The organism is Paenibacillus allorhizoplanae (genome assembly GCF_927798215.1).
Taxonomy (GTDB): Bacteria; Bacillota; Bacilli; order Paenibacillales; family NBRC-103111; genus Paenibacillus_E; species Paenibacillus_E allorhizoplanae.
Genome location: NZ_CAKMMW010000025.1, coordinates 57,672 through 115,342 on the forward strand (window position 1 = coordinate 57,672; position 57,671 = coordinate 115,342).

The window sequence follows — 57,671 nt, forward strand, 5'->3', positions numbered from 1 at the left end:
CACCTATGCGCCTATTTATCAGGGAGGGGCAGCAAGCTTCACGGACAGTGGAGTTGATCCTGCAGTACGTTATTACTATAAGGTTACATCTACCAGCGTATCTGTCGAATCGCCAATGTCAGATTCAGTCTCGATCCTTTTAGATCAAACGAAGCCAGTTACCGAATTTGCTATGGCAGGAGCGGCTAACAGGGGCTGGTACACGTCGAATGTCGTATCGTTACTTGCTGCCGATGAGTTATCTGGAGTGGCCAGAACGGAATACACACTTGGTGATTCGACGAATTGGACGGAGTATTCGGGACCGTTTACACTACCGCAGGACGGTTCTTATTCAATCCAGTACCACTCCGTGGATAAAGCAGGCAATGTGGAAGAAGTGAAACAGCAGACTGTGCATGTTGATGTAACACTGCCTAGCTATAAGTTTTTGATCAATGGCAATGAGTTAAGGGAGGGAGACTCCTTTGATGATCATCTGCCTCTAACTTTCCAAGTATCCGATAATCTATCTGGATTAGCCTCTGCACAGATCACGGTTAGCGGTTCGGTCTATGCGTTAGATCTGACACGGGGCTCAAGCGTACTTTTCGATTTAGCGGGAAAAGTTGGAAGTAATTATGTATCTATCATGCTTGAAGATGTTGCAGGGAATAAATTGCTTAAAAATGTCCAAATCCATGTGACAACCAGCATTGAAGCCATGGATCAGCTGCTTTCTCGCTATAGTACTTCTTTAAGTCAATCATTAACATCGCAGTTGAGCAACGCCCTCAAGCAGGCGCAGCATAAACTGGAGATGAATCGACCTGATCAGGCTGCTAAGCATATGGAGGACTTTGTGAAACACCTGAATAAAGCAGAAATAGGGAAAGATATGGATAACAGCGGAGTAAAATCTATCTTTCTTGCAGATGCAAATTCGTTGATTGTGAAATGGTCATCTCAGTGAAATTAGGAGTTAATCTTAGAATGAGGTCATAACACAAAATAAAGGCTGAACCCTAAAGTAGCATTCTACTTTAGGGTTCAGCCTTTTCACGTATTGTCGCGTAAGTTTGATGTGCGTGTTACCCGCAGGTACAGTTCAGAACCGGCTTCCGAGCAGCCAGCGCCTCATCCATCCGACTGACAACAGTTGTGTATGGGGCATTTTTAACCAACTCTGGATTCTCTTCTGCTTCTTTGGCAATGGCGATCATCGTATCGATAAAGCTATCTAGCGTTTGCTTGCTTTCCGTTTCCGTCGGCTCGATCATGATGCATTCTTCCACGCTGAGCGGGAAGTAGATCGTTGGCGGGTGGTAGCCGAAGTCGAGCAATCTTTTGGCGATATCGAGTGTACGTACGCCCAGCTTCTTCTGGCGATTCCCAGATAGCACGAATTCATGCTTACAGAAGCGGGGATGCGGTACGTCGAAATACGGCGTTAACCGAGCTAGCATATAGTTGGCGTTAAACACAGCGTATTCGGATACTTTGCGCAAGCCCTCGGGACCCAGCGTACGAATATACGTGTAGGCACGGACAAGGATGCCGAAGTTACCGTAGTAGCCTTTGACGCGACCGATGGACTGCGGATAGTTGTAGTCGAAATAGAAGCTGTTATCCTCGCGCTTGGCTACGAGCGGCGTCGGCAGAAAAGGAATCAGCCGCTCTTTAACGCCGACAGGGCCAGCGCCTGGGCCGCCGCCTCCGTGCGGTGTGCTCATGGTTTTATGCAGGTTGAGATGGACGACATCGAAGCCCATGTCCCCTGGTCGCGTAATGCCCATAATGGCATTCGCGTTCGCGCCATCATAGTAAAGTAGTCCGCCTGCGGCATGCACGATTTCGGCGATCTCGACGATTTGTTCTTCGAACAAACCGAGTGTGTTCGGGTTCGTGAGCATGAGCGCAGCCGTATCTGAACCGACGGCACGGCGTAATTCGTCGAGGTTCACGAGGCCGCGATCATCAGACTTGATCGTTACGGTTTGGAACCCAGCAACCGTTGCACTGGCTGGATTCGTGCCATGCGCCGAATCTGGACAAATGACCTTGGTACGATGCTCGCCGCGGCTTTCGTGATAAGCACGAATCATCATGAGCCCCGTCCATTCACCATGTGCGCCAGCCGCAGGCTGCAAGGTTACACGATCCATGCCAGTGATCGCTTCGAGATCATGCTGAAGATTGTACAAGAGCTCCATCGCACCCTGTATCGATTCTTCCGGTTGATACGGGTGAATATGGGCGAAGCCGGGGAAGCGGGCGACGTCTTCGTTGATTTTGGGATTATATTTCATCGTACACGAGCCTAGCGGATAGAAACCATTATCTACGCCAAAGTTGCGGCGAGAAAGCGCCGTGTAGTGGCGGATGACATCGACTTCATATACTTCGGGCAGGTCAGGTTCGAGCTGCCGCCGAAACTTGGCAGGAAGCAGTTCATCGATATTCACGTCGGGAACATCCGATTCAGGTAAGGAATACGCGACGCGTCCAGGATGGCTCATTTCGAAAATAAGGGCTTTTTCGTTGTTCATACGAGTTCCTCCAATGCAGCTGCGAAGGCATCGATATCTTCGCGTGTTCGTTGCTCGGTGACGGCGATTAACATATGGCCGGCTAGCTCTGGATAGTCGCGGCCGAGATCGTAGCCACCGATGAAGCCCTTGTGAAGGAGCTGACGATTCAGCTCCTCGATGTTCGTGCCGTCCGGCAGCTTAACGGCGAATTCATTGAAGTAGCTGCCTGTGAACGGCAGCTCCAGGTCTGACGCGGCAAGGCGATTCGCCGCGTAATGAGCCTTCTGGACGTTGAGTGTACCAACGTCCTGTATGCCTTGTTTGCCCATCGTGGACAAGTACACGGATGCGCAAAGCGCGAGAAGCGCCTGGTTGGAGCAGATGTTCGACGTGGCTTTCTCACGTCGTATATGCTGCTCCCGCGCTTGCAGCGTAAGCACGAAGCCGCGCTTGCCGTCGCGGTCCACGGTTTGGCCCACGATGCGCCCCGGCATGCGGCGCATCCAGCTCTCCGCGACGGCGAAGTAGCCGCAGCTCGGCCCTCCCAGCGCAGCTGGGATGCCGAGTGGCTGGCAATCGCCGACGACGATGTCAGCGCCGAGCTTGCCTGGCGCTTCGAGCAGCCCGAGCGTGAGCGGATTCGCGCTCACGACGAGCAGTGCGCCCGCGCCGTGCGCGAGCGGCTCCACAGCCGCGATATCCTCCAAGCAGCCGAAGAAATTCGGCGATTGGAGGATGACGGCGGCAGCGTCGCTCTCGAGCTTGGACGCGAGATCGTCCAGATCGGTTACACCTTCGGGTGTAACCGCGATCTCGACGACGTCCAAGTTGAGCCCGCGGGCGGACGTGCGCAAGACAGCGCGCGCCTCTGGGTGCACCGCGCGGGATACGAGCAGACGGCTGCGCTTCGTCGCGCCGCTGGCTAGCGCGCCGGCTTCGGCCAGCGCGGTTGCGCCATCGTACATCGAGGCGTTCGCAACGGCCATGCCGGTGAGCTCACAGATGTACGACTGAAATTCAAAAATCGCCTGCAATTCCCCCTGGCTAATCTCCGGTTGGTAAGGCGTGTACGCGGTATAGAACTCAGACCGCGAGATGACATGATTGATCACCACTGGCAGGTGATGATCGTAGATGCCAGCGCCGAGGAAGCTGGCGTAGCGCTGGAAATCCGCGTTGCGCCCTGCCAATTCGCGCATATATCGGAGTAATCCCTGCTCACTGAGGGCATTCCCCACTTGCAGTTCACCCTGAAATCGCACCTGCTGCGGGATATCGCTAAACATCTCTTCCATGGAGGAGATGCCGATGGTTTCCAACATTTCCTTTTGATCCTGCTCCGTAATAGGTAAATAACGATGTTTCATGTCAAAGGATGCTCCTTCCAACCCGGATTCGGGAATTATTTCTTTTTATGAAAAGGGGTAGTAACGACTGAAGCTTTCACTTGCGCGCCTCTAATCTCTACAAAGACTTCCGTACCTAGGGCGCTATACGCGGCATCAATCAGAGCTAAGCCGACATTCGTTTTGTACGTCGGAGACTGCGTACCTGTTGTTACCTCACCAATCTGTTTACCTTCGGCGTATACGGCATAATGTGGACGCGGAATGCCGCGTTCTTGCATTTCAATGCCAACAAGCTTACGGGGCACTCCGTTTGTTTTTTGCTCGAGCAGGGCATCCCGCCCTATGAAATCACCTTTATCCAGCTTGACAAAAAAGGAAAGTCCCGCCTCCAGCGGCGAAATCTCCGAGGAGAGCTCCTGCCCGTAAAGGGGGAGTCGGGCTTCGAATCGCAGCGTATCTCTAGCTCCTAAACCTGTCGGAATGAGCCCATGTTCCTCACCAGCTTCAAGCAGTGTCCGCCACAATGTGATGGCATCCTTTGGATCGACATACAGTTCAAAGCCATCTTCACCTGTGTAACCGGTGCGGGAGAGCAATGTTGTTATTCCGGCAACTTTCACATCAGAGAGGAAATGGAAGGTCTTCAATGTGTGAATCGGTGCATCGGTCAATGTAGCTAAAATGTGTAAAGCCTTCGGACCTTGCAATGCCAGCAAGGCAGTCTCATCCGAAATGTCGCTCAGCTGGACCTGACCTGTCAGGTGCTGCTGCAGCCAAGCGATATCTTTCTCAATATTGGAGGCATTGATAACGAGCATGTAATCATCGTCGCAGTACTTGTAAACGAGCAGATCATCAACCACACCGCCATTCGGGTAGCATAGGAGGCTGTACTGGCACTGGCCTTCCACCAGTTTGGACACATCATTCGTCGTAACACGTTGTAAAAATGCGAAAGCATCCGGGCCCTGAATACGTACTTCGCCCATATGCGATACATCAAAAAGCCCCGCCTGCCCCCTGACAGCATCGTGCTCCTTTTGAATGCCAGTGAACTGTACGGGCAGCTCCCAGCCGCCAAAATCAATGATTCGCGCGCCATATTCCGCGTAAATCGGGAAGAGCGGTGTTCGTTTCAGCATGCAAATAACCTCACTTTCATTCGCTTATTTACCGTTGGTTATATTTCGGAAACACAAAAAGGAGCAAAAGGTATGCAACACAAACATACCTTTTGCCCCTGTCCTTTATACCTGAGAGTTGCCTAGAACGGAAGAATCTATGCATTCCACCGTTAAGTTTCCCCTTGGGTGTCCGAATTCCCGTGTTTAACGAGTGCTCGAAGCTCTCCAGAGTCGCGTCCGATACAGGTCCTTTTGCCTGAGAGATTCACCGCTTGGGCTTACTCCTTCGGCGCCGCCATCGTGCTCGGCAGTCTCTCCCTATATCCTCATTCGCCAATATTTAATTAGCCTACTTAACTTCATTATGTGTCTAAATTGGTGTGTATTGTCAACAATAACTTTTGATCTAGAGGGTCAGGGGAGGTTCTGCATGGTCCTTTCACAGCTTCTGGGACAGCCGTCTTGACTTTGATGTTCACAGTAGATTAAGCTAAAAGCAAAATTTGTAAGTAAGTGAGGCGTGGACTGATGAGTAACGTACAAGCCAATTTGTTATACACCAAAGAGCACGAGTGGGTAGAAAAGCTATCGGATACGGTGGTTCGCATAGGGATTACCGATTTTGCACAAGATCAATTGGGAGATATTGTATTCGTAGAGCTTCCGAAAGTTGGCGCTTCTGTAACAGCGAATGAGAGCATTGGGAGTGTGGAATCGGTCAAAACGGTTTCGGATATTTTCTGCCCGGTATCAGGCAAAGTAACGGCTGTGAACAGCACATTGGAAGGCTCGCCAGAGCTAGTTAATAATGCCTCTTTCGGTGAAGGCTGGATGGTTGAGGTTGAAATCTCAGGACCGGAAGCATTGGAAGGCTTACTGAGCGCTGCGGAATACGGCTCCTATATCGGTAACGACTAAGTTATTTCGATTTCGACGCAAGTAGAATGGATGGAGGTTTTTTCCATGCAATTTGGGCAAAAGCTGCCACAGGATCCGAATGATCGTGTTCCTCCTGGGCAAACGCTGACACAAGGCTGGCCTGTGCTGCACTATGGGTCCGTGCCCTACTACAACGACATGAGCAAATGGGATTTGCGTTTGTTCGGTTTGGTGGAAGAAGAGTTCACCATTTCGTACAAGGATTTTATGGCATTTCCGCGCAAGGAATTTGCAAACGATATACATTGTGTCACGACATGGTCCAAGCTGGACAATGTATGGGAAGGCATTGCCGTCTCAGAGCTCATGAGCAAGGTGAAGTTGAAACCAGAAGCAACTCATGTGATGCTGCATGCGGAGCATGGGTGGACGACAAATCTTCCACTGGAAGATTTCCTGTTGGAGACGTCGTTCCTAGGCATCCGACATAATGGCGTGTTGCTGACACCTGAGCATGGAGCACCTGTAAGGATGGTGGTTCCGCATCTGTATTTCTGGAAAAGCGCCAAATGGCTGCGAGGCATCGAGTTCATGGCGAAGGATAAGCCAGGCTTCTGGGAGCGGAATGGCTATCATATGTATGGAGATCCCTGGAAAGAGGAGCGCTACGATTTTGATTAATTGTTCAAAAAAACGTAAGATGTAAATAATAATTAATTGCGGGTATGAATAGAGTGTGTTAGAGTAAAAATAACAAAAGAGACGGATTCCCAGTCCGTCCCCTGCACAACACTTGGATGGATACACTCCGAGTGACATACCGGAAATGAATAACCCTACCCTTGGCGCTAACCTGAGTGGGGTTATTTTCTTTTCACATAGGTTAAAAGTGCGAGAATAAACATCCCGAACAGCATTAACTCATGAAATGAAAATGACATAGGCATTACCTCCTTTCCGGAGGATGCCAACCACCCAAGTTCAGTTGTACGAGAGTTATTATATCATTTGAAGCCTATCATCGATAGGCTTATTTACATTTATAGGAATAATCAAGAAGTTTCATAGGAAGTAGTTCCACTCTCCAGTTTGGCCTTTTCCCTGTATGCTGTTGGTGAAAGACCAATGGTCCGTTTAAACATTCGCGAAAACATCAGGGGGTCTTGGTAGCCCACAGATTGGGCAATTTCGGCGATCCCGAGAAGCTGCCTGCGGAGAAGGCGGCAAGCTTTTCTCATCCGAACATCGGTCAAATATCGATAGGGTGACATGGATAGGCGCTGCTGGAAAAGACGGCATAGGTATTTGGTATCCAACCCTACATAGTCAGCGATTTCGTTTAGACTGATGCGATCGGCATAACGGGTGTTCATAAAGGAAACGGCATTGCGTATATGGTGTCCGACATCAGCTCTTAGCGGGGGCGCATCGTCCGGTATGGCTAGCGTTCCGAATATCTGATATAGCAGAGCGGTCAGTAGGAGCTCCTTGGCCGGTTCCTTGCGCAGGCTCATTAAATTGTCAAAAAGCGATTCAACGGACAGTGACGAGTCAGCTGTCCGAACAGGTGACAGGACAGAAAATCCGGCCAGTTCGACCAGACGAGGGGCCAACGTCCCGACAAAGCCGAACCACGAGTAGTGCCAAGGCTCATCTGGATCAGCACGATACGAGTGGACGGTGTCCGGCATAACGAGGAACAGCTCACCAGGGCCAAGCGTTTCCGTACGGCCTCCTGTGGAGTAAGTGCCGTATCCGCTGTGAATGTAATGAAGGATGTACATATCTCTTACGCTAGGCCCGAACGACATGTCAGGCAGGCAATTTTCTGTGCCAACCTCGAGCACTGCCAGATCGGTTAATCCGATCGGTTCCGTATAAATAAATTCCATGCCTGCTTTCGCCTCTTCCTCAAGTAGAGAAGATATGCCATAAGATGGGGAACTCTGGCTATTTTGATTATAAAGGATGAACACTACAATTTACAGTAGGAGGGATGGAAATGGAGTATACTACATTCGGCCGCACCGGACTTCGTGTATCGAAACTCGGGCTTGGCGGTGCACCCCTTGGAGGGGTTTTTGGACCTGCGGATGAACGCGACGTCGAGAAGATGATCCATGAGGCGTTGGATAACGGCATTAATTTTATCGACACGGCACCGAGCTACGGCAGAGGTGAGTCGGAACGCCGAATCGGCAAGGCGCTGAACGGCGGCAGAAGAAACGAGGTCGTGTTGGCATCGAAGGCAGTAGGACCGGGAGAATCGTTCGATTATGCGAATACGATTCGCTCCGTTGAGCATAGTTTGGAACGGCTTCAAACGGATTGGATTGATCTGCTGCAAATTCACGATGTGGAGCAGGTTCCGTATGAAACGATTGTGAACGAGACACTTCCTGCCCTGGAGACGCTGAGGGAAGAAGGAAAGATTCGATATATCGGTGTTTCGACAAGGATATTATCACTTCTGGAGCGTTATGTCCGGCTAAATCGCTTTGACAGCATCCAGTTTTATGCGAGATATATGCTGATTGATCATACAGCGAAGGACGAACTTCTCCCGCTCGCAGCAGAGCAGGAAATCGGTGTTATCAACGGCAGCGTGCTCGGACTCGGCCTGCTTGCCGATACACCGGCGCCCTTTTTGAGGCCGAACCTCATCGAGGAGGCTGCGAATCGGATGGAGCACCTCAAGTTTTTGCGTAAAACAGAGCCACATGGTCTCGTTGAGCCAGCCATGCGTTTCAGCCTATCGCATCCGGGTATTCACGTTACCTTGACGGGAGCTGCCACATCGGATGTGCTGCGCACGAACTTGGCATTTTGCGATGGGCAGGGACTGGATCCAGAGGAGCTGCAACGGGTATATGCCTTATTTCAGGGCAAAAGTTTATTTCCAGCGGAGAAGGAGGAATCGAAATGAACACACAAGGAAGCATGATGCCAAGGATTGTAGCGGAAGAGCGAATGGTTGCACCAGAGTGGGCGCTGCAGGAACAGTGGTTATTTGCTACGCTGAATCAGGCGGCGAAGGAGTTTGTGGAGCGTTACACACAGCCGGATGGAAGCTTGATTTGGCAGAAGGAATGGCCGGGTATGGACGGTTCGGATGATCCCTATGAAGGGTTCATGAATCTAGCGCTGCTTTACGTGTTAGGGGGCAGTCGTGAGCTCCATGAAGTATCGCGAAAGATTTGGGAAGGGATTACTTGGCAATGGACCGAGTATGGGCAGATTCACCGAGAATTTGATGCTTACTATGATTGGATGCATCATGGCGAAGGTTATTTGTTTCTCTACTTTCTCGGACTGGCTGGACCCGTTACGCGCAAGGACAAGCAGAGAGCAGTTCGTTTTGCCAGCATGTATATGGGAGACGATCCGGATGCTCCGAATTACGATAAAGAGCAGAAGCTTATCCGATCACCATTGAACGGAAGTAAAGGTCCGCGGTTTACGGTGTCGGAAGAGGATTGGGTCACGCATCGCAGCATTCTCGACGATTATCCTGCACCGTATGAAGATATTCCAGGTGTTGATTTTGCGAGCGGCAAATGCCCTTGGTCTAACGATGACGTATATCAGAAGCTCATTGCGATGATGAATGAGCGAATGAACCGGGGCGATGTCCCGCTGAATTTGAATGCAACCGGATTGGTTGCGCATGCATTCATGCATAATGGCGACGCCGTCTATCGCGATTGGGTGGTCGATTATCTCGCAGCATGGGAAAAGCGTACTGGCAATAATGGAGGCATTATTCCCGACAATGTCGGTTTGTCCGATGTAATCGGCGAGTACAATGACGGCAAATGGTGGGGAGGCTACTACGGCTGGAGATGGCCGCACGGCTTTATGACCATCATTGAGCCGCTGACGAACGCGTGTATGAACGCCGTTTTACTTACGGGAGACATGAACCAACTTGAGCTTGCTCGTTCTCAGCTGGATGCCAACTGGGCGCTGCGGCGGGAAGAGAATGGCCAGATACTCGTGCCGAATAAGCACGGGGATAATGGCTGGTATGATTGGCGAAAGGCACTGCCGAAGTATCCGGTCTATTTGTGGACGATGTCCATGGCCGAAGAGGATTTAGAGCGGCTAGAGCGGATTCCGAAGGATCATGATTGGAATGAAATAACTGTGCCTGTCGTATCGGGAAGGGACAGCCGGACGGGAAGGGAAACGAAGCACTATATCGGCAATACAGAGCCTTGGTTCCAGTACATTCGAGGGCTAAACCCAGATTATCCGAAGCGGATATTGGCCGCCAATATGGAGCTGGTCGGTCGACAACTCGAGCGAATGCGCTCGGATCAAGGCGATCCGCACGGGTGGAAAAGCGGCTTTGCAGACGGTGACTTTTCTAACATTCATATCTGGCAGGAAATGTGCCCGATTTATTTCGAGTCGCTTGTACAGCTGACACTGGGAGGACCGATGCATATTTCACACGGTGGCCTGCAGCATGCTAGAGTGCGCTACTTTGATTCGCAGGAGAAACGGCCAGGTCTTCCACATGGCGTATCAGCCTTAGTGGAATCGCTTACAACGGACAGCGTTACGCTGCAGTTATGTAATACCAGCTTATTTGACGAGCGAGAGGTCGTCATTCAGGCAGGGGGCTTTGGTGAGCACGAATTCACTGATGCCCAGCGAATTGATTCAGATGGGCACCCGCAAGGCTCGCTAGATGAGCTCAAAGGAAAATGGCTGGCAGTTCATCTGAAGCAGGGCTCCGGCATTAGGCTGAAGCTCGGCATGAAGCGATACGTTAATTCACCGAGTTATGAGATGCCTTGGCCGAACCCCTATGCTGCTGATCTGCTGACAGGGCGTAAGGGAGAGGACGGCGAAGCACCGTGTATATAGACAGCCATGTTCATTTTTGGAAGCCATCGCGTGGTGATTACGGCTGGTTGAAGCCCGAGAATGAGCTGCTCTATCAGGACTATTTGCCAGAGCAGCTGCTTCCGGAGCTGGACGCTTTCGGAGTTAAGGGGCTTGTAGCCATACAGGCCGCCGTTAGTTCTGAGGAAGCTGCGTTTCTGTTGGAGCTGGCGCAGACCTGGCCGATTATATCCGGTGTGGGAGGAGGACTCGATCCGTTCGCGGATCTTTTTCACGAAGAGCTCGAGTCCTTGAAGGCCAACCCGCGCTTTACCGGTATCAGACTTGGCGGCAGCGCATTTCGCTCTGTACGATCCGAGACCGACCAGAACAAACTGCGGTTGGCCCTAACCACTTTGCTGGAGGCTGATCTCACGCTGGATCTGCTCGTACAGCCTGATGACCTTTCAGATGTAGCGTCGTATTTAGAGGAGCTGCCGCTGCTAAAGGCGGTCGTCAACCATCTGGGCTGTCCGAACATTCGGGAGCAGCGAATGGAAACGTGGCAAACAGGCATGGAGCGGCTATCCCACCTTCCCTGCGTGGCGGTTAAATTGTCCGGTATGATCACGATGGCAGGCGGATTTCATCCTGAAAGGCTTCGGCCTTACATCGATCATTTGCTTCAGTTGTTTGGCAGCGACCGGCTATTGTTCGGCAGTGATTGGCCGGTCGCCTTGCAGGCAGGTGGTTATATGGATGTTATCAATTTGTTCGAGGCAGTGCTTCCTGATCATCTTGCAGAGGAGGAGAAGGGAATGATTCGCGCGGGCAACGCCAGCCGATTCTACCCGATACTGACATGATGAGAAGGATGTATAGGGCGCAGGTGAAGGAAGGCTGCGAAGTGGGCTTCGCGCTCTCGTTAGCCCAAGAAGCCGCAAGCTGGCAGAGTCAACTTCGGGGGCAAGGTGTAGTGAGCTGCTCGATTTTTACGAAAGGGAGCGGTGTATTTCTTTATTTTGAAACGACGGGCGAAGGCTGCGAGTGGGAATGGCCAACCACGTGCAAGCTGTTGCTGGAGACATGGCCGGGCGGTTTTGAAGGCTTGCAGCGGTATGCGGTTCCGATGCTCGATATTTACCACGATGGTGAGCCGGAAATGAGGGAAGATCGTTTACAATCCGGCCGTGAGCGAGTCGGTATGCTTGCGAGATTGAAACCGTCGAAGTACAGCAGCTATATCTTCTATCATTACGCTATGCAGGAGGAGAAACCGAGCTGCTTTAATCCGACTTATATCATTGGAGCGCATGAGGAACTGATCTTCTCCTATCATGAGCGTCCGGCGCCCGCGTTCGAACACGGAGCGACGCGAATGAAATGGCCTGCACCGATTACACCAGATAATTGGCATGAGACCATGAAGCCACATTTTATCCCTTGGTCGGAGAACGAGCAGGGACCCGTCTTGTGGGAAAAGATGGACACCATCTTGTCATTTTAATAACTGAACACATAGCGCATAAACATTCCTTCCAGAAGTAAACGTAGATGCGCTACGGCGAGTAACGGGGTGCAGGGGGCGTGCTCCCTGCATTCTTTATGGCTTGAAGTGACGCATTAACCTTTACATTCCTTGACACGAAGGCAAAATGGTTTTGGCGCCGGCTGGCACGCAGATATACGTGGATTTTACAAGCTATTAGGGCAGCCATTTTTTTCTCAACTATCGGGCGTAGAAAAACACCCCATAGCAGACTTCGGTTGAACCAGAATGGTTATCCGATATCTCGACTACAGGGTGTAATTTTAATAAGTGGGAAAATCTGTTATTCTTGTGCGTTGGATTCGTCTTGTTTCTCTGCGATAAATCCATTTATGCTCTCTTTGCGGCGAGCATTTTTGGATTCGATGCTCTCTTTGTCTACAGCAGAAATTTCATCTGCATGTTCATCCAAGTATTCCTCAGCTTCGTTTAGATTTGCCATTGTATTATCGATGGCATTCTGAATACGAGCTGGATTATCTTCGCGATTGTCTGGCTTAGCCATAGTAGTTCCCTCCCTTTGTTGCGATAGATTAACATCCTGTTATACAATTCCAAATGATCAATCAAATTATTCATTCAAACAAATAAACGGCAACTCCGTCCCTTTAGGACGAAAGCGTTTATTTAGAAATATAACCGATTAAACGTCAAAATCTCGTTAGCCGCCGACTGAAGGCCAGACGACCTGAAACAGTAGAGCAGAGGATTGTCCCCGGGATTATAACGTGAGTAACATACCATGAATACATCCTTTCAAACGTACAAATAATGTAACTAGTACGTGAAGGGAGGACAAAAAATGAACATTCAACGCGCTCAAGAGATTGCAGTTTCACCAGTCATGGTTGATGTTACTTATAATGGGACGCCAATCTACATCCAACATGTCGACGAAAAGAATGATACAGCCAGAATTTATCCTTTGGATCAACCGGAAAACGAGCAAAGCGTCCCTTTAAGCAGTTTAGTCGAGAGCTCCCAAATGTTAGATATTGTAGACATTAAAATGATATGCCCATCACCTAAATGATAAGAATATGTTAATCATGAAACAATGAGCGATTTCTAGCATATTCCATGAGATATTATGGATCAAAGTATCCGGAAAATTGTGAAAGTGAATCTAGGGATATTGATAAGCATGTGTTAGGCTTATGTGCTCCGACTAAATACTTGAAATATTAAGAGCCGCGTAACTCACTTGAGAAACGCGGCTTTATTCTTGATTTCGTCAAAAAAGCTTAGAGAGAGCGCTAATCCGACAAGCAGTAGACTGACCTGTAACTTGCTAAATGAACGGGAAGTTTAGCGCAACATAATAGTAAAAATGTGGTAATATAATATTCATCGAAACTATCTTATGCGGACATACATACAATGAAGCATTTAATGATAATAGCCGTTATCACACTATAAACAGGGAGCAGATTGCGTGGCAGCTGCTCCCTGTTTTCATTCAAGTAACGGGCAAGATAGTTCGAAAAGCTGTTGCGCAAAAAATCTTTTGTACTATTTTTTCTAATTACGAAGGACATATAATTTTATTGGGGGTATGTGTATGCAAGCTAAAATGTTGCAAGTACAATACATAAGGAAACCTGAAATAAGTGAAATCATTGCAATTGATGCAGAAGCGATGGGTTTCAAGATGTCCTGTGATTTAGAAACAGCTTCTTTACTACGAACGTTAGCAGGTTCATGTAAAAATGGGATGCTATTAGAATTGGGTACTGGTGCGGGTATATCGACAAGTTGGATATTAGATGGAATGGATAGAGAATCATCTTTATTGACTGTTGAACTGGATGAAACTATCCACAATATAGCCAAGAAGCATTTAAGCTTTGATAATAGGGTTCAGTTCTACAACATGGATGGAGAAGAGTTTATAAAACAAATATCAAATCAAAAGTTTGATTTTATTTTTGCTGATACTTGGCCTGGAAAATTTTATGCACTAGATGAAGCTTTAGACTTACTAAAGCCTGGAGGTCTATATATCATTGATGATTTATTACCGATTCCGTCCTGGCCTGATGAACATACAACAAAGGTAGAGGAATTGATTGGTTATTTGGACAGTAGAGAAGATTTAATAATAACGAAGTTAAATTGGTCCACTGGATTAATCATCGCAACAAAGAAGTGAATACGGATATTAAACAGTGAACAATTTTCATTATCAAATGCCAACAGCGGCAGCTTTTCGTTCTGTTACGGATAACAATTGCTAAATAAACAACCAAAACAAGGCTGCCGGCATGATTGGCAGTCTTTGCTCACCTAACGGGCAGGGATAATTGCAAAGGTATGGTATAATATTTGAATCAAAAAATGAAAGGAAAAAACAACTTCCATGAGGAATTTTATTATTATTGGAGCGAGCAAAGGATTAGGTGATGCCTTTGTTAAAAGTTTGCCAGAAATCGGTGATAATGTATGGATAGTTTCTAGGAGTTATCCTACTAGTTTAAACCTTAACGATGGAATCAATAGATATTGGATAGAAGCTGATTTATCGAAAACTGATGCATACAATCTGATTGCGAATACAATAAATGGCCACATCATAGACGTATTAATATTTAATGCAGGAATATGGGAGAGCAACGGATTTAGAGAAGACTATGATTTTGAGAAAGATGACCCAGATGAAATTTCAAGAATCATAAATGTGAATGTAATTGCCGCAATTACATGTATACAAAAGCTTATACCGAATTTAAAAAAGTCGGCTAACGCAAAAATTGTTTTAATTGGTTCTACTGCAGGACTTGAGAATAATGATTTTACACAAGTTTCATTTGTAGCGTCTAAGTTCGGTTTGCGAGGTATTGCCAATTCCATAAGGGAACATGTTAAAAAGTTTGGAATCGGTGTAACTTGTATAAACCCTGGTGAAATTGCTACCCAAGTTCCTTTAGAGGATGGAATTGAAAAAGTCTTGTCAGCCTACAATTATACACAAATCCCCCTTCAAGATATCGTTTCATTAGTTAAATGCGTCATAAGCCTTTCCAAAGCATCTTGTGTAAAAGAAATAAATATCCCAGCAATGTTTGATGCGAATGCATAGTCAATTATGTTTAAATTAAGTTAACGCAGAACGATAGTTCAATCACGACATGACGGCAGCCCACACGATAGGCTGCCTTTGTCTGTTAAAGCCATATTACCCGATGCCTTCGAGGCTCTTGGAAGAATTTAACGTTATTATTTTTTGGTATTTCATTTGAGGCAAATTTACACTGGATTATCATAGTGTCAGTGAGAAAACATTGGGGCAGTAGCATTCTTTAGGAATCGTCTTTTTTTGTTATATAGCTGTTTTTTGACCTTACATGAACTGGTGTTGTCTTTGGGATTTATTTTGATGTATGGTAAGGTTAATTTAGATAGCATTGTAACTTATTTAGGCAAAGGGGCCGGGTTAGTGAAAGCTTTTATACAAATTTTATTCAGCGATAAATTCCGTTCCCTGTTTTATCGACTCTCTGCCGCACTTATTCTGCTCATGTTGCTGATCGTTGTAGCTATATACTTATTTAGCAATGGCTACAACAACCTTATACAAAAAACGCAATTGGAAAAGCTAAGCGCGCGTCCAGAATCGCTTTTTAAAAATTACTATGATACCCTATTTCAAGATATCAATAATCGAACCATTCAGTTATCAAACAATACTAAACTAATCCGAGCCATAAACAGTATTGATCCGGAAAGTACCGGAGCACTTCAAAACATTTTGCACGAGAGTACTGATTTTTGCTGCATACAATATTTGGAAATATACACCAAAAATGGAGCGATCAGGTATATCCATGGTGAAATTAAAGATATTCCCCTATTAAGCGATGCCGAATGGCAGTCTGAAACAGACAAGGTAAAAGGAAGCAGCAATGGGGAGGTTGCTCGTACAGCCGTTGATGGGTCAATACCGAGCATTGTTATGCTCCGCGGGATACCCAATATTGCTGTACAACCGCTTGGTTTTATCAAAGTGATGCTTAATAGTCAGTCATTATTTATTAATCCATACCACATAAAAGGGAACGAGCGGATGTGGGCAGTATCACCAGATAAACAAATGTTCGATTTGAAAACGGGGAATTCCGATACAATCCCAATTGCAGACAAGCTTGTTCCAAAATTGCAGTACACGTATTTCCAAGGGTTACTAGACGACAAAAGCTATTTTTTTTATTATTCACCTGCGGGTATCCCAGGATGGAACTATCTATATGCCGTTGAAAGTTCAGCTTTATCGGGTAGCCTCTATGTCAGATTGGCGATAATCACAGCACTTGCACTGCTATTTCTACTGCTTATCACTTATATGTTCTTGATGATTCGAAATATATTCAGTAAGTTGCATACGATACAGGAGGTAGTCGGAGCCGATGGGGCGGAAGAAGGTAGTACCGGCTCAAATGCTTCTTTGAATGTTTTAGTCAACAGTATCGCGGCCTTAAAGGAGCATCGGGAGAACATCGAATTCATGTACCGCAAAAACATCCCGATTTTGAAGCAAGCACTGTGTTATCGATTACTTCATCAAGACCAGGGTGAGTGGTCGGAAATCCAAGAACAAATGGATCAAATCGGTATTGAATTCCCCACACCGACATTCGCGATTATTTTGTTTCGTATCGATAGGTATTTTGATTTTCTGCAAAATTATAGCAGATCTGATCAGAGTTTGTTCAGGTTTTTCATTTACAAGATGGCGGAGGAGTTGGGCGAGCAATCGTTTAAAGTTCTACTATGGAACTCCGAAAGCCAGGATATCGTCATGCTCTGCAACACAAAAACGCCTATTAGTGAGGAAGAGTTTAAAGCGAAGCTCGAAGCTGTAACCGATACTATCCTTGTACACGTACATCAGTATCTGAAAATTACTGTTACCGCTGCAATCAGCAGGCCTGTTTTAAACATTAGGCATATTCCCGACTCTTGGAGCTTGTTGACTGGCTGTATTGAACGAAAATGGTACAATGGCGGCACTCATGTGTTGAAAGAATGGGAGATGGCTGGGGAGGCGCCGGTCATGTTCGGCTTTTTGGAGTCGGCACGCAAAAGAAAGGCACAGCTTCTACTGGCCGTAAAAAGTGGCAATTTACAGTTGATTCACATTGAAATGGGTACGATGCAGTCTTTTCTGGAGTCTTTGGAAGTTTATCCAATGATGGTTATCCAACAAATACTGCATGATTTATTTATGTCTGTTATTTTTACCATCTTGGAGATGGGAGTGAAGTTGCAGGTAGAGAGCGTTTTTATGGAAATGCATCTTGAGATGCAGCGAAGAGAAAGCATTCGTGAAGCAATAGACTGGTTTAGGAAACGTCTTGACGGATGGATAGAAGGAGCAGAAAAGCAACGATCCGAGGGAACGAATCTAATCCCCCATATTCTTGAGTATATCCACGCGAACTATAACCGTGAAATCTCGCTAGGCGGGATTGCCGACGAACTCGGACTAGACATCGCATATTTGAGCCGCCAGTTCAAGAAGGGCACCGGCAAGAACTTTATGGATTACTTGATCAATCTTCGCATTGAGCGAGCCAAACAGATGCTGCTTAGTTTATCTGGAACGGTCCAGCAAGTCGCCGAAAATGTGGGTTACGTTAACACACAAAGCTTTATCCGCATATTTAAAAAGCATGTTGGAGCCACGCCGGGTCAATACCGGGAGATGCAATCTGTGGAGCAAGAGAAAAGACTGGATGCAAGCAAGTTGTATTAGGCCCTAAAAATGAACTGTACCCCCTAAATTAGACATTAGAAAAAGCCCCTGGGTTAATCTAAACTATTTTAGGGGTTGTTTGGCATGGCGAAAAAAGGGCAGAAGTTAAAAACATACAGTCAAGAACTTAAATTAAGAGCTATTGGTCAAATAAAGTTAATGGAATCAAAAATAAGCAATATTCCAAAAACGGATACCGATGATATGATCAAGTCCGACCGGATATTGAAATCGGTTACACAAACAAAAAGGGAGGATTTTCGAATGTCGAGACTAAAAGGTTACGAAGGAATGAAGCTTTTATCAAGGTTGAAGCATATTAAACTAGTCTCAATGGTAGTTGTACTCACGATGATCTTGTCCAGCATTAGCGTGAGCGCCACGGAGCAGAAAGCGTTCGCAGATGCAAGGGTCATTACCGTCAAACAAGACGGCACAGGCGATTTCAAGTTCATTAACGATGCAGCTCAAGCGGCTCAGCCCGGAGATACGGTATTGATTTATAGTGGCACGTATAGGGAAACGGTAGCGGCTCCGAGGGGAGGCAGTAACGAAAACACGAGAATTACCTATAAGGCTGCCCCTGGGCAACAAGTTATCATAAAGGGCTCTGAACTGGCTCAAGACTGGAGCTTTGACAATGCTAGTCAAACATGGATGAAGACTTTGCCGAATTTATATTTTGGCTCGTTTAATCCATTCGACACACATTGGGCTAAGGGGACCTTACCGGGAAGCAAGCAATTGCGTACAGCTGGATCTGTGTATTTGAACGATAGTTTACTTACGGAGCGATCCGCTTTAAGCGAAGTGCAAACTACTCCACTCACATGGACGGCCAAAGTGGACTCTGTCACTACAACGGTATACGCAAATTTTGGAGTGGACCCAAACGCAAATATCGTAGAGCTCACCAAGCGGAAGCAAGTGTTTACCGCTTCATGGAATACTGGTTATATAACAGTTGACGGGCTCACGATAATGCATGGCGCAGGAACAAAGGATATTGATTACTGGCGGCCTGCTGCCATTCCGATGGAAGGAGCGCTCAGTACAAACGGTGGGTATAATTGGATCATTCAGAATAGCGTGTTGAAGAATAACGGTGGAGTTGCCTTGGATTTCGGACTGGGTTCTGCCATGAATGAGGCCAAATATGGGACTCCGGCCAAATACGGCTACCATATTATTCGCAATAATATCATTAAGGATAACAATACGAACGGGGCATTTGCATATAAAGGCCCTTTTACGGAAATCTACAACAACAAATTTATCAACAATAACGCCTTGAATACAGGCTTGTTGTCAGAAGCTTATTTAAAAATCATCGACAACGGTACTGGTGCCAACATTCATGATAACTATTTCTATAGTAACCAGTCTTGGATGTCTTTTCCCGTATGGTTGGATTCGGAAGTACAGAACTATAAGTTCAGTCGGAATGTCATCGTCGCTTCCAACCCGGATAGTGTATTTTTTGATGAAGCTAACTTTGGAAGCAATGTAATCGACAACAATGTTTTTATTGGTAGTGGGGCTAGTTTCTTGGAAACGCAAGGTACGTCACTCGTCCACAATATGTTCATAAACTCGAACGTTTCGTTTGATGCCACACACTTCCCAGGGTTCCCTGGCGCTCAGGTTCAAGGTGCAGATGTTGACGGGTATCGTCATATGATGCTGTATCGGCCAGGTACACTGGTTCCACTGGGAACGGTGGCAACTCGTACAAAGTACAACAAGGTGTTAAATAATATTTTTTACAATATAGGGATGATAACATTCCCGTCATTTATCGATGACAAACCATTCATTGAGCCTGCAATTTTGGACGCGGCCACCACAAATCTTTGGGGCAATGAAGTGGACTATAACGTGAACTATAACGGGGCTGCCAAAATACTCGATTATACATCGAATTCCTATACGCCTGATACACACAGTGCCGAAATTAGCGGAAACCCGGCATCCGCATCCTGTGACGAGAACAAGTGTACAATAACTTTTAGTGTTGATGCGGCAAATACCCCTGCCAATCTCGGAGCACATAAGATTACCGGAGCTTATATCGGAAAAAATCATGTACTGGCGACTATGCCAGATTCGATCTTCAAATTGCCTGACGGAAACAAGCCGGATGGGGTAGCTCATATTGGGCCATCTCCGATTGACAATTATATTGAGGATGTGACAACAGATTTTTACGGCAATACTAGAACCGGTAATACGGTAGCAGCAGGACCGTTCCGGAATATACAGCCAGGTTCGAACACGCTGGTCGTCTGGTCCAGTGACGCAGCTTTAAAAGAGCCTATTTTGAGCGGTCCGGTACATTTTGCTGACATGGAGTCTCATTGGGCCAAAAAAGAAATTAACGATTTAGCGTCGCGTTTGATTGTAAACGGTATTGATGAATCCGCATTCGAACCTGATCGACCTATCACACGCTCCGAATTTGCAACGATCGTCGTTAGAGCGCTTGGATTAAACGGTTCGTCATCTGTGTCTACGTTCTCTGATATCGCATCGACAGACTGGTTTAAGGATTTTGTGAATCAGGCTTATCAGTACGGAATCGTATCGGGCTACCCAGACGGATCTTTCGCCCCTACGGCGTCGGTGACCCGGGAAGAAGCGATGTCCATGATAGCTAGAGCGATGAAAGTTATTAATTCTGCTTTTGGTATGGATGAGTCTGAAACGGATGTACTTCTTTCCTCGTTCACCGATAAAGCTCATGTCAGTGAGTGGGCGAAGCAAAACATGGCCCTGTTGGTTAAAAGTGGTCTGATCGAAGGGGAGGCCGGCACTCTGCAGCCCGGGCGCAGCATGACGCGTGCGGAAACGGCTGTAATCGTGGAACGGATGCTCATTCAAGCTGGGATCGTCGGTACGGCCTTGCAAAAATAGTTCATCATTCAAAAAAGTCCTATTGGTCTATACATTTGCATGGACGGATTCGTTTGCAAATAAGGAAGATAGAATCAAAAATAGCCAATATACCCGGATTGCTTTGTACTGCTAAGATCAAGTCATTGGTCGGGTATGACCGATCGACTGTAAATGAAAAGGGAGGAACATGTATGTTTCAAACAAAAACGAAAGGTTTGATCGCGGGAGCCATAGCTAGTTCTATGCTTATGCTTTCCGCATGCTCGACAGATGGCAACACCACGGCGGGAACGGCCAGTCCAAATGCGGGAGCCAACAACTCCCCAGCGGTGGAAAAATCATCAAACCCAGTAACACTGCAAGTATGGATGCCGGTTAGTTTCCCTGAGCTAGACCCCGCCATCAAACAGATCGGTACGGACTTTGAGAAAACACACCCGAATATTAAGGTCGAGATTACGACAATTCCATTTGCCGATTACTTCCAGAAGTTGTCTGTAGCATATGCTGGGGGCATTCAGCCAGATGTGCACGGACTTGGTTTTGGCCAACTGATATCGACTGTGGATCAAGGGAATTATATGGATATGAATCCGTTGATTCAAAAAGACAATTGGTCTGGAAAAAGCGACTTCTTCCCGGACATTCTGAAGGCCGGACAATGGAACGGCGGCTTGTATGGCCTGCTTATTCCAGAAACGCGCCCGTTGGTATGGAGAAAGGATTACTTCCAGGAAGCCGGGCTTGATCCGAACAAGCCGCCACAGACGTACGATGAGCTGTTTGCATATGCGAAGAAGCTATCCAAGAAAGATAGCAGCGGCAAAGTCACGCGGTCAGGCCTCGACATCACCACCAGCACAATCAATAACGTCAATTCGGAACAGGCCTACCTGAGCATGCTGTTATTAAATGGTCTGAATTTTTATGATGAGAAGGGGAATCCAACCTTTGATTCACCTGAATCGGTTAAGGTGGCAAACCAATTGACGGATTTGGTCAAAAGCAAGGACGTTATGTTTCAAGCAGATGCCAATGTAACGGGTTCGCTGTTCCAGAACAGTATGGCCGCAATGGGCTTCCAGAGCTCTTACAGTCTTGGACAGCTGACCAAATCGATCGGCAATGACAAGATCGGTTTTGCGCTCCCGCCGAAAGGGCCGACAGGAAAGCAAACTTCGCTTATGCTAGGAACTTTTATGACAATTGCCAAGAAGTCTGCGCATTCGCAGGAAGCTTGGGAGTTCTTGAAATTTATGTTCTCTCCGGATGAATTTTTCCAATTCTCGAAAGCGACTGGTTACGTTCCTCCTATGCAATCGCTTCAAGCTAAATTTGAAGGGCTTGGAGAAGCCAACAAGGTCATTTTTGCTTCAATGAAGGATGCCGGTGGCTATTTGCCTTCCTCCAACTGGAGCATCATTACGAAATATCTCCGGATCGGTTTGGAAGAAGCTTACTACGGCAAAAAAACACCAGAGCAAGCCATGAAGGATAACGCCGACAAGGCACGTCAAGAAGTGTCCAAAAAATAAAGGAAGCATCGTCGAAAGCGGCCCCCTTGTGCATAAGCATTTTGCGGCCTAGGGGGCTTGATTATTTGGAAAGGGGGAAGAACGAATTGAATGCACGATGGAGTCGAAGGCTCATACCTTATCTGTTGATTTTGCCAAATGTACTCATTTATTTTATTTTTATATTTGTTCCCCTTCTATGTGTGGTTTACTTAAGCTTTACCAGCTACAGTATGTTATCGCCAGGAAAGTGGATTGGTCTTTCTAATTATGCAAGGATGTTTAATGACAGCATTTTTATGGGGGCTGTAGGGAATACACTTGTGTTTTGGCTCGTTACGGTCATTCCGCAAATGCTGATCGGTCTAGTGTTGGCGGTGCTGCTCAATTCAAAAATTCGGGGGATGGCTATATTCCGAGCGGGTATTTATTTACCGAGCGTCATTTCGGGAGTTGCTGTTTCTATGACTTGGCTATATTTGTACGATAATAAGAACGGTCCGTTTAACGCGATACTGAAGTGGCTCCATTTTAGTGGTATTAATTGGCTCGGAGACACTCATTATTCGCTCATGTCTATCAGCATTCTTGGCATATGGGTAGGAACTGGGTATGCGATGATCATTTATTTGGCTGGTTTGCAATCGATTGACGCTCAACTATACGAAGCGGCTAGTATCGACGGAGCGACTGGGCTGCGCAGCTTTCTTCGCATTACAGTACCGCTTTTAAATCCAATGACCTTCTTTATCTTTGTCACCGCGACAATCCGTTCGTTCCAGGTGTTTGATTACGTGTATATTATGACCAAAGGCGGCCCACTGAATTCGACAAATACGATCGTTAATCAAATCGTCGATACTTCTTTCGGACAGTATGAAATGGGCTATGCATCGGCTCTTTCCATCTTTTTGCTGATTATTACCTTGGCTGTTACTTTGATTAATTACAGGGTTGGCACAAGGACACTCGAGTAAACGCAGAAAAGGAGGAGAAATGCTGTGAAGCTAAACCACATGTCCAAAACATGGTTATTTATCATTTTGACTATCGTTACGATTATAAACTTAGTTCCTTTATTTTTTATGATATTTACCTCCTTCAAAGGAAATACCGAGCTCGTTTCGGGCAAGCTTACTCTTCTTCCACAAGAATGGCATTTTGATAACTATGTAAAAGCCATGCAACAGGGAAATTGGGGGCTTTATTTCAAAAATTCCTTAATTGTCACTTTGGTTGCTACCGCAGGAAGTCTATTTTTTAATACGCTGGCAGGATATACGTTCGCTAGAATCCGGTTTGCAGGAAGCACAGTTATCTTCATCTGCCTTCTTGTAGGGATGATGGTACCCGCACAGGCGATTGTCGTACCGCAATTTATTATTATGAAAAATATTCCGTTCTTCGGACATAACGATATGTTTGGGCATGGCGGTACAGGATGGTTGAATACGTATTGGGCTCTCATTTTACCGGCGCTGTCAGGCTCGATCGGCATTTTTATGGCTCGTCAGTTTTACGCTGGCTTTCCCAAAGATCTGGATGAAGCGGGCTTTATGGACGGCAACGGCTATCTGGGTATGTATTTACGAATCTATTTGCCGCTTAGCGGACCTTTGCTCGCCTCGCTCGGGATTTTAAAAATCGTATCCGTATGGAACGACTTCTTCGGCCCGCTGATTTTTACCAGTAAGGAGAGTATGCGTACGATCCAGCTTGCTTTGTCGGTGTTTAAAGGAGAATTTACGATTCAGTACAATTTGCTGATGGCTGCGACAATGTTAATTTCACTGCCGATGATTATTGCTTTCTTCGTGTTCCAGAAGCAATTCGTTGGAAGCATTGTATCGTCAGGCGTGAAAGGGTAGGTGAATAACTTGAAAGCGAAAGCGATTATGGTGATGTTTGACACGCTGAACCGGCATATGCTGCCGCCTTATGGCTGCGACTGGGTAAAGGCGCCAAATTTTGCTCGGCTAGCCGAGAGAACAGCCGTGTTCGAGAAAAGTTTTATCGGCAGCATGCCCTGCATGCCAGCCCGGCGGGAGCTGCAAACCAGCCGCCACAATTTCCTACACCGCAGCTGGGGGCCTATGGAGCCTTTCGACGATTCGATGCCGGAACTGTTAAAGCAAAATGGCATTTATACGCATTTGGCCACCGATCACCAGCATTACTGGGAAGATGGAGGTGCCACCTATCATACTCGCTACAGCTCTTACGAATTGATACGAGGGCAGGAGGGAGATCCGTGGAAGGGGGAGGTTCAAGATCCCGAGATCCCGGAGAGCTTAGGTGGGCATGAATTTATGCCCAATCTCGTGCGGCAGGATTGGATCAACCGCAAATTTATGAGGGAAGAGAAAGACTTTCCGCAGGCCCGGACGTTTGCCGCAGGAATGGCGTTTATCCGTGCAAATGCTACTCAGGAAAACTGGTATTTGCAGTTGGAGACGTTCGACCCTCATGAGCCGTTTTATGCACCGCAGCGATTCCGCGATTTGTACCCGCATGATTACAAAGGAAAGCACTTCGATTGGCCGCCATACGCTCCAGTGAGGGAAACTCTCGAGGAAGTGCAGCATGCTCGTTTCGAATATGCGGCTCTGGTTAGTATGTGCGACGACTATTTGGGACAAGTATTGGATTTGATGGATGAGCTGGACTTATGGAAGGATACGATGCTGATCGTGAATACCGACCACGGCTTCTTGCTGGGCGAACACGATTGGTGGGCTAAATCGCATATGCCGTATTATAACGAGATAGCCAATACTCCGCTCTTTATTTGGGATCCAAGAAGCGGCGTGCGTGGAGAGCGGCGCAAAAGTCTGGTTCAGATGATCGACATGGCCCCAACACTGCTTGACTTTTTCGGAGTGAAAATCCCGGAGGATATGCAGGGGAAGCCGCTCAGGGACACAATCGCTTCGGATGTGCCGGTGAGAGAAGCAGCTTTATTCGGCATTCATGGTGGGCATGTAAACTGCACGGATGGTCGATATGTGTACATGCGGGCTCCGGTCAGCACAGACAATCAGCCATTATATGAATACACTCTGATGCCGACGCATATGCGAAGTCGATTCGCTCCAGATGAGCTGCGGCAGATGGAGCTGGCAGAGCCATTTACGTTTACTAAGGGCGTCGCGACACTTCGAATTCTGGCTCGAAAGGCGCATTCTCCCCATCCATTCGGAACGATGCTGTTTGATATGGAGAAGGACCTAGACCAGGATCAGCCAATTTGCGATGCCGAGATTGAAGCAGCTATGGAACGAATACTCGTAAGTTTGATGCAGCAAAACGATGCTCCTCGAGAACAGTACGTAAGGTTGGGACTTGATATATCAGACGGGTGACAAGAATGTTATCCGGTATAAACTATTGTAAGTCTTGGTTCTTTCCTTTTAAACGGAACAGCGATAGCCACAGCTTTTGATTTGGATACGTCTAAGCCAACGTATTTTGTGGAATTATTCATAATAGAAACCGACTCCTTTTGGTTAGTAGCTCTGATTTGGATGCTAATGGATACTTGATCTAAATCCATTGTTTCCGAATTAACCTACGTAGAAGCAAAGAGGATGTCGGTTTCGTTCATTATAACTATTTTCAAGTCCTTGCCTGTCGCTGTTTAATTTTTAGGTCCAGAATACACAAATCTTAGCATTACTACTCCGATTGTTCCAAGCCTCCCACCGGGTTCTGATCTACCGTTTGCAGTAGCCGATATTGTCCAGGCGTACTCCCCATGCGGGATTTGAACAGCTTGCTGAAGTAGCTGACGTTGGCATAGCCGATTTCACGGCAGATGTCCTCCAGTGAATATTTTGGCTGCCGCAGCAGCTCACAAGCTCGTTTGATTCGCAAATGAATCAAATGGTCGTTGATTGTTGTACCCGTAGTTTCCTTGAAGATACGGCTCAAAAAGGACGTGCTTCGCTGCACGTGACCGGCAACCGTCTCGATTGTAATGTTGTTATTATAGTTCTTCTCCATAAATTCGGTAGCAAGCTGCAAGGTCATATCATTGAGCTTCAACCGCTTCTCTCGATTGTGCGCAATGATTTGGGTGCACATCTCCATCAAGCGTGCTTCCATATCACGAAGCGTCTGAATACCGGACAGCACGAACGGTCGGTCACCGAGTACAGCGGTCATATCTCCGCCGGTTTGCACCAGCGTCTTTACAATCTCTCCGCTTATTTGAAAAAAGAGCTGCTGCACGTTGGCTTTCCCCAGTCTGCGGGCGGTCACCTCTTTCGTGATACGGCTAATCGTCTCCGCACATTCCTCTTCGTTCAGCTGAAGCAGCGCCTGAAGCAGCTTTGTCTCTAGCTCGTATGGGTAAAAATAGGTCTCTTCATCCTGCTTCCAAGAGCTAACGATCGTATAGGGCACGATTTCGCCTTTGCCGACATACATTTTCAGGCTGAGAGCTTCGACCGATTCTTCGTAGGCAGTTTGTGCCGAAAACACACCCGTATGGATGCGGCTCAGGCCGATCGTTGCAAGTATGTTGTAGCGGCTCTCCATATTTCGTTGTAGTTTTCTCGCAAGCTCAATTGGAAAATCATCCTGGTTGGCAGGCACTGCAACAATGATGATGATGGTGCGTTCATCATCCCTAGCGAAGATTTCACCGTTGATTTCGGGTCCAAGCTCTTCAATTAAGCCATATTGAAATAGATGGAAATGGAGATTGCCAGTTGAATCATTCAGTAGGGATTGTTCCTCCAACTCGATTGTCAGGAGGGCAAATCGTTCGAAATCCAGTTTAAGTCCCAAAAGCTCCGCTGCATCCTTCTCCTGCCCACCGCTCTGCTGAGAAATCGCCCGCCCCTTAATGAGATCACTCAAATATTTCTCCTTAATCGCTGAACGGTTGTCGCCAAGCAACGTTTCTACTCGTTCCTTCTCGCTAAGGATGGTTTCCCGGCTATGACGAAGCCGTTCGAATGCCTGCTGAATGAAGCTCGCTTCGTCGGCGGCCGCCAGGGAGGTTTCTGAGCTTGCTCTTTCTCCCCCACTAATATAGGTGAGAACGCTTTTGAGCGGTCGATATAGTCTTTGTGAGATATAAAACAGCAGCAAAATGGCAACAGTGACGTAAAGAACGGAAACGGCAGCTACGATCAGTTTAATCCGGCTCAAGCCCTCAAGCAGGACGGATCGCTTGGTCAAATTGACAAACTTCCAGCCTGTCACATTAGACGTGGTGTAGGTCACGATCCACCGTCGATCGTCGACGTATGAGCCGCTTCCCGGAGCGGACAGCACGCTCTGATCAAACTTCCCGATTAGGGCTGCCGCTTCTTCTGTTTCACTATAGAGAGGCTCGCCTTGTGATCCGAGGACAAGCGTCAGCCCCTTCTTATTATGGTAATGGCTCAAATATTCTTTAAAGAGCAGGTCGAGCTTCAAATTGATCACAATGGCCCCATCAACTGGACCAATGAGCGGCATTTTCTGCATTAAACTGGTGGCAAGTGTCCCTTTTACCGTATTGCCAGGACGATTGGTAAGCCACACGGTCCGGTTCGCGGTGTCTTCACTCATTGCCGTCAGCCAAGAACGGTCGGTGAAGGAAGATAAAGGGGACATTTTCATATCGGAACGTGAGGTCAGAATGAGATCTAGTTTATTGTATACGAGATAAATGGAGTCGATATAAGGACTCAGTTTCTGCTGCTCCTCCAGAAATCGTGTCAAGTCAATGAGGGAAGACACACTTAGTTTATCGTTTATTTTGTGATACAGGTAAGATTGGGTCATGACCATGCTGGAGGCGATATTCTGTATCGCATTTAGTTCTTTATGAATCAGTTCGCGCTGCTGCTCCATGATGGATTGATTATATTCAATCGAATTCTGAATGCTCGTATCGGCAGAAATTGTGTAGGTAACCGAAGAAATGAGGATGACAGTGACGATGACGATCGCCGTCATGGATAACAGTAGCTTGACGAAGAGAGATCGGTTGCGAATCAATTGAAGACTAGGCATCCAGACCCTCCTTTCGTAGTGTTAGCGTTTTCAATATCAGGTGGATGTATTACTCAGCACCAAGCAAATTATAGCACAGAATGAAATAAGGGGAAGGCGAGAGGCGAAAAACATACGAAAAATCGGATAACATAATGCTATACAAACAGCCACGGAAAGGAAAAACATAACAAAAATCGAATGAGATGATTGTGTAGTTGTGTGCCACCAGATATCGTAAAGGATGTAACCGTTCCCAATTCCCGGCCGGGGTAGAGCGAGTTAAGGAACGGAATTCATGATGTGAAGCAGGGGGAGATTATTGTGCCTATCTATAAAATGAAACCAGTCACACTCACCGTCTTAGCAGCCAGTATGGCTGCAAGCGTACTTAGCGGGTGTTCCGCAGACAAGAAAACAGTTGCTGAGTCGAGTCAACCGAGTAGTGCTGCAAAACCGATTGAAATTACATGGGGTATTCAATTCCAAGCGCCGGCGGTCGTTGCCGATACGCCTGTGCAGAAATGGCTTGAACAGAAATTCAATATCAAAATCAAACCGGTTAAAGTGACCGACGCCAGTATCGCTTCCGGTGACGTACCGGATGTGTTCATGCTTGGTGATCCATCGAATGTAGCTGCCTACCAAGCGCAAGGTGTCCTGATGGACCTGGATCCCAATATGGTGAAAGAGAAAATGCCCGAATACTATAAAGATGTTGAGCAGTCGAAAGCGCTGTTCCAGACGGTAACGTTTAGTAACAAGCTCTGGGCGGTTCCTATGTTTATCGATTTGAAACCGTATGATCTTACCATGTTGTGGCGCAAAGATTGGCTCGATAAAGTCGGTATCACTAAGCTCCCAGAGACCCTAGATGAATTCGAGCAGGCTGCTTATGCGTTCGCCAAGAAGGATCCGGACGGAAACGGCAAGAACGACACATACGGTTTGACTGGTACGGCAACGTCGACGTGGTCGACGGGCTTCTACTCCATATTTGGCGCTTATGGCGTTCAACCAACCATGTGGCACGAAAAGCAAGGTCAGATTATGAACGGCTCCGTCATGCCGGAGGCGAAGAATGCGCTTGAGAAGCTGCGTAAATGGTATGCTGACGGCGTGATCGATCCGGAATATATTACGGATACACAAGATTCGTACCGCAAGAAGCTATATAACAATCGGATCGGCGTGATCGAAGAGCAAGTCGGTAAAGCAGCGCTTGCTGATGGTGCGACAATTGTAGCTATGAAGGACATCAATCCGAATGCTAAGCTCCAACTGGGTAAGAATCCGAAAGGACCTGGCGGCAGCGGAAGCTGGGATTGGGGAGTAAAAAGTAATTACATTGTGCTTGGCAATAAGGTGAAGAATGACCCAGCTAAGTTAAGCAAAATCTTTGAAATTTTGCGAGCAGAGAGCAGTGACGAAGAAACGATCAATATGACGAGCTTAGGTGTAAAAGGAACGCAATGGGATTTTGTAGCCAGCGGAGCGACTTCTGGCGCGACGAAAACTTTAACGGGCTTCGAAAAGCAGGAACAACGTGATGCCGTTGGTATCCGATTGTTCTCACTCGGCAATATCACGACTCGGACCTATCGGGATAAATATTCGAATCCACAGCTGAACGAAGCAGTTCGTACGTATTCTTCCGCACCGAACCAGACCGATGCGCTGCTGTTCGCTGCGCTTCCGTCAGATGGCAAGTATAAGAAGGATTTGACGGCGCTGACGCAAAAATATTTTGCTCAAATCATCAGCGGAGAATTGCCGCTTAGCGATTTCGATAAGTATGTGGCGGAGTGGAAAGCGAAGGGCGGAGACGAGCTGACCAAGGAAGCCAACGATATGTACCAGAAGCAGTTTAAAAAATAATCAGCTTGAGAAGCGAATCCGAGTCCTCGGCCGCAAGCCATTTGTCGCTGCCGGGGAGGAGTCGCAACTGGCCCTGAGGAAGTGCACATGACATGAAGACGATCTTGAAGAATAGGGAGCTATTTGCGCTCTATCTGTTTGCTTTTGCCTTTTTTCTCGTATTCAAATATGGCCCGATCTACGGGGTACTGATTGCTTTTAAGGATTTTCGCGTAATCGACGGGATATGGGGCAGTCCTTGGGTGGGCTTTAAGCATTTCGAGGCGCTATTTCATTCGGCCGATTTCTACCGCTTACTGAGTAATACATTGCTGCTGAATCTGTATTTGCTGCTGTTCGCCTTTCCAGCACCGATCGTGCTAGCACTTCTGCTGAATGAAATCAGATCCCGCTTTTTTCAGCGCTTCGTGCAGATGACGATGTATCTGCCGCATTTCGTTTCGTGGGTCATCATGTCAGGTCTGGTCATTTATTTCCTGTCGCCAACCACGGGTATTGTGGCTGAGATCGTCAGCTGGTTTGGAGGGAAACCGGTATTTTATATGGGTAATAAGGAATATTTCCGCTCCATTGTGGTTGGCTCTGCCATCTTGAAGGATATCGGCTGGGGTTCGATTATTTATTTTGCTGCGCTGTCAGGCATTAATCCGGAACTGCACGAATCGGCGACGATCGATGGGGCGAATCGCTGGCAACGTTTGTATCATATTAATATTCCATCGATTATGCCAACCATAGCCATTATGTTCATTCTCAGCCTAGGCGGCTTCTTGAGCGCGAACTTTGAACAAATTATCAACTTGCTTAATCCCGTCACCTTTGAAACAGGAGATGTGATTGACACTTACGTCTATCGCGTGGGACTACAGCAATTTCAATACAGTTATACGGCTGCGATCGGCTTGTTTAAGTCGCTGGTAGGTTTGCTGCTGATTCTAGGGGCTAACTTCACTGTGCGCAAGCTAAGTAAGGGAGAGAGCGGCTTATGGTAGGAGGATTTGCAACATGAAAATTAGAAACTGGCAGGATCGATTGAGCGTCAGCTTGATTTATATCGTACTTGGCGCACTCGCCATTATTGTCGTCTACCCGTTTATTCACGTGCTGTCGGTTTCGCTAAGCGGAAGGGGAGAAGCGCTCCGCAATGGGTTTCACTGGTTTCCAAGGGATCTGACCTTGACGCCCTACAAGGAATTGCTGACCTATCCGTTCATCTGGAAAGGGTATAGCAATACGCTGTTCCGTATGGTCGTCGGCACAGCACTTACACTGATCGTTACCGTATGCGCAGCCTACCCGCTGTCTCGCAATGAAATGCCATGGAAGCGGGTTCTCGTGTTACTCCTGCTATTTACAATGATCTTCGATGGTGGGATTGTGCCGAACTATCTGCTTATAAAAGAGTTGCATCTGTTGAATACGCGGTGGGTCTACGTGCTGCCGCATGCGGCAAACGCGTTCCAAGTGCTGGTCATGATTTCATTCTTTCGCTCGATTCCAGATGCGTTGATTGAGGCTGCGCGGATTGACGGAGCTCGCGATCTGCGTATTCTCACTCGCATCATTTTACCGCTCTCGGTTCCCGTTTTGGTAACGATCGGCCTCTGGTCGCTTGTGTATCACATTAATGCCTTTATGGACAATTTGCTGTATGTGACCGATCAATCCAAATTCGTGTTGCAGCAGATTGTTCGGCAAATTCTGATTGAGAACAGGCTCGATCCGTTTACGACGGCTGTGAATGAAATTCCGCCTGCGCCTGAGAGTTTGAAGATGGCAGCGGTAATCGTATCCGCCCTTCCAGTGTTGGTGATGTATCCTTTCCTGCTTCGTTATTTCGAGAAAGGTACAATGATTGGTTCGGTGAAAGGATAGCGCAGTCCTGAATACGTCTCTCCAGTGACAAGTAAAATTTATTTTGTGAAGGGATGTAGAGATATGCTTAGAAAAAAAGCAATTATTCTCGCGATCACTGCCATGATGTTGAATCTGTTCGTTTTACCTGCCGTTCAGGCCGAATCCGGATTACCGGAAACGGCCTTCTATGTGGCCACAGATGGAAGCGATTCCAATGGGGGCGGAATCGATGAACCTTTTCAAACACTAGAAAAGGCTCGAGATGCAGTTCGTCAGTTGAAGAGCACTTCCGGCTTGCCGGATGGCGGTGTGACCGTTTATTTGCGGGGCGGCACGTATAATCGAACATCCAGCTTTCAGATCGAGCAGCAGGACTCCGGTACGGCTGACAGTCCGATCACGTACAAAGCTTATCCGAACGAGAAGGTAAGTCTGTCCGGTGGTCAATCGCTCGACAAGAGTTGGTTTACGCAAGTTACCAACCCGGCGATTCTGCAGCGGATCATTAGTGCTGACGCCCGTACCAAAGTACTGCAGGTTGATCTGAGTAGTCACGGCATTTCGGATTACGGCGTGATGAGCCGACACGGTTACTATAAGGCGAACGATGTCAGTCAGGTTCCACCGATGGAGCTGTACGTGGCAGGTGAAGGTATGACACTTGCGCGCTGGCCGAATAGCGGTACGGTGCAAATGGGTGACATTATTGATGCGGGTCCGACACGTAAGGATTCTGATCTGCAGGATCGAGGAGGGACGTTCAGTTACACGTACGACAGGCCGCAATACTGGACGAATGCCGACGACATTTGGCTGGATGGTATCTTCGGTTACAGCTGGGAATGGTCGTATAACAAAATCGCTTCGATTGATACATTAAATAAGCAGATTACATTGCGATATGGCGAAATGAGCGGCTTGTTCAAGAACTGGTATCCGGATTTCCATTTCGCGCAAAATTTGCTCGAGGAGATCGATATGCCCGGCGAATACTACATTGACCGTACGCAGGGGGTCTTGTACTTCATGCCGACAGCATCGTTTGAAGATGAGCATCCCGAGATAACCGTTACGATGCTGAAAACACCGATGATTAATTCGGTAGGGGCATCCTATGTTACGTTCGAGGATCTGACTTTGGAGAATGGTCGCGATTCGGCTGTGGTGATTATGGGTGGTGATCATGTGCTGCTATCCCATTGTGAAATCCGTAACTTTACAAACGGCGGTGTGCAGATTAATACGCCAAGCCGGTGGTTATACAATGATTTTGCGACAGCGACGGGGGTGAATCACGGAATAACAAACAGTCACATCCATCATATCGGCGGGACAGCGGTCACTTTGAACGGAGGCAGCCGTGTCACGCTGGAGCCGGGTAACAACTATGTGGAAAATTCTCATATCCATGATTTTGCTTATTATCACAAGGCGTACAATCCCAGCGTCATTCTGACCGGAGTTGGCAACCGTGTGTCGCACAACGAAATTCACGATGCGCCGCATCCCGGTATTCTAATCTTTGGCAACGACCACTTAGTGGATTCCAATAACATTTATGATGTATGTAAAATGTTCTCCGACCTCGGAGCCATCTATATGAATGCAGGCGAGACACCGCAACAGCGAGGGACCGTCATTCGGGGAAATTATTTCCACAATATTGGTGAATCCAAAGCTGGGGTAGAAGGCGTTTATCCCGACAATTTCACGATGGGGCTGACGATTGAAGATAATATTTTCTACAAAATGGGCAATTCCGCAATTAAAAATAACGGTGGGGCGCACATCAAGACTCGGAATAATCTGTTTATCGATAGTGAAGTACCTTATGATTATGCCGACATCTATCTAGGTGACGCACCAGATAAGCAGATCCCGAAGAACTACATGCCGAAATGGCAGACGTTGTTTGCCCAAAATAACAATTTTGTAGGGACGCCGTATTTGGTCAAATATCCGGAGCTCGCGGACTTCTTTACGGAGAATCGGTATTATCCGACCACGAACACCTTAGAGAATAATGTGATCTATAACCCTACCAGGGCACGCAGCAGTATTACTAATGCGCAAGGGGCTTACGATAAGTTTAATCTGCTGCAGTATGCGAATAACTGGGTGACGAACAGCGATCCTGGTTTTGTAAATCTGGCGGCTGGCGATCTCAATCTAAAAAACGATGCTGCAGTTTTCCAGCAAATACCCGGCTTCCATCCGATTCCTTTTGACGACATAGGGATTATTGGCAAAGCGGGACCGTATCTGGCGCCAGATACCATTCCAGTACAAGGTGTTCGTGCCTATGATGCAAACGTGACGATTGGAATTGGCAAAGCATATGAGCTGCACACGGCCGTGTTACCTTGGAACGCCACGAATCCAAAGCTGTTATTTACGTCCAGCGATCCGAGTGTTGTCAAAGTGGACAGCAAAGGAACGATGAAGGGGGCGGCTATCGGCCAAGCAGTCATCACAGTCACTTCAGCAGAAAACCCGCTGCTTCAAGATGAAGTCATGATTAACGTCGAGATCGGAGACGGTATTTATGAATATACCGATTTTGAGACGGGGCGAAATAGCTGGCCAGTGGATCCGAATCGGTCCGTCATAGATATGGCTGGCAATCATAAGTATAAAGTGCTGAAAGGCGCAACGGCAGTTTCGCCGAACGAATATACCAATTACGAACTGACATTCAAGATGCAGACGCCGCCAACTATGCCAAGCCTAGGCACGATTTATTTCTTCGACAGGCTAGGTTCAAACGGAGGGGGACGCATCGGTTACCGCAAGCTTGAGGACGGTACGTCCAAATGGCTTCTCTATAATAAGGCCTGGGGGACCGTTAAGGAAGTGAACCTGCCATACTCAGATTTGGCACCGGATACCGAGTATAGCGTCAAGTTGCTTGTAAAAGGTGCTGACATCAGCCTCTATGTGGGTGGCGTGCTGAAGCTGAAGGCGACGGATGCGACGTATAATCCATCCGGTACGGTCGGCTTTTATGCAGGCGGCTTTGATTATCTATTGTTCGACGACATCAAGCTGTCGGTGCCAAACACGAAGGTTGCTGGGTTGCTGCTGAATCGAACCAGCGCGAATATCGGAGCGGATGAACAGCTGAATCTACAAGTGAGCTTTGATCCTTCAGATAGCGTTAATCACGATGTTATATGGACATCGAGCAATCCAGACGTAGCCGTTGTTGATGCAAACGGCTTGGTTACCGCCGTCGGATCTGGTGAGACGGACATTACCGTGACGTCGGTCGAGACGCCTGAAGCGTCAGCGACAAGTCACATCATCGTGTCGGATATTCTGCTGAAGACGGATTTTGAATCCGGCGGAGGCGGCTGGCCAGTGGATCCGAATCGTAGCATTATAACCGTGAATGGCGACCATAAGTATCGGCTTTTGAAAGGGGCGTCTGCCACATCTCCGCGTTCGTTCACGAACTACGATCTGACGTTCAAACTGAAGACACCGGCCACGATCCCGAGCGCAGCGACGTTTTATATATTTGATCGCTTGGTTTCCGGCAGCGGCGACCGAATCGGGTACCGGAAGACGGTGGACGGAGCGTCGCAATGGATTCTTTATAACGGTTCATGGGCGACTGTGAAACAGTCCAATTTGAACTATGAGGATTTGGCTCCTAATACGGAGTATACCCTTGAGCTGATCGTGAACGGCGCGAATATCTCTCTATTCGTCAATGGGGTGCTCAAGTTAAAAGCTTCCGATCCAGCGCACAATTTGACTGGAACGATTGGGTTCTATGCAGGCGGTTTCGATAATCTGCAGTTTGACGACATCGTGGTCACGCAGCTTCGCAAACCGATCACGGAAGCAACTATCGCTCCTACTCAGCCAGATGGAGCCAATAACTGGTTCGTGCATCCGATTACGATTCAGTTGGGTCGAGGCGAAGGATCGTCCACTTTGTCACAAACGAACTACAGTCTGGACGGCGGAGCGAATTGGAGCGTGTATGCATCGCCACTTACGCTCGACCAGGATAACGGAGCGATTGACTTCCGATACCGTTCAACCGATCTGGCAGCAAATATGGAGACAGCGAAGGCGATCACGCTTCATCTTGACCAGGCAGCGCCAATTACAACGTCTGTGCTGTCACCGGCGCAGCCGGATGGACCGAATGAATGGTACGTCCATCCGGTTACCCTGACACTGTCAGCGTCTGACGCGACTTCTGGCGTGACGAGTACTGTGTATAGTGAAAATGGAGGAGCGACTTGGCAGCCCTATCTGACTCCGATTGTAATCAATACGGATGGCATCCACGCTATTTCTTATCGTTCTACCGATCAAGCAGGGAACGAGGAGGCCGTTCAAACGGTAAGTGTTCAGCTAGATATGTCGGCTCCGGTTATCACCGTTTCTACGCCAAGCGCGAATCAGGCGTTGAGTGCCAGTGAAGTGCTAATACCTCAATTTACGCTTACCGATTCCTTGTCTGGTGTAGATCAGTCCAAGACGAAGTTATGGCTTGACGATCAGCAAGTCTATGAAGGGAATCAGATTCCACTGTATACGCTCCCTCTTGGGATGCATGCGCTTCTCGTGAAGGGGGTTGATACAGTAGGGAACGAACGGAGTGTTACTGTCACGTTCCAAACCTATGCTGACATCCAATCGCTGCAGTCGCTAATTACTAAGTTTACAGCCATGTCATGGATTGATAATAAGGGAATCGCGAACAGTCTGGTAGAAAAGCTGCAGCATAGCAAGTTGAATGCATTTCTTCACGAAGTAGAAGCACAAAGTGGCAAGCATATCACATCAGTTGCTGCGCAAATACTCCTCAGGGTTGCGAGTGTCTTGCAGTAGACGTTAAGCCAAGAAGGAGAACAACATGATTTCGTTCCATCAGTTAAGAGAAGCGATATTAGCCGTGCAAGAAAGGCCAACAACGCTGATAGGCGGGGCTTGGACACCGGCGAAAAGAAAGGAATTGTTGGAAGCTCCGCACTTAGCAGGATTGTTGAAGGAAATACATGAGGAAGCGGAGAGGGCCAGGCGTGAGCCTGTTCCTCTCCTGTCATTTGCGGATTTCCAGGCATTTCATTCATCAGGAACTCGTAAGGAATTCGAAAAACCGTATTTTGAGCGAAGAGGACGCTTGCTTGCTCTTGCCTTGACGATGGCACTTGATAATAGTGATACGTATAAGATGACATTGGAAAATCTAATCTGGGAAATTTGTAATGAATATGCTTGGGCTGTACCGGCGCATCTACCAGATACGATAGAGAAAGTGCCCACGGCGCATGTTCCTCCGAACCGCTATGTGGACTTGTTCGCCGCTGAAACGGCGCATGCTTTGGCAGAAGTGCTGTATCTCGTCGGGAATCGCTTGAATGACTGGGTGACGATCCGGGTGAAGCAAGAAATTGAGCATCGTGTGTTCCAGCCCGTGTTTGAAAGTGCTCATCATTTCATTTGGACTTCAAAGACGAACAATTGGTCGGCCGTATGCAGCGGTGCTGTCGGTATGGCGGCGCTGTTGCTGATCGATGACCGGGAGCGGCTCGCAGGTATGCAGGATAGGGTAGTGAGCGCCATGGAAAGCTTCCTTGCGGGATATGGAAATGACGGCTGCTGTCCGGAGGGGCTCGGATACTGGCGGTATGGTTTTGGTTATTTTGTTTATTGGGTTGAGATGCTTTATGAGTTTACTAACGGGACGATAGATTTGTTAAATCAGGACAAGATCAAAAGAATTGCCGAATTCCCGGCAGCCGTTTCACTCAGCGATTCTTCCTGCATCAATTATTCGGATTGCAGGCCAACCTTCAGACCGGCTACTGGACTGATCAGTCGTTTGTGCCGCAGACTCGGCATCGCTCCGCCGAAAATGACGTGTGTGCCTTCGTTTCATGAAGATCATTGCTACCGCTGGCCGTTCACTTTCCGCAACATGATGTGGACAGAGACGCAATGGCTGCATGCTCCAGGTGCGGAGGGGACCTTTTACTTTGCCAGTACAGATTGGCTGGTGGATAAGCGCGAAACCTCGAAGGGGTTGCTTGCCTTTTCGGCCAAAGGAGGTCATAACAACGAGCCTCACAACCATAATGACCTCGGGCATTTTATGATCCATATCGCAGGCGATACGCTGTTGGCAGATCTCGGAATGGGGGTGTACACGCGAGAATACTTCGGGAAAGAACGCTATGACCACCTGCACGCATCCTCGGGGGGGCATTCGGTTCCTATTATCAATGGAGAACAACAGGCAGCTGGTGAAACACACAGGGCAATCGTCACGAGAAACGAAATGGATCATGGCTCCGTCAGGTTTGAACTGGATTTGACGCATGCCTATAGACCCGAGGCGCGAATCCATCTGTTCCACCGGTCCTTCGAGTGGAAGGTTTGCCAAGAAGAGGCCAGCGCGGAGTTAACGTTAACAGATCATTTCGTGTTTAATGAGGGGACTGTAGAGTCAGAACGGAGCATAACGGAGCATTTCATCAGTTTCCATAAACCTGATATCAGCGGTGGCGAGGTAACCTGGTCGGGAGAGAAGGGAAACGTCGTTTTACGATTTGAACCGCTAGAGCTGTCAGCGCATGTGGAAAACGTAGAGATACCAAGTCGTGATACTCATCCATTGACGGTATATCGCTTATATCTTCACGCTGGGCAGCTAGCCCAGACGTATACATGCAGGTTAGTCCTGTCATGTTGTTGTATACACTGAACCCGTTCAATTAAGCGTTGCACATCGTGTAAGTATGAAATAGAAAGGAAGAGAACACATGCGATTTCGTCAGGTGCATCTTGATTTTCACACCTCCGAAGCCATAGCGCCGATTGGAGAACGTTTTGATAAGGGACAGTTTCAGGAAATGCTTAAGCTTGGCCATGTGGATTCCGTTACAATTTTCTCCAAATGTCATCACGGCTGGGCTTACCATCCGTCAGATGCGAATGAAACTCATCCTGGGCTGAGCTTTGATTTGCTTGCAGCCATGATTGAGGCAGCACATGACATTGGTGTGAAAACACCCGTATACCTATCGGCTGGCTTGGATGAAAAACTGGCAAGACGACACCCGGAATGGCTTATCCGTGATGCGAACGACCAAACAAATTGGGTCAAAGGCTTTATGCTGCCGGGTTATCACCAGTTTTGCTTAAACTCTCCCTATTTGGAAATCTTGATTGATCATATCCGGGAAGTCGTGTCCCGATATGATTTGGACGGCCTATTTTTAGACATAATTGGCATACGAAAGTGCTACTGTCATAGCTGTGTAGAGAATGTTCGCCAGGAAGGCAAGGATCCACGTGATGAGAAGGCTATGCAAAGGTTATGGGAGAAAACTTACGCGAATTATGCGACGAGGGTGAAGGAAACGGTCCAATCGATCAAACCAGGGCTGCCAATCTTCCACAATGGCGGACACATTACGCGAGGTCGACGCGATCTGATTGATATGAACACACATTTGGAGCTGGAATCGCTGCCGACGGGTGGTTGGGGATATGACCACTTCCCGCTATCGGCTAGGTACGCGCAAACGCTTGGCGTTGATTTTCTAGGTATGACGGGGAAATTCCATACGTCTTGGGGGGAATTCGGCGGTTATAAGCACCCGAACGCACTCCGTTACGAAACTGCGCTCAGCATCGCCAATGGCGCCCGTTGTTCGATAGGCGATCAGCTGCACCCTGACGGTTATATGGATGCAGCTACCTATGCACTGATTGGCGCGGCGTATCGCGAGATCGAGGCCAAAGAGGCATGGTGCGTGAAGACGACGAATGTTGCCGATGTGGCGCTGCTAACGTTGGAAGCAACCGGCTTGCATCCGAAGGCCAATGTGACCACGTCAGATTCCGACGCAGGGGCTGTGCGTATGCTGCTTGAGGGCAAATTCCTGTTCGATGTCATTGATCAAGAGAATGATTTTACAGCTTATAAGGTGCTCATATTACCGGATTATGTAGCGATGGAGGATGAGCTTCAGAGCAAATTGGAGCATTTCTTACTCCAGGGTGGCAAAATTCTCGCGACGGGCTGGTCCTGTCTTAATCTGGAGGGCACCCGATTTACAATCGACCTCGGAGTACGGCATGTAGGGATAAATCCCTACCGCCCCGACTATTTCCGCCCACTGTTCAATCTTGGAAGCTGTAGAGAAGCCTCCTACATTTTCTATTCACAAGGACAAAAAATCGAACTCGCAGGCGGAACCGAGCTTGCACACCGTGAGAACCCTTATTTTAACCGCGATCTGTTTACGTTCTGTTCGCACCAGCATACGCCAAGCAGCTATGTATATGGAGGACCGGGTATGGTGGAAAGCGAAAGAGGTGTATATATCGCATGGAACATATTTGAAGATTATGCGACCAAAGGCAGCCTCATATTGAAGGAAGCGGTCCTGCATGCGTTGGATTGTTTGCTCCCTGACAAGACGCTGCAAACCAATCTTCCGGCACAAGGCGTCGTCACACTGCAGGACCAAAAAGAAGAGAATCGTCTAGTTAATCACTTGCTGTACGCAACCCCAATCCGTCGAGGGAAAAACATCGAAGTCATCGAAGATATTGTTCCTATGTTTGACGTTCAGGTTTCTGTGCGAACTTCCAATCACGTGAAGAACGTATATATGGCACCGCAGATGACAGAGCTCCCCTTTACGTACGAAGAACAGACGCTTTTCTATACAGTACCTAAGCTGGACTGCCATCAGATGGTTGTCATCGAATATGAATGTTCCACGAAAGAAGAACAGGTTCATTAGGACCTGTTCTTCTTCATACTCATACGGTTATCCATCCAACCAACAAGTGACCAATAGGCGCCTGAACACATACAATGGTTAAGAGTTGGAAGGGAGTGGCCGGAGCATGCCTGCAATTATTAACGGTGGAATCAAAATCCTCAATGTCGCTCAGGGTTCCAATGTCCAGATTGGCGATACTTTGGCAATTAACCTGACCAGCAGCTCCAAAATTTTTGCGGGAGCCAACTCGTTTTCGCCAGGGGATAGCTTTGGAAGTGTTCAGAATGTGCTTAATGGGAGCACGAATACGGTCGATCCTGATATCGTGGATACGCCGAATAATACGATTTAATTTGGTTCTTTTTACTTCCATAAATTGGACGGCTGCTGCGCAATAGTTGACGGTCCTAAAGGGATAGGGTGCTGCGAAAGATATACGGAACGCGAATCCATTTTAGGGGATAGAGAAGCTTGTTAAAACGAAAAGTGATTCGGATATATATTGGAAACCTAATGTGGTTTCTTCCAGTCCTTATTTTGATCATGGGGGTCAATCCATCTGTCACAGGCAGTTTTTGGTGGAAGGCGCTGGGGGTTCTACTCTTTGCTGGCATTGTTGTCGTATGTATCAGTTCCTGGCTTCAGGTACACCGTGAACAACGTGAACTTGATAAAAAACGACTTGATTATGAATCTGTTGTATACCGTCAATTCTAATAAGACTGACCGACCGTCGATGCGATACGCATGGGCGTTTTTTTCGTTTTTTTCGTACACCTAAAGATCATATCCGTTTTTCGATAATAAATAGATGTCAGCCCGAAGGGGATGTATTACACTAGTAGGTAGTATAGCAGTGGAATGAATTGGCACAATTCAGGAGGCCATCTGTAGATGAAGCATCGGCAAGTGCTACAGTACATTAATCAGCATTTTAAAGTGAAATTAATTTTGACACTGTCGATTATCATCATTCTGTGTTCCCTCATTACGGGGTACATTTCGTATCGTATTTATTTGAGTTTGTTTGAGAGTGAGATCAGTAAGCAGTATTTAACGACCAGTGAGCAGACGATGGAGCAAATTGGTTATAAAATCCAAGATATGTATCGGATTACCGATTTTATTATTTTTCACCCCCGTGTTGAGCAAATCGTGCAAGGGATTCGTGCGGAGCCGCCAGAGGGTGAGACCAAAGCGTATCGCAGATTTATTCTGGAACGTGAATTATCGGAAATTTTGTTGCCTTTGAAAAATGAAACACCGCAAATACGTGCGTTATACATCGTGGACTTGGAGGGGAATAACTACTACTTCAGTCATACGAACCCATCGATGCAGATTACGTTTCCTGACTTTTACAATAAGGTGAAGACGGGTGTGAACCAGACCTCAGCAGAGATCGTGTGGCAGCGATTAAATATTCCGGATTCCTCCGATCCTTCCGGGGAGAAAAGCAATCTGGTTGCAACCCGCTTGCTCAAATCGACGAGGCAGCAAGCAGCTTACGGGACGCTGGTTATGATTATTGATGAGTCTTTTCTGACAAGTCCCCTAGACAAGCTGATGGCTGGCAGGACGACGGGAGCGTATATTTTCGACCAATACAATAAATTGCTGTATAGTCGAGTGCCGCAGGGCAGGGCTGGGATTATTCCCGCATGGGAGAATCAGGAGCGGTCATTTATCGAGCGGAATGAAAATGAGGATTATTTGTTTGTGAAAAGCATCTACGATGCCCGTTCTTTCAAGCTGGTTAGTGGTATTTCCTTAGCGGATATTGAGGAAAAAGGCAGGATGGTCTATCAGGTCGCCGTCATTTCTGGTCTCGTCAGTGTTCTGCTGATGGCAGTCTGTGTCTCGATTTTCAGCGGCAGGATGTTAAAGCCTTTACATGGACTAGTGTCTGCCATGCATCAATTGCGCAGAGGTAATTTGGAGGTTGAAATCCCCAAAACGTCGAATGATGAGTTTGCATTTCTAGCGGAAAGTTTCAATCGGATGGTCGAGAACATCCAATCGTTGATCAAAGAAGTGTACGTCAGCAAGCTGAGTGAACAGGAAGCGGAGCTTAAAGCGCTGCAGGCACAGTTGAATCCGCACTTTTTATACAACGCACTGAATTCAATTTATTGGAAAATCATGCTGCTGTACGACGATGTGGAGACGGCTTCATTAGTAACAAGTTTATCTGATTTATTGCGGTATTCTTTGGAATCGGTATCTACGCCAAGTACTTTGCAAGAAGAACTTACGCAAATTCGCAATTATATGACAATCCAAGAGGCACGGCATGGTGAAGGGCTGCATGTTTCCATTGAAGCAGAGGAAGAGTTATTGGCTTGTGGCATGCAGAGGCTTATCCTTCAGCCATTAGTTGAGAATGTCTTCGTTCATGCGTTTCGTGATCAGCCGGACAACAAGCGGTTATGGATTCGCGCTTTCCGCCAAGACGCTGATTTACAGATTGAAATCGAGGATAATGGGAGCGGCATCGATGAGGAGACGTTTGTTCGTCTGACGGAAGAGCAGTCGGTGTATGATCATCAGAGGGAACGGGAGAGTATTGGTGTTCGCAATGTTGTACGTCGTATTTACTTGGTCTATGGCGATCCCTATCGCTTAGAAATCGAACGCTTGCCGCAGGGCACGCGAATGCGTTTGATTTTACCGTGTGAACAGATGAAGTCATTCGAAGGGGGAATGGTCAATGAACCACATCTTATTAGTTGAGGATGAGCCTTTATTTCGAAAAGGACTTGCCAAAATGATTACGGGCTCTGAAACCAACTGGCATGTTTGCGGTGAGGCAGAGAACGGGCAGGAGGCAGAGATCCTCATAGCTGAGAGGCTGCCAGACCTCGTTATTACGGACATTCGGATGCCATTGATGGATGGCTTAGAGCTTCTCAAACGAAGTAAGGCTAAATTTCCACAAATTGAGTTCATTGTCATTACGGGATTTCAAGATTTCCAATATGCCCAGGCCGCATTGCGGTACGGTGCCTTGGATCTGCTCATCAAACCGTGCGGTAAACAGGATATATATGATGCATTAGATAAAGCGGAGATCCGTGTGTTGGAGAAGCAAGCGAATCTTCGTAAAGCGGAAACAGAGCACGCCCTATTACTGGAGAACACGCTGAGAGGGCTCTTGTTGCGCTTCCCCTATCGGGCAGAATTAGCAGCGGAGTTAGAAGTGGGCTTAGCTGAGTGCAAATTGATCTTATTCCAGATCACGGACTTTATGCCGTCACACAAACTGTATATGAAGCGGGATATGCCGTTGCTGCAGTTTGCGGTGCTAAATATGATCGGCGAATTGCTTGATATATATCACAGCGATGGAAAATTGCTATTGATCGAAAATGGGCAGTTTGCCTTGCTTTGTCAGGATTCGTTCGAGGAGAAGCTTCTTTGTGAAGCGGCTTGTGAAACAGTGGAACGGTTACTTGGCTTACAGATGTCCTCCTATTGTGCAGGGGCAGCATCTGGTGTACAGGATCTTGCCGATCTATATGAGGCGGGGCGCAGGAAGTTAGGTTCCACAATGGTTGCGGTAGAAGGCCAAAACGATGTACAGGTCGATAAACAGTTATCGACGAATCGTGCGCAGCAGCAGCTTATTAGCACACAGACAATTGCGTTTATTTTAGCTGGACAAATCGAGTCGATGAAGCTATATCTAGCCCAATTGATGAAGGACATCTATGGATTGTCCGTAGAAAATGGGAAAGTAGAGGCTTTGTCGTTCAGCTTTGCTTTACAGGATACAGCACGTAAGCAGTTTGAGCTGGCGTATGACCCGCAGTTATTGACAGAGCGCATCGCGTTGCTGCACGCCTGTAGCACGAATGATGAGGTATCACATTGGACGGGGATGGAATTGGACCGTTTCATGAGTAGCTTTATCGCGTGGCAGGAGAAATATAGCGAGAATGTCGTGTGGAAGGCAGCTCGATACATGGAGGAGCATTATGCGGAGCAGCTGCCGCTTCAATTGGTGGCCTCGCAGGTGCATTTGAATGCAACATACTTCAGTCATTTGTTTAAAAAAGAAACAGGGCGCAGCTTTGTTGATTATTTAATTGAACTGCGGATGGAGAAAGCGAAGGGCCTGCTGGCCAACACGGATATGAAAATTACCGAGGTGTCGGGCGTCGTCGGGTACGACTTGCCAAACTATTTTGCCAAGTTGTTCAAGCAAACTACGGGCTTGTCGCCGAAGGATTACCGCAAGATGGTTCGACCTGATCCGATGAGCAACGTGCGGAACTGAGTATTACTTCATAGCGTCCCCTGTTTAGTGAAAATAATGTAGTAGACTAGCAGAGCTTATCGTCCCTTATTATATTTTTTCAAAAAACTTAATCGAATCCGGATATTATTAAGCAGTGGAGCCCAATGCGTCATGATGCCAGCTAGTTGGAAGCTGGCGACGACTTCAACATCCGCTTTTAGAAAAAGAATCATTAAGAGCCAGGCATTAGAAATAGTTTTAAACATATATAGGTAATATCCGTTCAAATATGTTGGGGAGGATATCATAAAACCTATGTTACCTATGGAAGAATATTTCGGTAAGTTAGAACTCGTTTATTCATTTTATGGGGCTATGCCTACAGGCGTTAGTTTATCAGAAACCGGGCGTATCTTCATTTGCTTTCCGAAATGGGGAGATGACGTTAGATTTACGGTAGCGGAAATTGTGGAGGGTCGGTTGCAGCCTTATCCTAATTTAGAAACGAATACGATAAACCCTTCGAATATCACCATGTCCTTCATCAGTGTCCAAAGCGTAATTGCAGATGGAAGGGGAACCCTGTGGGTACTGGATACGGCAGCACCAAATTTTTCTGAGCCTATTAAAGGAGGGGCAAAATTAGTCGCTGTAGATTTAAATACAAATACAATAAGAAAAGTATATACGTTTGCAGAAGATGTAGTCTTGCCGACAACATATCTGAATGATGTTCGATTTGATTTTCGCGTTGGTAAATCAGGTTATGCCTATATAACGGATTCTTCCTCCATAGGTCCAGGCGCTATTATAGTCGTAAATTTAGAAAATGGAAATGCGTTTAGACGGTTAAATGGAGCAAATTCAACTTCACCCGATCCGTATTTTTTACCGAAAGTGGAGGGGGAAATTTTGATGAATCGAAATACAGATGGTTCGACATCTCCCTTTCGATTGGCCTCAGATGGTATAGCGATTTCCCCTGATGGAAAAATGTTATTTTTTTGTCCATTAACCAGTCGTCATCTATATTCGATCTCTACAGAAGCCCTAAGAGACAGAACGATACCGGATTTCAATTTACATTATCACGTGCAATATTGGGGAGAAAAAGGTGCGTCTGATGGATTAATAACCGATGCAAAAGGAAATGTTTACGCTGGAGACTATGAAAACGATAGTATTCGAAAGATATTGCCGAATGGAATAATGGAAACCATCGCACATGATCCGAGAATTTTATGGCCCGATACTTTTTCTATTGGTCCGGATCAACACTTATATGTTATTGTGAACCAATTACATCGGCAGGCAAGATTTCATTATGGAAAAGACATGCGGCAAAAACCTTATAGTTTACTTCGTATAAAAATTGATGAATTACCTGCTCCTACCTTTTAATAAATATTTCAGACAGAGGTAGTCTAAAATTTTATTTTCTTTCTACGTCCCCATCGTCTGGGTTAGATGATGGGGGCGTTTTTTTTCTACACTACGCCAAAATCTAAAAATCGTATCCGTTTTCCCATAAATCGTAGATGTCGCACCGTCTCAATTTTCTTACAATTAACTACATAATGGTATGATAAACACAATGACAACGAGAGGGGGAAGCACTCTGCGTAATCCAATCCAACGAGCTTGCCTTCCAATATTGATGACCACTGTGGCAATCATATCCATTATGACAGGCTGCTCTACCCATATGAAGAATGCACAAGAATCCGACACGCAGAAGTCAGCGAAGCGGGGCAAGGTTACCGTCACGATTTATGATCGTGGCAACATTCCTTCGGGCCAAGGAACGGTTGAAAATAATCTCATGACAAAATGGATTAACCAAGCAGGTCCCGTGGATGTCACTTTCATTCCTTTACCAAGGACGCAATCTGATCAGAAGCTGAACACGCTATTCGCAGGTGGTGGCGCGCCAGATCTCATTCTGGAGTATGCGCCGCATGTCAAGAATCCGTTGATCGATCAGGGACAGCTTCGTCCCATCGACGATATGATTGAGAACTACAGCACGACATACAAGGCACTCTTGGCGAAATTTCCGGCATTGCGCAAAGCAGGGAAGGGCACGGATGGCAAGTTGTACCAATTTGGCCGCATTAACGAAACGATTCCTCAGCGCGGTGTTTTTATTCGCAAGGATTGGCTCGAGAAGCTGCATCTGAACATTCCGCAAACGACCGAGGAGATGTATCAGGTTGCCAAAGCATTTACGGAGCAGGACCCTGATGGCAACGGGAAAAAGGATACCTATGGACTTGCTCTAGCCTATAACGCCGTCGCAACATTGAACGAAATGTTCGGCGTTACGTATCCGGGGTTCGTTGTGCAAGACAATCAGCTCATTCATGGCTGGGAGAATATCCAAGCTGTGACGGCTTTCAAGAAGCGATTTTACGCAGAGGGATTGGTGGACAAGGATTTTTACACCGATAAGAATGGATCTAAAGCGAAGCAGGATTTTTTAAACGGGAAAATCGGCATTTATATGGACCAGTTCAATGTCCCAATTACCTTCTATAACGACTTTTATGTGGGCTTGAAAAAGAATGTACCTGATGCCGAGCTGGCTATTATGCCCTTTCCCAAAACTCCTGTGGGACGGTTTAATCCGATTTTCGTGAATCCGATCCAAATGACGGGTGTCGTCAATGCCGAGGCGAAAGATCCGGAAGCGGTGATGAAGTATGTTGATTTTGCAGCTTCCGAGACGTTTATGAAAACAATGTACTATGGGTTCGAAGGTGTGCACAGTAAGACCCTGCCAGGTCAATGCCCGCAGATGACAGACTTGAATAAATGGCAGAAGGAATTCAACTATGCATCTGGCGATTTCGGGATGCTAGCCTCACCAACACTTGCAGGTAAATGCTATTTCGGTGTGGAGAAAATGGACACGAAAGACCCCTTGCAGCAGGAAGTTACGAAGATGTTCGAAGCCAATTCTTCCTTCATCGATTTTAATTTACAAATGGCAGGTCCCACGCATTCCGAGCAAATGCCACAGCTGCCGAAAGACCTTCAGGAGATTCTCACGGATACGATGAAGCAAGTGGATGTTGGCGATGGTGACATTTGGATGAAGGCGATTCTGACACCGAACTATTCGCCAGAACAAGCGAAGAAGGATGCGATCGCTGCATGGGAGAAAGCTGGAGGCAAACAGGTGGACGCATGGTATAAGGCCTTTTATGAGAAGGACAAGGATACGATTATTTTGAGCAAAGATATTTACGATATTTTCAAGCAACAACGTGCGCTTCAGAACAAATGAGAGGCGTACCTGACACTCAGTTAGGTGGTGACGAATCGGTATGGCATCTGAGATGGCTAGGAGTAAGACGCAGCTTGCATTGCGCTACATCAATAAGAAGAAATATTTGTACATCCTATTGATTCCAGCTGTTGTGTACTTTCTCATTTTCAATTATGTGCCGATGTACGGCATTATCATTGCGTTTAAGGATTTTAATTTCTCCAAAGGGATTGTCGGAAGTCCATGGATTGGTTTCGAGAATTTCAAGTACATGTTCGGGCTCAGTGATTTCTACACGGTGTTCTGGAACTCGTTGTACTTAAGTTTTCTACGACTTGTATTTGGGTTTCCATTCCCGATACTACTGGCATTGCTGCTTAATGAGATGCGTAACCGTACCTATCAACGTATTACGCAGACGATTATCTATCTGCCGCATTTTATTTCTTGGGTGGTCATTGGGGGCATTCTAGTCAACTTCTTATCCCCGTCATGGGGCGTCGTTAATATTTTCTTGAAGCAGTTTGGCTTTGAGCCGGTGTTCTTCCTAGCAGATACGAATTACTTCCGACCTTTGGTGATCCTCAGCAGCATGTGGAAAGAATCGGGTTGGGAAAGCATTTTGTACTTAGCCGCGATGGTAGGGATCAATACGGAACTGTATGAGGCTGCTAGTATCGATGGCGCGAACCGCTTCCAAAGAATTCGATACGTTACGCTGCCAGGGATTAAATCGACGATTATTATCCTGCTGATTCTAAGGCTGGGTCATATTATGGGCAATGGCTTTGAACAGATTTTTGTATTGCAAAATCCGTTGAACCTCAGTGTTTCCGAAGTGTTTGAGACCTATGTGTACCGCGTCGGTTTGATTGGCGGAAGGTTCTCTTTCGGTACAACCGTTGGGCTGTTCACCTCTGTGATTGGGTTGATATTCCTGCTAGCCAGCAACCAGATCGCAAAGTGGATGAAAGAAGATGGGATTTGGTAAGAGGAGGTTACAGTTGTGGGTATTCGATCGTTTGGCGATAAAGTTTTTGATGGTTTGAATTATGGCATTGTGACGCTGTTTGCAATCGTTTGCTTATTTCCGTTCTTCTATGTGGCTGCATTTTCGATTACACCGTACTCTGAGTATTTGGCGAATCCCTTAAAGCTCATCCCTTATCACATTGAGCTAGCGGCGTATAAGCAGATTCTGCAGATGCCGCTCATGTGGACCGGGTATAAGAATACGTTGCTCATCACGATTATCGGTGTAGCTCTCAATATTTTCCTGCTCCTGATCTCAGCTTATCCGCTATCCAAAACGGACTTAAAGGGCAGAAATATCATTATGATTCTCATTACCTTCACGATGTTCTTCAATGGTGGCTTAATTCCTAACTTTTACTTAATCAAAACGTTGCATATATACAACACTTTATGGGCAATGATCTTACCTGGCGTCTTGGGCGCCTACAATTTGATCTTAATGAAGAACTTTGTAAGCGCTATACCGGCGAGCTTGGAGGAGTCGGCTTTTATCGATGGGGCCAATGAAATCAAGGTTTTATATAAAATTATTGTGCCACTTTCTAAGCCGGCTATTGCGACCTTCGTTATTTTCCACGCGGTGACGCAATGGAACACGTTCTTCTCCGCGATTATTTACACCTCCAAGCGAAGTCTTTGGCCTTTGATGTTGATTTTGCGGGAGATGGTCGTCGATGACGGCGGCATTGCCAAAGATTCCATGGATATGAACAACAGCGGTATTACGGTATTTACGATTAAAATGGCGATCATCATATTTGCGACACTCCCGATTCTGCTTGTGTATCCTTTCCTGCAAAAGTATTTCATGAAGGGTGTACTGGTAGGTTCGATTAAAGGGTAATTTCGAATTTCGTTCTTTCGTAGTGCCATACCTTCGATTAAATCTGCCATCCCGCAGTTTAATAATAGCAATTATAAAGGAGTTGTTGGTATTGAAAGGGTCAGTCAAAAGCATCGCAAGCAGTCTAATTTGCATCGGATTATTGTCTTCCATCGTTATGGCTTGTAGTTCTAACACGGATACACCAGCTAGCACAACAGCTGCTACGACAGCACCGGGTACAAGCACAGCGTCAACAGCACCAGCCAAAGCAGCGCCTGTCAGCATCAAAATGTTTAACCGGGTCAATGCGAACGTAGTCATTGATAACAATCCCGTGATTGCAGAAGCTGAGAAGTTGGCCAATGTGAAGCTGTCGGTTGAGGCACCTCCAATTAACAACTATGTCGAGAAGCTTCAGGTGATGATGGCATCCGGTGATCTGCCAGATCTCGTATATAACTGGGGCGGGGCTGACGCGAATCTGGAGAAATGGTCCAAGGATGGTCTACTGACGCCGCTTGATGACAAGATTGCGAAATACCCAAATTTGACCAAAAACATTACGAAAGAAATGTGGGACGCTGTTAAAGCCATCAATGATGGGAAAACGTATATTATTCCTAGAACGAACGTTGTGAATCACTGGGGCTATATGGTCAACCAGCAATGGCTAAATAAGTTGAACTTGAAAGCACCTACAACATTGGATGAGTTTACGAATGTGTGTAAAGCATTTACCAATAATGATCCAGATGGCAACGGTAAAGCCGATACCTACTGTCTGAGCTTGTCCAATCCAAGCCTTGGCAGCAATACGGTGTGGAATTCAACCTTCTTCTTGGCATCAGCTTTTGATCTCCCAATTATCAATGGCGTCAAGGATACCGATGGTGCATATAAAATCAGAGAGAAAATGTCCGGCTATATTCCTTTCTTGACGTATCTTAAAGAGTTAAATGAACAAAAGCTCATCGATCCTGAATACTTGATAAACAAGATTTATGTGGATCAAGAGAAGCTGAATCAGAATCGTGTAGGCATTATCTATTCCCATCAGTATGCGGTTATGGCCAACCTGGCCAAGGATAAAGAGTCTGACAAGAAATACTCGTACCAACCTGTTTTGAAAGATAGCAAAGGTGTGGCAACAGATCTTGTTACGCCGGCAATGTGGGGCGGCTGGATGATTCCGAAATCGTCCAAAAATGTGGATGGCGTATTGAAATTCCTAGATTGGGGTAATACGACTGAAGCGAACACCTTGTTCCAGCTAGGTATGAAAGGGTTAACTTTTGACAGCTATGATCCTGCTACGAAAAATATTTCCCGTACAGCCGACCAAGCAACTAAACTTGCTGCCACAACGAGCACGTATATGACACTTGCGAACGCAATCGATGGCAACCCAGCGATTATTGAGGGTGCGGATACGGTAGAGAGATTGAATACGTATAAAGCGCAATTGGATGCGGCGATGAAGCAAGTGACTGTTGTCAACGTCCCTGCCGTTCGCTCACCTAAAATCTTGAACCTGAATACAGCCATTCCGGATCTCGTGAAGAAAAAAGACGATCAAGAATTAAAATACTTGATGGGCACGCTTACGCTCCAACAGTTTAAGGACTTCCTGGAGAAAGAATGGTATCCAGCTACAGCGGATGCAGAGAAAGAATATGTGGACTACATGAATAAGCAAGGAAAATGAGAAAATCTTCTATCGAAGTAATTCAAGGATGAGCGACCGCGTTTTAAATGTAGTTTTTATCGCCAATAAGAATTTGATCTTCCGAGTACCGGAAATTTATAAATTCTTATGTGGTAATAAAACGCGAAATAAGTACCCTGACAGATAGTTGTCAGGGTATTCCCTTTATAATAAGGGTATAACTGGAAATAACGAATAAACCAATTGAAGGAGTGTATGTTGAATGACACAAACGGCTGAACGTATGTATGACTATCATGTATGGGCGAATCAAACGCTGATAAACAGGTTGAAGGAGCTTCCACAGGAGGTGTACCGCCAAGAGATTCAGAGTGTATTTCCGACAGTCTCGAAAGTGATTGCTCATATCTACCTCACAGACCGTGTTTGGTTAGACATACTTGGAGGTATGGATATGCAGGCGGCTATGTCAGCCTCTTGGCCGATAACCGAAACAACAGAGAGCAAAAGCTTGGATGAACTAGAGGCCATGTACAGCGAGTTGTCGCTGCGATTTAAGGCATTTCTGAAGGAACAGCCTGATTTGGAAAAGAAAATCGTGGTCGATAATCCCTATGCAGGCGTAAGGGAAACCAGTTTGGCTGAAATGGTTTTACAGGTTGTGAATCACGCAACGTATCATCGGGGGAATGTCACGGCCATGCTGCGCCAAATGGGGCATGCTTCAGTGATGACGGAATACGCATTGTTCTGGTATGCAGGTGCAGAGCAGTTTGCTTAACCGCGTGGGAGCTGCACTTCACGAGAACGATCGCTTGCTCCTGTGTGTGCTATCATTCAGCCGATCAGATGGCTAATCAACGTTACCAGCCAAGCCCCAAACAAAACGGCCCTGTCGCAATCATGCGAACAAGGCCGTTCTTTCACGTTTAATTCATTGCTGCGCCTTCGGTGAACAGATGGAAAGTCACGCCAAACTTATCCTTCACTTGTCCGTATGCTGGGCTGAAGAATGCTTCATGCAGGTCCATAATCACCGTGCCGCCTTCTTTCAAGGCTTCGAAGAATTGCTTGGATTTGCTGGCATCCTTCGTTGTAATACAGATCGTCACGTGATCTCCCTGCTGAACGGGTTTACCTGAGTCGGAGTCCGAAAACATCAATTGACTTTCGCCGACTTGCAGCATGGCATGGGCAATAAGACCTTTCTGTTCATCAGCTAGCGGGTAATCAGGACTCGCAGGCATTTCACCAAAGGTTTGCTTAAATAGGACTTGCGCATCCAACGCTTTCTCATAAAAGGCAATAGCTTCACCAGCAGTACCAGGCAATACTAAATACGGAGTTAAACGAACGGACATGAATAAACAGCTCCTTAGATTGAAATAGTTGAAAGGTAAAAAGTCTACCTTTTATTATTACCACATTTATTCAGAAAAATAAAGAACATATGTTCTATTTGTTGGGCTATATAACGAAATAGCTGCCCTCGATCTTGAATTTCCCCCATGCCTTCGGAAAGTGACCTATACTATAATATAGTAGATAAAGACTATCCTCTCACATACAGGAAGGTGCAAACGTCGCCTATGAATAAGCTTGCTATCTGGTCGTGGCTGTCACGCCTGTTCCATTCCTTTTCACTCAAACAACGCATCTGGTTTACTTTTGTTATCTTCATTACAGTAGGTCTTGTAGCTACAGGCAGCATTGCCTATCTGATCGCTTCGAAGGAAATTCAGCGCAACGCTATGCAGTCGAGCCAAGATACCGTGAATCAATCCGCGCAAATTGTGAATGAAAGACTGAAAAATATCGGTACCGCGGTGCGGGCCTTAATGTTCAGTGACGCCTTCAAGCAGCTGATGAAGGATGTTCAGAATAAGGATAACTCAAGCTACTATAAGTCATTAACGGCTTTACAGTATGTTTTCAACCAGGTGAAATTCAATGATTCTATGATCGATAGTATATTGATCGCCACGCCAATTGGGGATTTCTATCCCACCTCCAGTGCGCGAAATATTTCGAATTCCTTTTTTGAATCCGATATGTTTCATCAATTCCAGCTTTTAAAACGCGGCTTTTGGAGCACGGGACATGTGGATCCTTTTTTTACGGGGAAACAGCGGGTTCTATCGCTTGTCGCAGAAGGTGTAAGTGAAGATTCGTATTTGCAAAATGAGTCAACGAATGTGTATGTGGTCATCAATGTGAAGGAAGATGATTTACGTGATCTCTTCATGGACAATTTGTCGGACCCGAATAAGCACTACTACTTCGTGGATTCGCAAGGGGCAGATATTAATTATTCCGAGCGTATTCAGGATAATGTGTTTATTCAACGTCCTGATTTTGTTAAGCAACTTACCAATGATAGTAAAGGATCGTTTTTTTTCGAGGATAAGGATCGGAATAACTATCTCGTTAATTATGCGCGGCTGGATATCAAGGAAGATTGGATGATTGTGGGCGTCCAGGCCAAAGATAAATTGTTGGCCAAATTGAATGGGATTAAGCAAGCCACGATGCTGGTCACGATTGGATTTGTTCTCGTGTCGTTGTTGATTACGAACAATTTGACGCTCTTACTGCTCAAGCCGTTGTATAGACTCCAAAAACTCATGAAACGAGTAGAGGAGAATGATTTGGAAGTGCGTTTTGAAAGTGCGTATAAGGATGAAGTTTCCCAGGTTGGGTTCCGTTTCAACCGGATGTTGGACGAGATTAAGCAGCTCATCGCGGATGTCACCAATCGAGAACGTGATAAACGGAAAGCGGAGATTAAAGCTTTGACAGCGCAAATGGACCCGCATTTTTTCTATAACACGCTCAATACGATTTATTGTAAATCGGTACTTGGTGAAAACGAGGATGTCAATGAAATGATTCTGGCCTTATCCAATATGTTTCAATTGAGCCTAAGTGGAGGACGTGATTTGATTCCACTCGCAGATGAGCTCGATCATGTTCGTCAATATTTGGCTATTCAACAAAGGTCGTATGAGAATTTATTCGTCTGCCGGATGGAAGTCGAGCCTGAGCTAAATGCCTGCCTCGTTCCCAAAATCATTATTCAGCCGCTGATTGAAAATAGTATTTTGCACGGTTTTAAGGATATGAAATCGGGCGGTGAAATCCAACTGACAGCTCGAACAGATGGCGAATGGCTCCATATCACGGTGGAAGACAATGGGCTAGGGCTGATACCGGAGAAACTGTTACAAAGCATGATGCATCCAACTACCTCGAAGCATGGCTATGCCCTGCGAAATATCTATACCCGACTAGAGTTGTATTACGGGACAGAGCAACGGATGGAGATTACGACAAATGAATGGGGCGGTGCCCGCATTGAACTGTGGCTGCCACGATATGAGACGGAGGAGGATTTCCATGGACCGACTAATTAAGCTATGTGTGGTAGATGACATTCGAAGTGTTGTTGATATGATTACGAAGAAAATTCCTTGGCATGAGCACGGCATCGAAATTGTGGGCAGCGCAACCGATGGGGAGGAAGGATTTGCCGTTATTCGAGAAACGAAACCCGATCTTATTCTAACTGACATTCGCATGCCCAAGATGGATGGTTTAGAAATGACTCGCAACATTATGGAAATTCTTCCAACGAGTAAAGTTGTCATTTTGAGTGCTTATACCGATTTCGATTATGCGCAAAAAGCCATTCAATATGGCGCCTTAGATTATGTGAAGAAGCCATTTTCTATCGATCAAATTGTGAAAGCAGTCGTCAAAGCCAAGGAAGTCTGGGAGCAAGAGAACCGTAGCCGCACCCAGCTGATTGGACTCCAACAGAAGATTAAAGAAAGCATGCCCGCGCTTAGGCAGGAATATTTATCCCTACTCGTCTACCATCAAACAAACGACGCCGAATTAGCGCGATTATCGGACTTTCTAGACATTAATGAATTGCGAGCGCCCTTTGCAGTGATGACGATTCAGATTGATCAGTTTACGGACAAATATGGCGAAGTTCCTGTAAAGGAGCTCGAGCTAGTCCGTTTTTCTTTGCAAAATATCGTTGAAGAAACGATAGCCTTTTACGGGGCAGCCGTCGTGTTTCGAGAGGGGTTCAATCGCTATATTTGTATTCTCAATGTCGCAGATCAAGAGTCACCTATAGCGGTCGCAGACCAATGCTGTGCGAACATTGCCAGGCATACCAAATTTACGATTTCCATCGGCATCGGACAATGCGTAGAGACTGTGCAAGAGCTGCCTAAGAGCTATCAGCAGTCGCTTAGTGCCTTATCGTATCATTTTTACACGGGAGGCAATGGTGCGTTCAGTTACAACACGGATGCAGCCGCTCAGCCTGTAGAGTGGATTTATACAGAGGATAGCGAGAATGAGTTTCTGTTCGCTTTCCGCTCAGGTAATCGGGATGCTTGTGTGGAGTGGGCGAATACGATTTTTAATGAGATGGGGAAAGTGTCTATACTACCGGAACCGGGTGTCGTAGAGCGCTTGCTGCAAGGTCTTGTTCTGCGCATGCTGCGAGTGCTGATGGAGAAATTCCCACGCCCAAGCCTGGCAGAATTTGAATCAAAGAATCAAGTCATTCGAACTAGTGGAGCCGATATGCAGGAGTATCGCACGTGGTTCATTGAGCTGTGTGAGATCGGGTGTCGGATGATCCATCAGGAGCGGGCCAGTGAGTCTCAGAAGATCATTATTCGTTCAGCTGAGTATATCAAAGCGAATTTAGATGTGGAGTTGACGTTGGAGCACTGTGCGAAGCAAGTGAACTTAAGCTGGGGGTACTATTCGAATTTGTTCAAAAAAGTAACCGGGTCTACCTTCCAACAGTTCGTTACCCATGCCAAAATGGATCGAGCGAAGTCGATGCTAATTGAAGATTTTCAAGTACAGGAAATTGCACAGCAGCTCGGCTACGAGCATCGGCGTTATTTCAGTGAGGTGTTTAAAAAGCAGACCGGTCTTACACCGACGGAATTCAAAGAAATGTCGCTGGGCAAGTCCTCCAAACTGTGAGGGCTTGCCTGTTTTTTAAGTCATAGGAAGTGCATCATATAGAAATATCTGCCCTCATTCAAGAGTTGACCACATTATCAGGACATGGATTTTCTTTTACTATTAGAAATGTAAACAACAGATTCAAGGGAGGCTTACACATGATTAGAAAATTAGGGACGGTCACATTAACAGTAGCACTCGCAGGCAGTTTAGCAGCTTGTAGCTCTACCAAAACGGATACAGCAGCAAGTCCTGCAGCGTCCGCGAAAGCATCTACTGCACCGGCTAGTGCAGCTCCTGCAAAAGCAAAGACTAAGCTCTCATATTGGACGGGTGACCGTCATGATATGGATTATATCAAGAGTGTTGTACAGAAATTTAACGAAACGAATGGCGAGAATATTGAAGTTGAAATGGTTGTAAAGACAGAAGACTTCAACCAAGCCATTGACCTAGCCTTTGCTTCCGGCCAGGCGCCTGATGTTATCCGTGTTAAGGAAAATACGATTCAACCTTTTGCAGCGAAAGGTTACCTCAAACCAATCGATTCCTACCTAACAGATGCGATTAAAAAGAAATTCCCGGTTATTGATGATTTCAACCGCATCGGCGGCAAAATGTACAGCCTTCCGAACTATGGCTCGACACTGCGCCTTGTTTACAATAAAGAGCTTTTTGCCAAAGCTGGCATTGCAGCACCTCCGAAGACATTGAAAGAAATGGTTGAAGATGCGAAGAAAAT

41 protein-coding genes, 1 pseudogene and 1 riboswitch (2 of these 43 cut by a window edge) are annotated in these 57,671 nt (G+C 46.6%); of the genes and pseudogenes, 35 read left to right on the forward strand and 7 right to left on the reverse strand.

What is annotated here, in order from left to right; translation table 11 throughout:
- Positions 1 to 952, forward strand: partial view of an OmpL47-type beta-barrel domain-containing protein gene (locus L6I86_RS29010; protein WP_236291930.1) — the end only. 3,473 nt of this gene lie to the left of the window's left edge; 952 of the gene's 4,425 nt are visible here — the last part of the coding sequence; the start codon falls outside the window, past its left edge; the stop codon is at positions 950 to 952.
- A 118-nt stretch (positions 953 to 1,070) separates the two neighbouring features.
- Here the strand turns inward: L6I86_RS29010 and gcvPB are convergent, their stop codons facing one another.
- Genes gcvPB through gcvT form a run of 3 tightly spaced genes read right to left on the reverse strand, consistent with a single transcriptional unit; the run spans position 1,071 to position 5,007 of the window.
- Positions 1,071 to 2,528, reverse strand: coding sequence for an aminomethyl-transferring glycine dehydrogenase subunit GcvPB (gene gcvPB, locus L6I86_RS29015; protein WP_236291931.1), 1,458 nt, complete (start codon positions 2,526 to 2,528; stop codon positions 1,071 to 1,073).
- Positions 2,525 to 3,877: an aminomethyl-transferring glycine dehydrogenase subunit GcvPA gene (gcvPA, locus tag L6I86_RS29020; protein ID WP_236291932.1), complete on the reverse strand. Its 1,353-nt coding sequence runs from the start codon at positions 3,875 to 3,877 to the stop codon at positions 2,525 to 2,527. Before gcvPA ends, gcvPB begins: the two co-directional genes overlap by 4 nt.
- A 35-nt stretch (positions 3,878 to 3,912) precedes the next feature.
- On the reverse strand, positions 3,913 to 5,007 hold the full coding sequence (gene gcvT, locus L6I86_RS29025; RefSeq protein WP_236291978.1) for a glycine cleavage system aminomethyltransferase GcvT: 1,095 nt from the start codon (positions 5,005 to 5,007) through the stop codon (positions 3,913 to 3,915).
- A gap of 210 nt (positions 5,008 to 5,217) precedes the next feature.
- Positions 5,218 to 5,313, reverse strand: a riboswitch (glycine riboswitch).
- A gap of 198 nt (positions 5,314 to 5,511) precedes the next feature.
- Between gcvT and gcvH the strand changes: the two genes are divergently transcribed.
- Positions 5,512 to 5,901, forward strand: coding sequence for a glycine cleavage system protein GcvH (gene gcvH, locus L6I86_RS29030; RefSeq protein ID WP_056609175.1), 390 nt, complete (start codon positions 5,512 to 5,514; stop codon positions 5,899 to 5,901).
- Between the two features lie 45 nt (positions 5,902 to 5,946).
- Positions 5,947 to 6,543, forward strand: a complete 597-nt coding sequence (locus tag L6I86_RS29035; protein ID WP_236291933.1) for a sulfite oxidase-like oxidoreductase — start codon at positions 5,947 to 5,949, stop codon at positions 6,541 to 6,543.
- A gap of 371 nt (positions 6,544 to 6,914) precedes the next feature.
- Here the strand turns inward: L6I86_RS29035 and L6I86_RS29040 are convergent, their stop codons facing one another.
- Positions 6,915 to 7,754 (reverse strand): AraC family transcriptional regulator, encoded by an 840-nt coding sequence (locus tag L6I86_RS29040; RefSeq protein ID WP_236291934.1) that lies wholly within the window; start codon positions 7,752 to 7,754, stop codon positions 6,915 to 6,917.
- Positions 7,755 to 7,864: 110 nt separating this feature from the next.
- Between L6I86_RS29040 and L6I86_RS29045 the strand changes: the two genes are divergently transcribed.
- From L6I86_RS29045 to L6I86_RS29060, 4 genes are read left to right on the forward strand one after another with little or no spacing between them, the layout of a single operon-like run.
- Positions 7,865 to 8,788, forward strand: coding sequence for an aldo/keto reductase (locus L6I86_RS29045; RefSeq protein WP_236291935.1), 924 nt, complete (start codon positions 7,865 to 7,867; stop codon positions 8,786 to 8,788).
- Positions 8,785 to 10,737, forward strand: coding sequence for a DUF8034 domain-containing protein (locus L6I86_RS29050; protein WP_236291936.1), 1,953 nt, complete (start codon positions 8,785 to 8,787; stop codon positions 10,735 to 10,737). The genes L6I86_RS29045 and L6I86_RS29050 overlap by 4 nt, the downstream gene beginning before the upstream one ends.
- Positions 10,728 to 11,561, forward strand: coding sequence for an amidohydrolase family protein (locus tag L6I86_RS29055; protein ID WP_236291937.1), 834 nt, complete (start codon positions 10,728 to 10,730; stop codon positions 11,559 to 11,561). Before L6I86_RS29050 ends, L6I86_RS29055 begins: the two co-directional genes overlap by 10 nt.
- The gene (locus tag L6I86_RS29060) at positions 11,561 to 12,202 is read left to right on the forward strand and encodes a hypothetical protein (protein WP_236291938.1); all 642 of its coding nucleotides are present in this window, start codon (positions 11,561 to 11,563) and stop codon (positions 12,200 to 12,202) included. Before L6I86_RS29055 ends, L6I86_RS29060 begins: the two co-directional genes overlap by 1 nt.
- A 325-nt stretch (positions 12,203 to 12,527) precedes the next feature.
- Here the strand turns inward: L6I86_RS29060 and tlp are convergent, their stop codons facing one another.
- Positions 12,528 to 12,749, reverse strand: a complete 222-nt coding sequence (gene tlp / locus L6I86_RS29065) for a small acid-soluble spore protein Tlp (protein ID WP_236291939.1) — start codon at positions 12,747 to 12,749, stop codon at positions 12,528 to 12,530.
- A gap of 297 nt (positions 12,750 to 13,046) precedes the next feature.
- Between tlp and L6I86_RS29070 the strand changes: the two are divergent.
- The 9 genes and pseudogenes from L6I86_RS29070 to L6I86_RS29110 all read left to right on the forward strand — a co-directional run.
- Positions 13,047 to 13,220 (forward strand): annotated as a pseudogene (locus L6I86_RS29070) (small acid-soluble spore protein H); the annotation flags it as partial.
- A 585-nt stretch (positions 13,221 to 13,805) separates the two neighbouring features.
- A complete protein-coding gene (locus L6I86_RS29075) occupies positions 13,806 to 14,396 on the forward strand; it encodes an O-methyltransferase (protein WP_236291940.1) in 591 nt (196 codons plus the stop codon).
- 207 nt (positions 14,397 to 14,603) lie between these two features.
- Positions 14,604 to 15,323, forward strand: a complete 720-nt coding sequence (locus tag L6I86_RS29080; RefSeq protein WP_236291941.1) for an SDR family NAD(P)-dependent oxidoreductase — start codon at positions 14,604 to 14,606, stop codon at positions 15,321 to 15,323.
- 357 nt (positions 15,324 to 15,680) lie between these two features.
- Entirely contained in the window at positions 15,681 to 17,996 is a 2,316-nt protein-coding gene (locus L6I86_RS29085) for a helix-turn-helix transcriptional regulator (RefSeq protein ID WP_236291942.1), read from the forward strand.
- Between the two features lie 264 nt (positions 17,997 to 18,260).
- Entirely contained in the window at positions 18,261 to 20,909 is a 2,649-nt protein-coding gene (locus L6I86_RS29090; protein WP_236291943.1) for an S-layer homology domain-containing protein, read from the forward strand.
- Between the two features lie 173 nt (positions 20,910 to 21,082).
- A complete protein-coding gene (locus L6I86_RS29095) occupies positions 21,083 to 22,426 on the forward strand; it encodes an ABC transporter substrate-binding protein (protein WP_236291944.1) in 1,344 nt (447 codons plus the stop codon).
- A gap of 86 nt (positions 22,427 to 22,512) precedes the next feature.
- Entirely contained in the window at positions 22,513 to 23,382 is an 870-nt protein-coding gene (locus L6I86_RS29100) for a carbohydrate ABC transporter permease (RefSeq protein ID WP_236291945.1), read from the forward strand.
- Between the two features lie 24 nt (positions 23,383 to 23,406).
- The gene (locus L6I86_RS29105) at positions 23,407 to 24,273 is read left to right on the forward strand and encodes a carbohydrate ABC transporter permease (RefSeq protein WP_236291946.1); all 867 of its coding nucleotides are present in this window, start codon (positions 23,407 to 23,409) and stop codon (positions 24,271 to 24,273) included.
- Positions 24,274 to 25,767: a sulfatase gene (locus L6I86_RS29110; RefSeq protein ID WP_236291947.1), complete on the forward strand. Its 1,494-nt coding sequence runs from the start codon at positions 24,274 to 24,276 to the stop codon at positions 25,765 to 25,767.
- 313 nt (positions 25,768 to 26,080) lie between these two features.
- On the opposite strand, the gene L6I86_RS29115 is transcribed toward L6I86_RS29110, so the two are convergent.
- Entirely contained in the window at positions 26,081 to 28,414 is a 2,334-nt protein-coding gene (locus L6I86_RS29115; RefSeq protein WP_236291948.1) for a helix-turn-helix domain-containing protein, read from the reverse strand.
- Between the two features lie 303 nt (positions 28,415 to 28,717).
- Between L6I86_RS29115 and L6I86_RS29120 the strand changes: the two genes are divergently transcribed.
- From L6I86_RS29120 to L6I86_RS29195, 16 genes are all read left to right on the forward strand, one after another.
- A complete protein-coding gene (locus L6I86_RS29120) occupies positions 28,718 to 30,271 on the forward strand; it encodes an extracellular solute-binding protein (protein WP_236291949.1) in 1,554 nt (517 codons plus the stop codon).
- 92 nt (positions 30,272 to 30,363) lie between these two features.
- Positions 30,364 to 31,263: an ABC transporter permease gene (locus L6I86_RS29125; RefSeq protein WP_236291950.1), complete on the forward strand. Its 900-nt coding sequence runs from the start codon at positions 30,364 to 30,366 to the stop codon at positions 31,261 to 31,263.
- A gap of 13 nt (positions 31,264 to 31,276) precedes the next feature.
- On the forward strand, positions 31,277 to 32,146 hold the full coding sequence (locus L6I86_RS29130) for a carbohydrate ABC transporter permease (protein WP_236291951.1): 870 nt from the start codon (positions 31,277 to 31,279) through the stop codon (positions 32,144 to 32,146).
- 63 nt (positions 32,147 to 32,209) lie between these two features.
- Positions 32,210 to 36,979: an OmpL47-type beta-barrel domain-containing protein gene (locus tag L6I86_RS29135; RefSeq protein WP_236291952.1), complete on the forward strand. Its 4,770-nt coding sequence runs from the start codon at positions 32,210 to 32,212 to the stop codon at positions 36,977 to 36,979.
- 25 nt (positions 36,980 to 37,004) lie between these two features.
- Positions 37,005 to 38,855 carry a heparinase II/III family protein gene (locus L6I86_RS29140; RefSeq protein ID WP_236291953.1) on the forward strand — a complete coding sequence of 617 codons (1,851 nt, stop codon included), beginning with the start codon at positions 37,005 to 37,007 and terminating at the stop codon, positions 38,853 to 38,855.
- A gap of 58 nt (positions 38,856 to 38,913) precedes the next feature.
- Positions 38,914 to 40,908: a beta-galactosidase trimerization domain-containing protein gene (locus L6I86_RS29145; protein ID WP_236291954.1), complete on the forward strand. Its 1,995-nt coding sequence runs from the start codon at positions 38,914 to 38,916 to the stop codon at positions 40,906 to 40,908.
- 106 nt (positions 40,909 to 41,014) lie between these two features.
- Positions 41,015 to 41,242 (forward strand): spore germination protein, encoded by a 228-nt coding sequence (locus L6I86_RS29150; protein WP_056609235.1) that lies wholly within the window; start codon positions 41,015 to 41,017, stop codon positions 41,240 to 41,242.
- Positions 41,243 to 41,361: 119 nt separating this feature from the next.
- The gene (locus tag L6I86_RS29155; protein WP_236291955.1) at positions 41,362 to 41,607 is read left to right on the forward strand and encodes a hypothetical protein; all 246 of its coding nucleotides are present in this window, start codon (positions 41,362 to 41,364) and stop codon (positions 41,605 to 41,607) included.
- A gap of 177 nt (positions 41,608 to 41,784) precedes the next feature.
- Positions 41,785 to 43,623, forward strand: a complete 1,839-nt coding sequence (locus L6I86_RS29160; protein WP_236291956.1) for a cache domain-containing sensor histidine kinase — start codon at positions 41,785 to 41,787, stop codon at positions 43,621 to 43,623.
- Positions 43,601 to 45,169 carry a response regulator gene (locus tag L6I86_RS29165; RefSeq protein ID WP_236291957.1) on the forward strand — a complete coding sequence of 523 codons (1,569 nt, stop codon included), beginning with the start codon at positions 43,601 to 43,603 and terminating at the stop codon, positions 45,167 to 45,169. Before L6I86_RS29160 ends, L6I86_RS29165 begins: the two co-directional genes overlap by 23 nt.
- 276 nt (positions 45,170 to 45,445) lie before the next feature.
- Positions 45,446 to 46,531, forward strand: coding sequence for a major royal jelly family protein (locus L6I86_RS29170; protein WP_236291958.1), 1,086 nt, complete (start codon positions 45,446 to 45,448; stop codon positions 46,529 to 46,531).
- Between the two features lie 256 nt (positions 46,532 to 46,787).
- A complete protein-coding gene (locus L6I86_RS29175) occupies positions 46,788 to 48,419 on the forward strand; it encodes an extracellular solute-binding protein (RefSeq protein ID WP_236291959.1) in 1,632 nt (543 codons plus the stop codon).
- Positions 48,420 to 48,459: 40 nt separating this feature from the next.
- On the forward strand, positions 48,460 to 49,392 hold the full coding sequence (locus L6I86_RS29180; protein WP_236291960.1) for an ABC transporter permease: 933 nt from the start codon (positions 48,460 to 48,462) through the stop codon (positions 49,390 to 49,392).
- A 15-nt stretch (positions 49,393 to 49,407) separates the two neighbouring features.
- Complete coding sequence (locus L6I86_RS29185; RefSeq protein ID WP_236291961.1) at positions 49,408 to 50,280, forward strand: carbohydrate ABC transporter permease; 873 nt, start codon at positions 49,408 to 49,410, stop codon at positions 50,278 to 50,280.
- A gap of 91 nt (positions 50,281 to 50,371) precedes the next feature.
- Positions 50,372 to 51,967 (forward strand): extracellular solute-binding protein, encoded by a 1,596-nt coding sequence (locus tag L6I86_RS29190; protein WP_236291962.1) that lies wholly within the window; start codon positions 50,372 to 50,374, stop codon positions 51,965 to 51,967.
- 223 nt (positions 51,968 to 52,190) lie between these two features.
- Positions 52,191 to 52,709 carry a DinB family protein gene (locus L6I86_RS29195; RefSeq protein ID WP_236291963.1) on the forward strand — a complete coding sequence of 173 codons (519 nt, stop codon included), beginning with the start codon at positions 52,191 to 52,193 and terminating at the stop codon, positions 52,707 to 52,709.
- Between the two features lie 148 nt (positions 52,710 to 52,857).
- Here L6I86_RS29195 and L6I86_RS29200 read toward each other — a convergent pair whose 3' ends face one another.
- Positions 52,858 to 53,289 carry a VOC family protein gene (locus L6I86_RS29200; RefSeq protein ID WP_236291964.1) on the reverse strand — a complete coding sequence of 144 codons (432 nt, stop codon included), beginning with the start codon at positions 53,287 to 53,289 and terminating at the stop codon, positions 52,858 to 52,860.
- A 228-nt stretch (positions 53,290 to 53,517) separates the two neighbouring features.
- On the opposite strand from L6I86_RS29200, the gene L6I86_RS29205 reads away from it, so the two are divergent.
- The 3 genes from L6I86_RS29205 to L6I86_RS29215 form a co-directional block, all read left to right on the forward strand.
- Complete coding sequence (locus L6I86_RS29205; RefSeq protein WP_236291965.1) at positions 53,518 to 55,341, forward strand: cache domain-containing sensor histidine kinase; 1,824 nt, start codon at positions 53,518 to 53,520, stop codon at positions 55,339 to 55,341.
- A complete protein-coding gene (locus L6I86_RS29210) occupies positions 55,325 to 56,947 on the forward strand; it encodes a response regulator (RefSeq protein WP_236291966.1) in 1,623 nt (540 codons plus the stop codon). Before L6I86_RS29205 ends, L6I86_RS29210 begins: the two co-directional genes overlap by 17 nt.
- A gap of 140 nt (positions 56,948 to 57,087) precedes the next feature.
- Positions 57,088 to 57,671 carry the 5' end (the start) of an ABC transporter substrate-binding protein gene (locus tag L6I86_RS29215; RefSeq protein WP_236291967.1) on the forward strand. Its footprint extends 811 nt past the window's final position, so the window shows 584 of its 1,395 coding nt (coding positions 1-584); its start codon is at positions 57,088 to 57,090; its stop codon lies off the right edge, out of view.

Bases quoted from the DNA above. Each gene is read 5' to 3' on its own strand.
- L6I86_RS29130 (WP_236291951.1), top strand. From the start codon at position 31,277: ATGAAAATTAGAAACTGGCAGGATCGATTGAGCGTCAGCTTGATTTAT.
- L6I86_RS29170 (WP_236291958.1), top strand. From the start codon at position 45,446: ATGTTACCTATGGAAGAATATTTCGGTAAGTTAGAACTCGTTTATTCA.
- L6I86_RS29115 (WP_236291948.1), bottom strand. From the start codon at position 28,414: ATGCCTAGTCTTCAATTGATTCGCAACCGATCTCTCTTCGTCAAGCTA.
- L6I86_RS29200 (WP_236291964.1), bottom strand. From the start codon at position 53,289: ATGTCCGTTCGTTTAACTCCGTATTTAGTATTGCCTGGTACTGCTGGT.
- gcvPB (WP_236291931.1), bottom strand. From the start codon at position 2,528: ATGAACAACGAAAAAGCCCTTATTTTCGAAATGAGCCATCCTGGACGC.
- gcvPA (WP_236291932.1), bottom strand. From the start codon at position 3,877: ATGAAACATCGTTATTTACCTATTACGGAGCAGGATCAAAAGGAAATG.
- L6I86_RS29180 (WP_236291960.1), top strand. From the start codon at position 48,460: ATGGCATCTGAGATGGCTAGGAGTAAGACGCAGCTTGCATTGCGCTAC.
- L6I86_RS29060 (WP_236291938.1), top strand. From the start codon at position 11,561: ATGAGAAGGATGTATAGGGCGCAGGTGAAGGAAGGCTGCGAAGTGGGC.
- L6I86_RS29150 (WP_056609235.1), top strand. From the start codon at position 41,015: ATGCCTGCAATTATTAACGGTGGAATCAAAATCCTCAATGTCGCTCAG.
- L6I86_RS29035 (WP_236291933.1), top strand. From the start codon at position 5,947: ATGCAATTTGGGCAAAAGCTGCCACAGGATCCGAATGATCGTGTTCCT.
- L6I86_RS29205 (WP_236291965.1), top strand. From the start codon at position 53,518: ATGAATAAGCTTGCTATCTGGTCGTGGCTGTCACGCCTGTTCCATTCC.
- L6I86_RS29195 (WP_236291963.1), top strand. From the start codon at position 52,191: ATGACACAAACGGCTGAACGTATGTATGACTATCATGTATGGGCGAAT.
- L6I86_RS29050 (WP_236291936.1), top strand. From the start codon at position 8,785: ATGAACACACAAGGAAGCATGATGCCAAGGATTGTAGCGGAAGAGCGA.
- L6I86_RS29080 (WP_236291941.1), top strand. From the start codon at position 14,604: ATGAGGAATTTTATTATTATTGGAGCGAGCAAAGGATTAGGTGATGCC.
- L6I86_RS29145 (WP_236291954.1), top strand. From the start codon at position 38,914: ATGCGATTTCGTCAGGTGCATCTTGATTTTCACACCTCCGAAGCCATA.
- L6I86_RS29165 (WP_236291957.1), top strand. From the start codon at position 43,601: ATGAACCACATCTTATTAGTTGAGGATGAGCCTTTATTTCGAAAAGGA.
- L6I86_RS29160 (WP_236291956.1), top strand. From the start codon at position 41,785: ATGAAGCATCGGCAAGTGCTACAGTACATTAATCAGCATTTTAAAGTG.
- L6I86_RS29210 (WP_236291966.1), top strand. From the start codon at position 55,325: ATGGACCGACTAATTAAGCTATGTGTGGTAGATGACATTCGAAGTGTT.
- L6I86_RS29175 (WP_236291959.1), top strand. From the start codon at position 46,788: ATGACCACTGTGGCAATCATATCCATTATGACAGGCTGCTCTACCCAT.
- L6I86_RS29140 (WP_236291953.1), top strand. From the start codon at position 37,005: ATGATTTCGTTCCATCAGTTAAGAGAAGCGATATTAGCCGTGCAAGAA.
- L6I86_RS29135 (WP_236291952.1), top strand. From the start codon at position 32,210: ATGCTTAGAAAAAAAGCAATTATTCTCGCGATCACTGCCATGATGTTG.
- L6I86_RS29040 (WP_236291934.1), bottom strand. From the start codon at position 7,754: ATGGAATTTATTTATACGGAACCGATCGGATTAACCGATCTGGCAGTG.
- tlp (WP_236291939.1), bottom strand. From the start codon at position 12,749: ATGGCTAAGCCAGACAATCGCGAAGATAATCCAGCTCGTATTCAGAAT.
- L6I86_RS29045 (WP_236291935.1), top strand. From the start codon at position 7,865: ATGGAGTATACTACATTCGGCCGCACCGGACTTCGTGTATCGAAACTC.
- gcvH (WP_056609175.1), top strand. From the start codon at position 5,512: ATGAGTAACGTACAAGCCAATTTGTTATACACCAAAGAGCACGAGTGG.
- L6I86_RS29095 (WP_236291944.1), top strand. From the start codon at position 21,083: ATGTTTCAAACAAAAACGAAAGGTTTGATCGCGGGAGCCATAGCTAGT.
- L6I86_RS29075 (WP_236291940.1), top strand. From the start codon at position 13,806: ATGCAAGCTAAAATGTTGCAAGTACAATACATAAGGAAACCTGAAATA.
- L6I86_RS29090 (WP_236291943.1), top strand. From the start codon at position 18,261: ATGTCGAGACTAAAAGGTTACGAAGGAATGAAGCTTTTATCAAGGTTG.
- L6I86_RS29125 (WP_236291950.1), top strand. From the start codon at position 30,364: ATGAAGACGATCTTGAAGAATAGGGAGCTATTTGCGCTCTATCTGTTT.